The organism is Rhodococcus sp. NPDC057297, from assembly GCF_042667435.1.
In the GTDB taxonomy this organism is placed as follows: domain Bacteria; phylum Actinomycetota; class Actinomycetes; order Mycobacteriales; family Mycobacteriaceae; genus Rhodococcoides.
Window position 1 is genome coordinate 1,172,645 of the sequence record NZ_JBHUZE010000001.1, and the last position, 57,671, is coordinate 1,230,315.

General features: G+C 65.0%; 51 protein-coding genes (1 of these 51 cut by a window edge). 28 read left to right on the top strand and 23 right to left on the bottom strand.

The genetic code is table 11. The features are described 5' to 3' along the window. Both ACFULT_RS05440 and ACFULT_RS05445 read right to left on the bottom strand, forming a co-directional pair. On the bottom strand, positions 1–912 hold the start of the coding sequence (locus ACFULT_RS05440) for a proline dehydrogenase family protein (RefSeq protein WP_378480861.1). 2,607 nt of this gene lie to the left of the window's left edge; 912 of the gene's 3,519 nt are visible here — the first part of the coding sequence; the start codon lies at positions 910–912; its stop codon lies beyond the left edge, outside the window. Positions 913–945: 33 nt separating this feature from the next. Continuing rightward, positions 946–1,920, bottom strand: a complete 975-nt coding sequence (locus ACFULT_RS05445) for a LysR family transcriptional regulator (protein WP_037114349.1) — start codon at positions 1,918–1,920, stop codon at positions 946–948. Positions 1,921–2,011: 91 nt separating this feature from the next. On the opposite strand from ACFULT_RS05445, the gene ACFULT_RS05450 reads away from it, so the two are divergent. From ACFULT_RS05450 to ACFULT_RS05465, 4 genes are all read left to right on the top strand, one after another. After that, positions 2,012–2,914, top strand: coding sequence for a DMT family transporter (locus ACFULT_RS05450; RefSeq protein WP_371828904.1), 903 nt, complete (start codon positions 2,012–2,014; stop codon positions 2,912–2,914). Between the two features lie 140 nt (positions 2,915–3,054). After that, a complete protein-coding gene (locus tag ACFULT_RS05455) occupies positions 3,055–3,705 on the top strand; it encodes a DUF3159 domain-containing protein (RefSeq protein ID WP_255122705.1) in 651 nt (216 codons plus the stop codon). Between the two features lie 64 nt (positions 3,706–3,769). Next, the gene (locus ACFULT_RS05460; RefSeq protein WP_094719586.1) at positions 3,770–4,501 is read left to right on the top strand and encodes a MerR family transcriptional regulator; all 732 of its coding nucleotides are present in this window, start codon (positions 3,770–3,772) and stop codon (positions 4,499–4,501) included. After that, positions 4,498–6,051: an alpha/beta fold hydrolase gene (locus ACFULT_RS05465; RefSeq protein ID WP_378480862.1), complete on the top strand. Its 1,554-nt coding sequence runs from the start codon at positions 4,498–4,500 to the stop codon at positions 6,049–6,051. Before ACFULT_RS05460 ends, ACFULT_RS05465 begins: the two co-directional genes overlap by 4 nt. Here ACFULT_RS05465 and ACFULT_RS05470 read toward each other — a convergent pair. Beyond that, entirely contained in the window at positions 6,048–6,842 is a 795-nt protein-coding gene (locus ACFULT_RS05470; protein WP_037114338.1) for an alpha/beta fold hydrolase, read from the bottom strand. The two genes, ACFULT_RS05465 and ACFULT_RS05470, sit on opposite strands and share 4 nt — an antisense overlap. Before the next feature lie 156 nt (positions 6,843–6,998). Between ACFULT_RS05470 and ACFULT_RS05475 the strand changes: the two genes are divergently transcribed. The 9 genes from ACFULT_RS05475 (at position 6,999) to ACFULT_RS05515 (ending at position 17,499) form a co-directional block, all read left to right on the top strand. After that, positions 6,999–7,406 (top strand): YciI family protein, encoded by a 408-nt coding sequence (locus ACFULT_RS05475; protein WP_094719637.1) that lies wholly within the window; start codon positions 6,999–7,001, stop codon positions 7,404–7,406. A gap of 40 nt (positions 7,407–7,446) precedes the next feature. After that, positions 7,447–8,598 (top strand): RNA polymerase sigma factor, encoded by a 1,152-nt coding sequence (locus tag ACFULT_RS05480; RefSeq protein ID WP_378480914.1) that lies wholly within the window; start codon positions 7,447–7,449, stop codon positions 8,596–8,598. A 148-nt stretch (positions 8,599–8,746) separates the two neighbouring features. Further along, positions 8,747–9,085, top strand: coding sequence for an L-rhamnose mutarotase (locus ACFULT_RS05485; RefSeq protein ID WP_019663736.1), 339 nt, complete (start codon positions 8,747–8,749; stop codon positions 9,083–9,085). Between the two features lie 55 nt (positions 9,086–9,140). Continuing rightward, a complete protein-coding gene (locus ACFULT_RS05490) occupies positions 9,141–10,487 on the top strand; it encodes an MFS transporter (protein WP_019663735.1) in 1,347 nt (448 codons plus the stop codon). Positions 10,488–10,498: 11 nt separating this feature from the next. Then, entirely contained in the window at positions 10,499–11,668 is a 1,170-nt protein-coding gene (gene rhaI / locus ACFULT_RS05495) for an L-rhamnose isomerase (protein WP_094719636.1), read from the top strand. A 3-nt stretch (positions 11,669–11,671) separates the two neighbouring features. Next, positions 11,672–13,732: a bifunctional rhamnulose-1-phosphate aldolase/short-chain dehydrogenase gene (locus ACFULT_RS05500; protein ID WP_080733128.1), complete on the top strand. Its 2,061-nt coding sequence runs from the start codon at positions 11,672–11,674 to the stop codon at positions 13,730–13,732. 7 nt (positions 13,733–13,739) lie between these two features. After that, entirely contained in the window at positions 13,740–15,200 is a 1,461-nt protein-coding gene (locus ACFULT_RS05505; RefSeq protein ID WP_037114333.1) for a rhamnulokinase family protein, read from the top strand. A gap of 37 nt (positions 15,201–15,237) precedes the next feature. Continuing rightward, a complete protein-coding gene (locus ACFULT_RS05510; RefSeq protein WP_037114332.1) occupies positions 15,238–16,473 on the top strand; it encodes an alpha-hydroxy acid oxidase in 1,236 nt (411 codons plus the stop codon). Positions 16,474–16,512: 39 nt separating this feature from the next. Further along, positions 16,513–17,499, top strand: coding sequence for a LacI family DNA-binding transcriptional regulator (locus ACFULT_RS05515; protein ID WP_378480915.1), 987 nt, complete (start codon positions 16,513–16,515; stop codon positions 17,497–17,499). 133 nt (positions 17,500–17,632) lie between these two features. Here ACFULT_RS05515 and ACFULT_RS05520 read toward each other — a convergent pair whose 3' ends face one another. The 6 genes from ACFULT_RS05520 to ACFULT_RS05545 all read right to left on the bottom strand — a co-directional run bounded on the left by ACFULT_RS05520 (position 17,633) and on the right by ACFULT_RS05545 (position 25,862). Further along, positions 17,633–19,324, bottom strand: a complete 1,692-nt coding sequence (locus tag ACFULT_RS05520) for a Na+/H+ antiporter (RefSeq protein ID WP_094719579.1) — start codon at positions 19,322–19,324, stop codon at positions 17,633–17,635. Positions 19,325–19,343: 19 nt separating this feature from the next. Beyond that, positions 19,344–19,991, bottom strand: a complete 648-nt coding sequence (locus ACFULT_RS05525) for a PadR family transcriptional regulator (RefSeq protein WP_037114331.1) — start codon at positions 19,989–19,991, stop codon at positions 19,344–19,346. An 89-nt stretch (positions 19,992–20,080) separates the two neighbouring features. Further along, positions 20,081–21,385 carry a serine hydrolase domain-containing protein gene (locus tag ACFULT_RS05530; RefSeq protein ID WP_378480863.1) on the bottom strand — a complete coding sequence of 435 codons (1,305 nt, stop codon included), beginning with the start codon at positions 21,383–21,385 and terminating at the stop codon, positions 20,081–20,083. 37 nt (positions 21,386–21,422) lie between these two features. After that, positions 21,423–23,081 carry a serine hydrolase gene (locus ACFULT_RS05535; RefSeq protein WP_037114327.1) on the bottom strand — a complete coding sequence of 553 codons (1,659 nt, stop codon included), beginning with the start codon at positions 23,079–23,081 and terminating at the stop codon, positions 21,423–21,425. Between the two features lie 254 nt (positions 23,082–23,335). Next, a complete protein-coding gene (locus tag ACFULT_RS05540) occupies positions 23,336–24,157 on the bottom strand; it encodes an alpha/beta fold hydrolase (RefSeq protein WP_037114325.1) in 822 nt (273 codons plus the stop codon). A gap of 130 nt (positions 24,158–24,287) precedes the next feature. Then, entirely contained in the window at positions 24,288–25,862 is a 1,575-nt protein-coding gene (locus ACFULT_RS05545) for a GAF domain-containing sensor histidine kinase (RefSeq protein WP_037114323.1), read from the bottom strand. 75 nt (positions 25,863–25,937) lie between these two features. Between ACFULT_RS05545 and ACFULT_RS05550 the strand changes: the two genes are divergently transcribed. After that, positions 25,938–26,324: a response regulator transcription factor gene (locus tag ACFULT_RS05550; RefSeq protein WP_342585484.1), complete on the top strand. Its 387-nt coding sequence runs from the start codon at positions 25,938–25,940 to the stop codon at positions 26,322–26,324. Here the strand turns inward: ACFULT_RS05550 and ACFULT_RS05555 are convergent. The 4 genes from ACFULT_RS05555 to ACFULT_RS05570 all read right to left on the bottom strand — a co-directional run bounded on the left by ACFULT_RS05555 (position 26,299) and on the right by ACFULT_RS05570 (position 29,594). Further along, positions 26,299–26,970 carry a response regulator transcription factor gene (locus ACFULT_RS05555; protein ID WP_037114318.1) on the bottom strand — a complete coding sequence of 224 codons (672 nt, stop codon included), beginning with the start codon at positions 26,968–26,970 and terminating at the stop codon, positions 26,299–26,301. The two genes, ACFULT_RS05550 and ACFULT_RS05555, sit on opposite strands and share 26 nt — an antisense overlap. A 59-nt stretch (positions 26,971–27,029) precedes the next feature. Then, positions 27,030–27,749: a haloacid dehalogenase type II gene (locus ACFULT_RS05560; RefSeq protein ID WP_037114316.1), complete on the bottom strand. Its 720-nt coding sequence runs from the start codon at positions 27,747–27,749 to the stop codon at positions 27,030–27,032. Between the two features lie 89 nt (positions 27,750–27,838). Next, on the bottom strand, positions 27,839–28,051 hold the full coding sequence (locus ACFULT_RS05565; RefSeq protein WP_037114315.1) for a hypothetical protein: 213 nt from the start codon (positions 28,049–28,051) through the stop codon (positions 27,839–27,841). A 55-nt stretch (positions 28,052–28,106) separates the two neighbouring features. Further along, positions 28,107–29,594, bottom strand: a complete 1,488-nt coding sequence (locus tag ACFULT_RS05570; protein WP_037114313.1) for an MDR family MFS transporter — start codon at positions 29,592–29,594, stop codon at positions 28,107–28,109. A gap of 119 nt (positions 29,595–29,713) precedes the next feature. On the opposite strand from ACFULT_RS05570, the gene ACFULT_RS05575 reads away from it, so the two are divergent. Together ACFULT_RS05575 and ACFULT_RS05580 are read left to right on the top strand one after the other, a co-directional pair. Next, the gene (locus ACFULT_RS05575) at positions 29,714–30,370 is read left to right on the top strand and encodes a TetR/AcrR family transcriptional regulator (RefSeq protein WP_052059605.1); all 657 of its coding nucleotides are present in this window, start codon (positions 29,714–29,716) and stop codon (positions 30,368–30,370) included. 10 nt (positions 30,371–30,380) lie between these two features. Then, positions 30,381–30,959 (top strand): hypothetical protein, encoded by a 579-nt coding sequence (locus ACFULT_RS05580; RefSeq protein ID WP_037114308.1) that lies wholly within the window; start codon positions 30,381–30,383, stop codon positions 30,957–30,959. Positions 30,960–31,005: 46 nt separating this feature from the next. Here ACFULT_RS05580 and ACFULT_RS05585 read toward each other — a convergent pair whose 3' ends face one another. Together ACFULT_RS05585 and ACFULT_RS05590 are read right to left on the bottom strand one after the other, a co-directional pair. Beyond that, a complete protein-coding gene (locus ACFULT_RS05585; RefSeq protein WP_378480864.1) occupies positions 31,006–31,950 on the bottom strand; it encodes a phosphoglycerate dehydrogenase in 945 nt (314 codons plus the stop codon). 2 nt (positions 31,951–31,952) lie between these two features. Then, positions 31,953–33,044 carry a tartrate dehydrogenase gene (locus tag ACFULT_RS05590; RefSeq protein ID WP_378480865.1) on the bottom strand — a complete coding sequence of 364 codons (1,092 nt, stop codon included), beginning with the start codon at positions 33,042–33,044 and terminating at the stop codon, positions 31,953–31,955. A 123-nt stretch (positions 33,045–33,167) separates the two neighbouring features. Between ACFULT_RS05590 and ACFULT_RS05595 the strand changes: the two genes are divergently transcribed. The 3 genes from ACFULT_RS05595 (at position 33,168) to ACFULT_RS05605 (ending at position 36,336) form a co-directional block, all read left to right on the top strand. Beyond that, entirely contained in the window at positions 33,168–34,064 is an 897-nt protein-coding gene (locus ACFULT_RS05595; protein ID WP_037114303.1) for a LysR family transcriptional regulator, read from the top strand. Between the two features lie 28 nt (positions 34,065–34,092). Next, the gene (locus ACFULT_RS05600) at positions 34,093–34,644 is read left to right on the top strand and encodes a TetR family transcriptional regulator (RefSeq protein ID WP_037114302.1); all 552 of its coding nucleotides are present in this window, start codon (positions 34,093–34,095) and stop codon (positions 34,642–34,644) included. Between the two features lie 105 nt (positions 34,645–34,749). Beyond that, positions 34,750–36,336 (top strand): GMC oxidoreductase, encoded by a 1,587-nt coding sequence (locus ACFULT_RS05605; RefSeq protein ID WP_170945166.1) that lies wholly within the window; start codon positions 34,750–34,752, stop codon positions 36,334–36,336. 19 nt (positions 36,337–36,355) lie between these two features. Here the strand turns inward: ACFULT_RS05605 and ACFULT_RS05610 are convergent, their stop codons facing one another. Continuing rightward, complete coding sequence (locus ACFULT_RS05610) at positions 36,356–38,545, bottom strand: HNH endonuclease signature motif containing protein (RefSeq protein WP_037114300.1); 2,190 nt, start codon at positions 38,543–38,545, stop codon at positions 36,356–36,358. A 137-nt stretch (positions 38,546–38,682) separates the two neighbouring features. Between ACFULT_RS05610 and ACFULT_RS05615 the strand changes: the two genes are divergently transcribed. From ACFULT_RS05615 to ACFULT_RS05640, 6 genes are all read left to right on the top strand, one after another. Then, on the top strand, positions 38,683–41,484 hold the full coding sequence (locus ACFULT_RS05615) for an AAA family ATPase (protein WP_378480866.1): 2,802 nt from the start codon (positions 38,683–38,685) through the stop codon (positions 41,482–41,484). A 118-nt stretch (positions 41,485–41,602) separates the two neighbouring features. Next, complete coding sequence (mdo, locus tag ACFULT_RS05620; RefSeq protein WP_037114423.1) at positions 41,603–42,874, top strand: NDMA-dependent methanol dehydrogenase; 1,272 nt, start codon at positions 41,603–41,605, stop codon at positions 42,872–42,874. Between the two features lie 18 nt (positions 42,875–42,892). Next, on the top strand, positions 42,893–43,960 hold the full coding sequence (locus ACFULT_RS05625; protein ID WP_378480867.1) for an AAA family ATPase: 1,068 nt from the start codon (positions 42,893–42,895) through the stop codon (positions 43,958–43,960). After that, the gene (locus tag ACFULT_RS05630) at positions 43,957–45,495 is read left to right on the top strand and encodes a VWA domain-containing protein (RefSeq protein ID WP_378480868.1); all 1,539 of its coding nucleotides are present in this window, start codon (positions 43,957–43,959) and stop codon (positions 45,493–45,495) included. The genes ACFULT_RS05625 and ACFULT_RS05630 overlap by 4 nt, the downstream gene beginning before the upstream one ends. A 53-nt stretch (positions 45,496–45,548) precedes the next feature. After that, positions 45,549–46,382 carry an NmrA/HSCARG family protein gene (locus ACFULT_RS05635; RefSeq protein WP_378480869.1) on the top strand — a complete coding sequence of 278 codons (834 nt, stop codon included), beginning with the start codon at positions 45,549–45,551 and terminating at the stop codon, positions 46,380–46,382. Between the two features lie 32 nt (positions 46,383–46,414). Next, entirely contained in the window at positions 46,415–48,031 is a 1,617-nt protein-coding gene (locus tag ACFULT_RS05640) for an MFS transporter (protein WP_378480870.1), read from the top strand. Here ACFULT_RS05640 and ACFULT_RS05645 read toward each other — a convergent pair. Both ACFULT_RS05645 and ACFULT_RS05650 read right to left on the bottom strand, forming a co-directional pair. Then, a complete protein-coding gene (locus tag ACFULT_RS05645; protein ID WP_378480871.1) occupies positions 47,998–48,882 on the bottom strand; it encodes a DUF5996 family protein in 885 nt (294 codons plus the stop codon). The two genes, ACFULT_RS05640 and ACFULT_RS05645, sit on opposite strands and share 34 nt — an antisense overlap. 89 nt (positions 48,883–48,971) lie before the next feature. Further along, positions 48,972–50,231, bottom strand: a complete 1,260-nt coding sequence (locus tag ACFULT_RS05650; RefSeq protein WP_037184703.1) for an NADH:flavin oxidoreductase/NADH oxidase family protein — start codon at positions 50,229–50,231, stop codon at positions 48,972–48,974. 90 nt (positions 50,232–50,321) lie between these two features. Between ACFULT_RS05650 and ACFULT_RS05655 the strand changes: the two genes are divergently transcribed. The 3 genes from ACFULT_RS05655 (at position 50,322) to ACFULT_RS05665 (ending at position 54,808) form a co-directional block, all read left to right on the top strand. Further along, entirely contained in the window at positions 50,322–50,897 is a 576-nt protein-coding gene (locus tag ACFULT_RS05655; protein WP_378480872.1) for a TetR/AcrR family transcriptional regulator, read from the top strand. Positions 50,898–51,062: 165 nt separating this feature from the next. Then, positions 51,063–52,634, top strand: a complete 1,572-nt coding sequence (locus ACFULT_RS05660) for an MFS transporter (RefSeq protein ID WP_037114289.1) — start codon at positions 51,063–51,065, stop codon at positions 52,632–52,634. Between the two features lie 41 nt (positions 52,635–52,675). Next, positions 52,676–54,808 carry a thiamine pyrophosphate-dependent enzyme gene (locus ACFULT_RS05665; protein ID WP_378480873.1) on the top strand — a complete coding sequence of 711 codons (2,133 nt, stop codon included), beginning with the start codon at positions 52,676–52,678 and terminating at the stop codon, positions 54,806–54,808. On the opposite strand, the gene ACFULT_RS05670 is transcribed toward ACFULT_RS05665, so the two are convergent. From ACFULT_RS05670 to ACFULT_RS05690, 5 genes are read right to left on the bottom strand one after another with little or no spacing between them, the layout of a single operon-like run. Then, a complete protein-coding gene (locus ACFULT_RS05670) occupies positions 54,805–55,257 on the bottom strand; it encodes a GNAT family N-acetyltransferase (protein WP_378480874.1) in 453 nt (150 codons plus the stop codon). The genes ACFULT_RS05665 and ACFULT_RS05670 overlap by 4 nt on opposite strands. Further along, positions 55,254–55,907: a TetR family transcriptional regulator gene (locus ACFULT_RS05675; RefSeq protein WP_378480875.1), complete on the bottom strand. Its 654-nt coding sequence runs from the start codon at positions 55,905–55,907 to the stop codon at positions 55,254–55,256. The genes ACFULT_RS05670 and ACFULT_RS05675 overlap by 4 nt, the downstream gene beginning before the upstream one ends. Positions 55,908–55,927: 20 nt before the next feature. Further along, the gene (locus ACFULT_RS05680) at positions 55,928–56,113 is read right to left on the bottom strand and encodes a rubredoxin (protein ID WP_019663698.1); all 186 of its coding nucleotides are present in this window, start codon (positions 56,111–56,113) and stop codon (positions 55,928–55,930) included. Positions 56,114–56,116: 3 nt separating this feature from the next. After that, on the bottom strand, positions 56,117–56,284 hold the full coding sequence (locus ACFULT_RS05685; protein WP_037114278.1) for a rubredoxin: 168 nt from the start codon (positions 56,282–56,284) through the stop codon (positions 56,117–56,119). Continuing rightward, a complete protein-coding gene (locus ACFULT_RS05690; protein ID WP_037114276.1) occupies positions 56,284–57,552 on the bottom strand; it encodes an alkane 1-monooxygenase in 1,269 nt (422 codons plus the stop codon). Before ACFULT_RS05690 ends, ACFULT_RS05685 begins: the two co-directional genes overlap by 1 nt. Positions 57,553–57,671: the final 119 nt, after the last annotated feature.

Consider the following 57,671-nt stretch of genomic DNA (forward strand, 5'->3'; position numbering starts at 1 on the left):
CCATCCGTGCAGAGCGGATTCGACTCGCTCCAGCGGAAGATTCGCGCCCTTGACGATGCGGATCTTGACCGGGGCGCCTCCGCGTGCGGTGCGCTGGGCGGCCCAGTCCTGCAGCCGCATCATCGCGGACAGCGAATCGGGAAGGTATGCCTGCAACACGATTCCCGCCTGAAGCGACAGAAGTTCAGGTCGGTCCAGCAGGGTCGTGAACACTGCGATCGTCAGATCGAGATCGTGGTACTCCTCCATGTCCAGGTTGATGAACTTGGGTGTGCCGGACTGCGCGGCCGCCGAGTACAGCGGTGCGAGCTCGTCGATGGTGTGTGCGACGGCCTCCTCGAACGCCCAGGGCGAGTGCGGCGCAACGACCGCCGACACCTTGACGGACACGTAGTCGACATCCGATCGCGCCAGCAACGCCATGGTTCCGTCGAGACGTGCCCGAGCCCCGTCCGATCCCAACACGGCCTCGCCGAGCAGATTGATGCCCGGACGCATTCCGTCCCGGCGAATGCGAGCGAGACCGCGAGACAGTGCGCGCGGCGAGGCGTCGAGCACGAGATGGCCGACCATCGCTCGCAGAGCCCTCTTCGCGACGGGGACGACCAATGCCGGTGCGATCCTCGCGGCCACGTTGCCGAGCCGAAGGGCGACGCGCAGATGCACGCCCAGGAACTCAGGCAGATCACCGTCCGTCAGATGCGCCCAGTTTCTGGCGGCGACCCGCACATCCTCCGGTCGTACGACGCCGTCGATGAACCCCACGGCGAACTCCAGACCACGCTCGTCGCGCAGCAGGCCCGCCAGACGGACGGCGGCACGATCGGCGGGACGGTCGGCGGAGCGTGTCACCCAACGCCGTGCCAGGGCAACCGCGTCGTCCGCCAGCTGTTCGCGCGTCCTCGGTGCCATGGTCCACACTCCTGAAGGATCGACGGGCTTCGACTAGCGGGCAGGGCTTGTTTCGGATGTCACCAGTCCATTCTGTATGCGAAGTCGATCGGCGGTGTTCCACTCGGAGGTTCGAGATGCCGCCGTCGACGCGAGCGCTGCTCGGAACGCGCGAATTGCTGGGTGACCTGCGCGCCCGGCGCGGACTGCCGTGTAGATGGTTCGGTCCGGACGCCCCGGTAGTGCGCGGAGATCGAGTCCGTCGGACTGGGTCGCGGCGATCAGCGCGGGGATGAACGCCGCGGCGTGGCCGGTGCGCACCAGATGCGCATGCATCAGGGGGTCCGGGCTGACGAAGCGGACCCTGGGTTCGAATCCTGCGGCACGGCACACCGACCGGGCCCACGTGCCCGTCGCACTGTCCGGCGGGTCCATCGCCCAGGGCACGTCGGACAGGCCTGCCAGGTCGGTACGCGCGGACGGCAACCAGGCGGCCTCGGACGGGACGGCGAGCAGCAGTGGATCGGCGGCGAGGTCCGCCCGGTCGATGTTGTCTCGGACGGGTTCGGGCATGCCGGGGTATTCCTCGCCCAGAATGAGGTCGAAGGAGTGCGACAGCAGACCGTCGTAGGCGGCGGAGACCTGTAGCTGGTCGAACTCGACGGTCAGCGAGGGTTCCTCGGCGGCCAGCAGGTCCAGCACTGCGGGCACGATCGCGAACACGACCGTCTGGAACGACGCGACCCGCAATGTTCCCTGAACGGCCGATTGCGCGGACGCGAGATCCGCCTCGGCTTCCTCGAGTTGGCGAAGGACGATCTCGGCGTGGGCGGCGAGTCCGACTGCGGCGTCGGTCAACGTCACCCCTCGCCCCACCGGTTCCAGCAGCCGAACGCCGGACTCCTTCTCGAGCAGCGACAGCTGCTGTGACACCGCGGACGGCGTGTAGGACATCACACGGGCTACCTCGGCGAGCGTGCCGCGCCGGTGTAATTCGAGAAGGATCCGCAGGCGAGGGACGTTGAGCATCGGATTCCCGTCATAGGTAAGCAATAGTGACTGTTATTCTACAAAATGATTCGCTGGACTTACGTGACTTACACGAGAAGCATTCACTGTCATGACGGCAACCTCCCGGACACCCGGCACGGGCTCAGCAGTGGCGATGATGGTCGGGTCGTGTTTGTCCCTGCAGTTCGGCGCAGCTCTTGCCGTTCAGATATTTCCTGTCGCCGGGTCGTGGGCCGTCACTGCGGCGCGGTTGGCCATCGCAGCCGCTCTGCTGCTTCTCCTGGTGCGTCCACGGGTGCGCGGATGGTCGAAGGCGCAATGGAAGAGCATGGCCGCGCTGGGATTCGCATTGGCCGCCATGAACGGATGCTTCTACGCCGCGATCGATCGAATCCCTCTCGGCGTGGCGGTGTCGATCGAGTTTCTCGGACCACTCGTTCTGGCCGCTGTCCTGTCACGCAGGCGCGCCGACGTCGGATGGGCGTGCCTCGCATTGGTCGGCATGGTGCTGCTGGGCGTCGAATCCGCCGTACACGCAACGAGTCTCGATCCTGTCGGAATCATGTTCGCATTGTTCGCCGCGTCGTTCTGGGTTCTCTACATCCTGACCAATGCACGGGTAGCGGCAACGGTTCCCGGCACAGGTGGCCTGGCTGCGGCCATGGTGATCGCCGCCGTCTGCGTACTTCCGGCCGGGATGATGCAGGGGCTCACCGCCTTCGCGGACCCCGAAACCCTTGCCCTCGCAACGGTGGTTGCGCTGTTGTCGTCGGTCGTTCCGTACACCCTCGAACTCGCTGCGTTGCGGATCATTCCGCGCAACGTCTTCGGCGTCCTCCTGGCCCTCGAACCGATCTTCGCGACACTGGCCGGGTGGCTGCTCCTGCATCAAACGGCAGGGGCGATCCGGCTGACCGCCATCGGACTGGTCATCGCCGCGACGGTGGGAACCGTCCTGACGGCCGAGCGCATCGCGTCGGTACCTGTCCGGCCCGAGGTGAAAGCCCTCTGACCTGGCAGTTCCTGACATCTGTCATGCCCGACCCGTGACGAAGTAGCGCAGTTTCGATTCCCGTCTGCACTGTTGTGGACCCTCCGTGTCGACGACTCTGGGAACAGACAGAGCGACGACTTCGACACGAGGAGGACACGATGACGACTCCGGATTCCACACCGATTCAAGACGAGAAGAAAGTCGACGCCACCCAACTCCTGCTGCACAACCTCGGCGGCGTGAGCGGCATGATCTACACCGCTGTACCTGTGGTCGCGTTCGTGACCGCCAATGCGTTGGTCTCGCTTCCGATCGCCATCGGAGTCGCCGTCGCCATCGCCGTCGTGCTGACAGTGCTGAGGATGGTGCGCGGTGAACCGATCGTCCAGGCGAGCGGTGGACTGATCGGCGTCGTGACGGCGGGTGCCGTAGCGGCATGGACGGGCTCGGCCGGTGGATACTTCCTGATCGGGATCTGGACCAGCCTGGTCATGGGTGCGCTGATGATGCTGTCCCTGCTCGCACGTCGACCGTTGACCGGCCTCCTGTGGAACGCGCTGCACGGCAACAAGTACCAGTGGCGATCGAATCGCTACACCCTGCGCGCGCACGACATCGCGACCGGCGCCTTCGTGCTGCTGTTCGGCGCGCGCTACATCGTGCAGGACCACCTCTACGACACCGACGCCACCGGATGGCTGGCGTTCGCGAGGATCTCGATGGGCACCCCGTTGTTCGCCCTCGCGATCCTGGTCACCGTCTGGGCTTTCCGACGCTCCACGAAGCGGCTGGTGAACGAAACCTCTTGACTGTGCCGTAAGGGCACAGTTCAGACTGAAACCCACGAGATCCGATCTGCGAGGAGTGTCCGGTATGGGCTGGAGCACCAGGGAGGTAGCCGACCTGGCGGGGACGACATTGAAATCGGTACGGCACTACCACGACGTCGGTCTGCTCGACGAGCCCGAGCGTACGTCGAACGGATACAAACAGTACGGCGTTCGGCATCTCGTTCGGCTGTTGCAGATCGGACGGCTGACCGACCTCGGCTTCTCGTTGGCGCAGATAGCCGCACTGGGAGACAGTCGCGAGCATCCCGAGCAGGCCCTCCGAACCCTCGATGCCGAGCTGGAGGCCACGATCGAACGGTTGCAGCGAGCACGCACGGAGCTCGCGATCATTCTTCGCGATTCGGTCCCGACAGATCTGCCTGCGGAGTTCGCAGACGCGGCCGCGGAGCTCTCCGAACCGGACCGCACGTTCGTGTCGTTCGCGACCACGATTCTGACGCCCTCCGCACTCGATGCGTACGGCGAGTTGATCAGGAACACTCCGCGTACATCCACCGACACGGAGTTCCAGTCGCTTCCGCGAGACGCGGACGAGGCCACCCGCATCGACTTGGCCGAGCGGATGGCTCCACACATCCAGGACCTGACGATGCGGTATCCGGGATTGTTCGACGCGAACACCTCGGCGCTCGGTAAGGAGCGGGCCACACGAGCATTCGCGGTAGCCGTGGAAGAGCTGTACAACCCCGCCCAACACGATGTTCTGCGCAGGATTTCCGTCATTCTGAACACACCAGGAGTGAGCCACTCGTGATCTATCGTCACCGACCACGCCGGACCGTAAGCGTCCTGGCCGCAGCAGTTCTCGTCCTCGGAGGGTGTAGCCAGGCCGAGCTGGAACCGGATACGACTGCCGATCTGGATCGCTTCTACGGTCAAGCGGTGACGTTCGAGCCATGCGAGGGGTATGGCACGACGTCGACCGACGAGGCAGCGTTCGTCAGCGATCCGACCTTCCAGTGTGCGCGAGTGGATGTCCCGCTCGACTACGACGACCCGGACGGGCGAACGGCGCAGATCGCGCTGTTGAAAGTTCCCGCGAAAGGCGAGCCCATCGGGTCTTTGCTCCTCAACTCGGGTGGCCCCGGAGGACCTGGCATGAGTATGGCCGCAGCTGCGGCGACAACGCTGGCAAACAGCCCGTTGACCGAGAAATTCGACATCGTCGGATTCGATCCACGCGGCGTTGCGGCCTCGACGCCGGCTGTCGACTGCTTCACCGACTCCGAGAACGAAGCAGGCGAGGCGTACACGACGGTTCTGACGGGAGCGAGAACGCTGTCGGAAGACGGGGCACGCGCGCTGGTTCAGCAGTGTGCCGAGCGGTCCGGCGGCGAGGACGTACTGGCGAACGTCGGAACCCGTGACGCAGCCCGGGACATGGATGTGCTGCGCGAAGTGCTGGGCGACGACCAGCTCAGTTACCTCGGACAAAGCTATGGCACGCGCCTGGGCGCGGTCTACGGAGAGATGTTCCCGCAGAACGTTCGTGCCATGGTGCTCGACGGTGCCATCGATCCACTGCAGAGCACTGCGGACCGTCGGATCGACCAGTTCACGGCGTTCCAAGAGGCATTCGACGCCATGGCTGCGGATTGCGCCACCAAGCCCGACTGCCCTCTCGGCCAGGATCCGACGAGGTCCGTCGAGAATTTCCAGAACATCGTCCGCCCGCTGATCGACGATCCGATCGTCACCCCGGGCGGCAGGAAGATGGACTTCGACGCCGCCTACGGGGCCGTGATCGCCGGTCTCTACGACTCGACCGTCTGGCCCGTCATCACCCGGGGCATCGCGGAACTACAGGTGGGGCAAGCAGAGACGCTGCTGAAGATCAGTGACGTGTTCGGCGGGCGTGACGTCGACGGTGCGTACCCGAACTTCGCCGAGGCGCTGTACGCGATCAACTGCAACGACGAGCAGCGCAACACTGCCGAGCAGGAGGTCGAGCTCAAGGAGCGAATTCAGGGCGTCGCACCGTTCACCGACTCCGGTCTGGGGCCGGACGGCGCACGCGACCCGTGTGAATCCTGGCCCGTCGAACCCACTTTGGGATTCCCGTACGCAACCGACATCGACGGTCTGCCGGACACGTTGACCATCTCCATCACCGGCGACCCGTCCACGCCGTACGCGGGTGGTGTCAGTCTTGCCGACACGCTGGGTGGTTCACTGCTCTCCGTCGACGGAGACCAACACACCGTCGCGTTCTCCGGAGCGAACGACTGCGTCGACACGGTTGTGGCCGAGTACCTCGTGGACCTGAAATCTCCGCCCGAAGGCACCCGCTGCGCTCTTGACTAGACCGTGCGAGTTTCGCTTCCTGCCAACAGGATCGACGCGATGAGCTCGGGATTGTCACTCATCGGGACGTGTCCGACGCCAGGCACGGTGATGAACTTGGCGTGCGGCAGGTTCCGCTTCGCGACCGCACGCTCGTAGAACGGCAGGGTGAGGTCGCGTCGGCCCCAGGCGATGGTGATCGGAACCTGCGGCTCCGCCGCGACAGGCAGTTCGAACACAGCCTCCAGTCCCTCGTCGACGAAGGTGTTGGAGACCAGGGACGCGGTGTCCACCACTGCGTCGGCATACGGCACTCGGCTGGGGTGGGCGAAGAACGCGGAGATGGCCGGGTAGCGCACGGCTTTGTAGGACAGCAGACGAGGCGCATGCTCACCCATTCCGCGGGCCAGGGTTCGCAGAACGCGGAACGTGCCGATCGCGCGACGTCGATCGAGGTCGTTCACGAAGAATCCGGCGGGAGACAGCGCGGTCGCCGACGCCACTCGCCCGCGGCACGCCATGGCGATCGCCAGCCAGCCCCCCAGTGAGTTACCCCCGATGTGAGGCTTCGCGTCCGGAGTGTCGAAGTCTCCGAGCAGATCGTCGAGGGCATCGACGACGTAGCCGAGCGGATCGGTTACGTTCGCCTCGAGTGCGGGGGACTCGCCGTGACCGAGCAGGTCGACGGTGACCACCCGTCGATAGGGAGTGAGTAGGTCGAGGACCGGATCCCATGCCTGCCTCCGGTGAACCACTCCGTGAACGAGGACGAGAGTGGGACCGCTACCGGCGACGTCGTACCGCATCTTCATGGGAGCACATAGTAGCTGTGAATAGAGGTAACACCTACTACTTCGCCGAATCGGAGAAATATCTTCGTGGATGATGTCGAAAACACTCACCCGGTTCCGTCCCAGTGTTGGATGCAGCCGAAGGGGCTGCACGAACGCACGCAGAAGGAGACCATCATGGCCAAGTACCTGTTTCTCAAGCACTACCGCGGCGCTCCCGAGGCAGTCAACGATGTCCCCATGAACGAATGGACGCAGGACGAGGTGGAGGCCCACCTGAAGTACATGGACGACTTCGCCGCCACGCTGCAGGAGACCGGCGAGTTCGTCGACAGTCAGGCTCTGAAGCAGGCCGGGGCGTGGGTCCGGTACGACGGCGAGGGAAAGCCGCCGGTCACCGACGGCCCGTTCGCCGAGACCAAAGACCTCGTCGCCGGGTGGATGGTGGTCGACGTCGATTCCTACGACCGCGCCCTCGAACTCGCGGCCGAGCTGTCCGCAGCACCCGGTGCAGGCGGCAAGCCGATTCACGAGTGGCTCGAGGTCCGCCCGCTGATGAGCACGCCCACCACCATCGAAGACTGACATGCACCCCGGGGCCGACACGACTCCGGATCAGCCCGGGATGGACGACGCCCTGGTCCGGCAGTTGACTCCCTCTGTGATCGGCGTCCTCACTCGTCGCGGACTCGATTTCGCGACAGCCGAGGACGCCGTCCAAGAGGCGTTGATCCAGGCCACGACGTCCTGGCCGACGAGGATGCCGTCGGACCCCAAGGGGTGGCTCGTCACCGTCGCCTGGCGGAAGTTCCTGGACGTGCACCGAGCCGACGAAGCCCGTCGAACACGGGAGCTGCGGACCTTGGCCGAGCCGCCACCGGGGGACACCCAGAACGTCGACGACACCCTGCAGCTGCTCTTCCTGTGCGCGCATCCGTCGTTGACGCCGTCGGCGGCGGTCGCGTTGACGTTGCGCGCAGTCGGTGGCCTGACCACCAAGCAGATCGCCGACGCATACCTCGTCCCGGAGAAGACGATGGGTCAGCGCATCAGCCGCGCGAAGAAAACCGTCGGGCACGTGCGATTCACGGAGAACGGGGATCTGTCGACGGTTCACCGGGTGCTCTATTTGATCTTCAACGAGGGGTACACCGGCGACGTCGACCTCGCGGCCGAGGCGGTCCGGTTGACCCGGCAGTTGGCCGCATCGATCTCCGACGAGGAGACGTCCGGTCTTCTCGCGCTGATGTTGCTGCACCATGCCCGCCGGAGTGCCAGGACACGCCCCGACGGCAGCGTCGTTCCCCTGGCCGAGCAGGACCGATCACAGTGGGACACGACGCTGATCGCCGAAGGCGTCGACATCCTGCAGGCCGCGTTGGCGCGCGACCGACTGGGTGAGTTCCAGGCGCACGCCGCGATCGCCGCGCTGCACGCCGACGCCAGGAGCGTCGACGAGACCGACTGGGTGCAGATCGTGAGCTGGTACGACGAACTTCTCGCCGTGACCGCGAGCCCTGTCGTGCAGCTCAATCGGGCTGTCGCAGTGGGGGAGGCCGACGGCGCGGCCGCGGGTCTCGTGGCGCTCGGCGCAGTGGATCCGAGCATGCCCCGCTTCGCCGCTGCTTCGGCGTACCTCCACGAAAAGGCGGGTGACCTGGTCTCGGCCGCGCGGCTGTACTCCGAGGCGGCACAGGCGGCGTCGAACCTCGCCGAGCGTCATCACCTGTCGTTGCAGGCGTCGCGTCTGGGCAGGACGATGCGCGAGGCCGAATAGAGAGGGCCGGACTCCCGAGACAAGGGGTTGACGCGGCGCACTGGCGAGCCCTAATGTGATCCAAGCCATCGATTGAAACGTTTCAATCCCGTCGAATCTGCAACAGTCGATGGTGGCCCCCACACTCTGATCGTCGAGAAGGTCCTCCATGGCATCGGTTCTGTCCGACACGAAGAAGCTGTGCTTCCTGTTGAAACTGCGCCCCGAGCGGGTGCAGGACTACCTGGCCGCGCACGAGACCGTCTGGCCGGAGATGCTCGATGCTCTGCGCGAGACGGGGTGGAAGAACTACTCGCTGTTCCTTCGACCCGAGGACGGTCTCGTCGTCGGCTACGTCGAGTCGGACGACCCCGCGGCGATGACCACGGCCATGAGCGCGACCGACGTCGACGCACGCTGGCAGGCCACCATGGCCCAGTACTTCGAGCCCGCGGCGCGCCCCGACGCCCCTCTCGAGTTTCTGCACCACTACTTCCATCTCCCCTGATCCCGCACTCTTGACGACCCCCCTCACAACGACCCCCTCACAACACGGAGCCCTCATGAAGATCGGCGCCAAGTCCACCACCGGGTGGCGAGCGACCATATCGGTCGCGATGAGCAACTACATCGAAGCAGGATCGATCATCGCCATCGCCACGTCGTTGACGTTGTGGCAGAACGAGTTCGGCATCAGCAACCTCGCCGTCGGGCTGCTTGCGGCCTTCAGCGCCAATGCATTCGGTGCGGCGATCGGCGCCGGCATCGGCGGTCCGCTGTGCGACAGGTTCGGCCGCAAGGCGATCTACACCTACGACCTGATGGTGTACATGGTCGGTGTGCTGATCGCAGCGTTCGCGATGAACTTCGCGATGTTGCTGACTGCGTTCGTGATCACCGGCATCGCCGTCGGAGCAGGCGTCCCTGCTTCGTGGACGTACATCGCCGAACAGGCGCCGTCACGTGAGCGGGCGCGACACGTCGGAACCGCACAGTTGGCGTGGTCGGTCGGGCCGTTCGTCGGATTCGCACTCGCCGCGTTGCTCGCGCCCCTGGATCTGCTCGGCTCGCGCATCATCTTCCTGCACCTCTTCGTCGTGGCCGCGGTGGTGTGGTGGATTCGCCAGGGCCTGCCGGAGTCGGTGATCTGGAAGAACGAAACGGGCGACACCGCAGGGGCCGCTGCACGCGAGAAGACGTTCGGTGCAGCAGGATTGAAGGGTCTGTTCACCAAGAAAGTGAACATCACCGCGCTGCTGGTCCTCATCGGAATCTACGGCTTCTGGAACACCGTCGCGGGACAGGCAGGCATCTTCATGCCGCGTGTGTACGAGAGCGCAGGCGTCGAGAGCGCCGTCGAACAGAATCTCCTGCAGGTTCTGGTGTGGGGCTGCACCGTGCTCGCCACGTACTTCGGCTTCATGAAGTTCGCCGATCGCGTGTCCCAGAAGCTGCTCTACTCCATCGGAGCTCTGCTCGGCATCGCGGCCTGGGCGATCCTGGTGTTCTTCACCGACAACGGACTTCCGACACTGCTGATCTTCGCCATCACCTGGGGTATCTCCAGCGGCATCGGTGCCCAGGCGTTCTACAGCCTCTGGGCGAGCGAGCTGTTCGCCACGCCGTACCGTGCCAGCGCACAGGGCTTCATGTTCTTCGTCGTCCGCACCGCCACCGGCCTGCTGAGCTACTTCTTCCCGACCCTGCTCGCCGCCACCGGGCTCACCACCGTCGGCCTGCTGCTCATCGGCCTGCTGACCGTCGCCCTCGCGATCGGTGCGATCTTCGCGCCGAACACGCGTGGAAAGTCCCTGCCGGAAATCGAGACCGAGCGATACGGTGCGGTCGTGTCCCCTGAACTTCCCGACTCCCGAGACGGAGTCACCCAGACCCGAGAGCCTGCACTGTGACTACACGAGCCGTGACCACACATACCGTCAGTCCCGACGCCGTTCTCGACGCCCTCGCCATTGAACTCCCGTCATGGGCCTTCGGAAACTCCGGGACCCGCTTCAAGGTGTTCGGCACTCCCGGCACACCCCGCACGATCGAGGAGAAAATCGCCGACGCAGCCACCGTGCATCGGCTCACCGGATTGGCCCCCGTTGTCGCGCTTCATATCCCGTGGGACAACGTCGACAGCTTCACGACACTGAAGTCCTACGCCGCCGATCTCGGTGTTCGTCTGGGAACGGTGAACTCCAATACCTTCCAGGACGACGACTACAAGTTCGGCAGTCTCACGCACACCGACAAAGCCGTGCGGCAGAAAGCGATCGACCACCATCTGCGGTGCCTCGAGGTCATGACCGAGATCGGCTCGCAGGACCTGAAGGTCTGGCTGGCCGACGGCACCAACTACCCGGGTCAGGGCGACATCCGCGGTAGGCAGGACCGTCTCGCGGAATCGCTGGCCGCGATCTACCAGCACGTCGGCGACGGCCAGCGGTTGGTGCTCGAGTACAAGTTCTTCGAGCCTGCCGTCTACGTGACGGACGTACCGGACTGGGGCACGTCCTACGCGCACACCGTCGCCCTCGGTGAGCGGGCGGCAGTGTGCCTCGACACCGGGCACCACGCGCCGGGAACGAACATCGAGTTCATCGTCGCGCAGCTTCTGCGCCTCGGAAAACTCGGTTCCTTCGACTTCAACTCACGCTTCTACGCCGACGACGACCTGATCGTCGGCGCGGCGGATCCGTTCCAGCTGTTCAGGATTCTGTTCGAGGTCATCCGCGGCGGCGGGCTCGCGCCCGAGTCGGACCTCGCGCTCATGCTGGACCAGTGTCACAACGTCGAGGCGAAAATCCCCGGGCAGATTCGCTCCGTCCTCAACGTCCAGGAGATGACGTTGCGTGCGGCTCTCGTGGACACCGAGGCACTCACCACGGCGCAGGAAGCCGGAGACGTGCTCGGCGCCAACGGCATCTTCATGGATGCCTTCTACACCGACGTGCGTCCACGGCTCGCCGAGTGGCGTGAGAACCGCGGTCTACCGGCCGACCCGATGCGAGCCTTCGCGGAATCGGGCTACCAGCAGCAGATCGAAGCCGACCGAGTCGGCGGCACCCAGACCTCCTGGGGTGCATGAGCTATGACGACACAGCAGGAAGCGAACACGATGAACCGGACTGTCGCAGCGTTGTTGGCACGATCGAACCGTCTCGGGTCCGATCCGAGCAACACCAACTACGCCGGTGGTAACACCTCCGCCAAGGGAATCGACACCGACCCGGTGACCGGTGCTGATGTCGAACTCATGTGGGTGAAAGGATCCGGCGGCGATCTCGGAACGCTGACCGAGTCCGGCCTGGCCGTCCTGCGGCTCGATCGGCTGCGCGCACTGGTCGACGTCTACCCGGGGCTGGACCGCGAGGACGAGATGGTCGCGGCGTTCGACTACACCCTGCACGGACGCGGGGGAGCGGCGCCGTCGATCGACACCGCGATGCACGGACTCGTCGACGCCGCACACGTCGACCACCTGCATCCGGACTCCGGCATCGCGATCGCGACCGCCGCGGACGGCCCCGAACTGACCCGAAAGATATTCGGCGACACGGTGGTGTGGGTTCCGTGGCGGCGACCCGGATTCCAGCTCGGACTCGACATCTCCGCGATCAAAGCCGAGAATCCGCAGGCGATCGGCTGCATTCTCGGCGGACACGGCATCACCGCATGGGGTGAGACGTCCGAGGAGTCGGAGGCGAACTCGCTCGAGATCATCCGCGCTGCCCAGGCCTACCTCGCCGAGCACGGCCGAGCAGAACCGTTCGGTGCCCCGCTGGACGGTTACTCGGCCCTGCCGGAGGCCGAGCGACGCGCCAAGGCCGCAGCCCTGGCACCGTACATCCGAGGGATGGCATCCACCGACGAACCCAAGGTCGGGCACTTCACCGACTCCGACGTGGTCCTGGACTTCCTGGCTGCCGCCGAGCATCCGCGTCTGGCCGCGCTCGGCACCAGCTGCCCCGACCACTTCCTGCGGACCAAGGTGAAGCCCCTCGTTCTGGACCTCCCTGCAGACACATCGATCGAGCAGTCCGTCGAACGCTTGCAGACCCTGCACGAGGCGTACCGCAAGGACTATCAGGCCTACTACGAGCGCTTCGCAACCGAGGATTCACCCGCGATGCGCGGCGCCGATCCGGCCATCGTATTGGTTCCCGGCGTCGGCATGTTCAGTTACGGCGCCAACAAGCAGACCGCCCGGGTGGCGGGTGAGTTCTACGTCAACGCGATCAACGTGATGCGCGGCGCCGAATCGGTGTCCACCTACAGCCCCATCGACGAGTCGGAGAAGTTCGACATCGAGTACTGGGCGCTGGAAGAAGCCAAGCTCGCTCGGATGCCGAAACCCAAGCCGCTCGCGACGCGCATCGCCCTGGTCACCGGCGCGGCGTCGGGCATCGGCAAGGCGATCGCCAGACGCTTGGCCGCGGAGGGGGCGTGCGTCGTCATCGCCGACCTCGACGCGCAGAAGGCATCCGACGTAGCGGCCGAGATCGGATCGACGGACGTGGCGATCGGAGTTCGGGCCGACGTCACCGACGAAGCTGCGGTGCAGGCAGCTGTCGATGCGACCGTGCTCGCGTTCGGCGGTATCGACCTGGTGGTCAACAACGCCGGCCTCTCATTGTCGAAGCCTCTGCTGGAGACGACCGTCGCGGACTGGGATCTGCAGCACGACGTGATGGCTCGCGGATCGTTCCTGGTCTCGCGTGCCGCGGCAGCTGCGCTGATCGCCCAGAAGATGGGAGGCGACATCCTGTACATCTCGTCGAAGAACTCGGTGTTCGCCGGACCCAACAACATCGCCTACTCGGCGACGAAAGCCGATCAGGCACATCAGGTTCGGTTGCTCGCCGCCGAGCTGGGAGAGCACGGTGTCAAGGTGAACGGCATCAACCCCGACGGGGTGGTGCAGGGATCGGGCATCTTCGCCGCCGGCTGGGGAGCGTCCCGCGCAGCGGTCTACGGCGTCGACGAGGCCGACCTCGGCAAGTTCTACGCGCAGCGCACCCTGCTCAAGCGAGAGGTGTTGCCGGAGAACATCGCCAATGCCGCGTTCGCACTGTGCACGTCGGACTTCTCGCACACGACAGGACTGCACGTGCCTGTCGACGCGGGTGTCGCCGCCGCCTTCCTGAGATGAGACGGGCATGAGTACAGCTCAGGTCGCGGCCGTCGACCTCGGTGCGACGAGCGGTCGCGTCGTGGTCGGCACCGTCGGCACCGATACCGCAGGCAGGGACGTACTGCGTCTGGACGTCGTCACCCGCTTTCCCAACGAACCCTGCCGGCTGTGGAACGGGTCGCGGGCAGCGCTGCACACCGACGTGCCCGGATTGTTCGGGCATGTTCGGCGTGGTCTCGCCGACGCCGCTCGCGACGCGGACAACCTGGTGAGCGTCGGAGTCGATTCGTGGGCCGTCGATTACGGCCTCATGCGCGGAGGGCGCCTGGTCGGGTTGCCGCATCACTACCGTGACGAACGATCCGAGCGGGGCGTCGAGCTCGTGGAATCCGTCGTCGACCGTGCGGAGTTGTTCGCCCGCAACGGTTTGCAGTTCCTCCCGTTCACCACCGTGTACCAGCTTGCGGTGGACCGGGCCGACGGTCTGCTCGAACCAGCGGACCGCGTGCTGCTGGTGCCGGATCTCGTCTCGTACTGGCTCACCGGCCGCGAGGTCGCCGAGCGCACCAACGCGTCGACGACGGGCATTTTCGGTACCGACGGCGTGCTCGACGGTGTCCTGCTGGATCGCCTGGGAATCGACAGGTCGCTGTTTCCCGGTGTCGTCGACCCGGGCGAGGTTCTGGGTCCGATCCTGCCCGGTGTGGTGGACGGTGATCCGTCCGTGTCGGTCACCGCTGTCGGTTCGCACGACACCGCGTCCGCGGTCGCCGCGGTACCGATGGATCCGGATTCGGCGGTCTACATCTCCTGCGGCACGTGGGGCCTCGTCGGCGCCGAGACCTCCTCGCCGGTGGTGAATTCCCGAGTGCGCGACGCGGGGTTCACCAATGAAGCCGGGGTAGACGGCCGTAACCGGTTGTTGCACAACGTGATGGGTCTGTGGCTGCTGTCGGAATCGGTGCGCGAGTGGAGCAGAGCCGACGGCGCGGCGGTGGACCTGCCGGAGATGTTGGCGGCAGCGGCACACTGCCCGGCTCCCACGCATGTCTTCGACGCCGAAGATCCGATGTTCCTTCCTCGTGGCGACATGCCGTCACGAATCGCGGCCTGGTACTCCGATCGTGGCCTTGCGGTTCCGTCGTCGCGGGTGGAGATGGTTCGGGCGATCGTCGAATCCCTGGCCGTCGCTTTCAGCGCCGCGGTGTACGACGCCGCGGACCTCGCCGGCATCGATGTGAGGCGGATCCACGTCGTCGGCGGCGGAGCACAGAATTCGTTGCTGTGCCGGATTCTCGCCGACAGGTCCGGACTCGACGTGCTGGCCGGGCCCGTCGAGGCGACCGCGTTGGGTAACGTGCTGGTACAGGCACGGACCCACGGGTGGATCTCCGGAGATCTGACACGGCTGCGGCACACGGTCGCAACCACCTTCCCTCCCGTTCGTCACGAACCTGCGTCCTCCCACCAGGCGGCATCTCTATGACACACAGCGTTATGACACACACGACAAAGGATTGACCATGGTCAAGAGGCAAATCCCCAAGGTGCGCGATCTCGCGCCCCTGATGCAGTTCAAGAAGCCGGAGTTGAACGGCAAGAAGCGCAGGCTCGACGCCGCCCTGACCATCGAGGATCTTCGCCGGATCGCCAAGCGTCGGACCCCGACAGCGGCGTTCGACTACACCGATGGGTCGGCGGAGGCCGAACTGTCGATCACCAGGGCGCGTCAGGCGTTCCAGGACATCGAGTTCTCGCCGTCGATCCTGCGCGACGTGTCCAAGGTGTCGACGGGATGGGACGTGCTCGGCGCACCGGTGGCGCAGCCTTTCGGTATCGCCCCGACGGGCTTCACCCGCATGATGCAGACCGAGGGTGAGATCGCCGGTGCGCATGCGGCAGCTCGCGCGGGCATCCCGTTCTCGTTGTCGACGATGGGAACGACCTCGATCGAGGACGTGCGCGACGCCAACCCGCACGGTCGCAACTGGTTTCAGCTGTACATGTGGAAGGACCGCGAGCGGTCGATGAGCCTGGTGGACCGTGCCGCGAAGGCGGGGTACGACACCCTGCTGGTCACCGTCGACGTTCCCGTGGCGGGAGCGAGGTTGCGAGACAAGCGCAACGGCATGACGATTCCGCCCGCGCTGACACCGGGAACCGTGTTGAACGCGCTGCCGCGTCCACAGTGGTGGATCGACTTCCTCACCACCGAACCGCTGTCGTTCGCGTCGATCGACCGATGGTCCGGCACCGTGGCGGAACTGCTCGACACGATGTTCGACCCGACGGTCACCTTCGAGGACCTGGCGTGGATCAAGGAGCAGTGGCCGGGCAAGCTCGTCGTCAAGGGAATCCAGACGCTCGACGACGCCAAGGCCGTCACCGCCTTGGGCGTCGACGGTCTCGTTCTGTCCAACCACGGTGGACGACAACTCGACCGTGCTCCAATTCCGTTCCATCTTCTGCCCGAGGTGGCCCGCGAGGTGGGCAAGGACACCGAGGTCATGATCGACACCGGCATCATGTCCGGCGCCGACATCGTGGCGTCGATCGCACTCGGAGCCCGATTCACCCTCGTCGGTCGCGCATACCTGTACGGGCTCATGGCAGGCGGCGAAGCCGGGGTCAACCGTGCCGTGGACATTCTGTCCGAGCAGGTCGAACGCACCATGCGTCTCTTGGGTGTCACCGCGTTGGAGGAATTGGGCCCTGGCCACGTCACTCAGCTCGAGCGGTTGGTCCCGCGCCCACGGTGACCGTGGCCGGCTGGTAAGACTTCTGTCGTGGCGAAGAGCATGAAGCAGGTTGCTGCGGCGGCGGGTGTGTCCGTCGGCACGGTGTCCAACGTGCTCAATGCACCCGACAAGGTTGCGCCCGCGACGGTGAAACGTGTCATGTCCGCGATCGACCGACTCGGTTTCGTCCGCAACGACGCTGCCCGGCAGTTGCGTGCCGGCCGGTCTCGATGCGTCGGGCTGGTGGTGCTCGACATCGGCAACCCGTTCTTCACCGAGATCGCACGAGGCGTCGAGTCCAGTGCCACCGACCGAGGCCTCACCGTTCTCCTGGGGTCCACGGACGACGACCCGGAACGTGAGCGTCTCTACCTGGACACGTTCGACGAGCAACGTGTCCACGGCCTGCTGGTGTCTCCGGTCGGGGAGGATCTCGAGCGACTCGAACTCCTCCAGTCCCGAGGCACCCCGGTGGTGCTGGTCGACCGAGACGGAGCGGGCACGTCGTTCTCGTCCGTCGCGGTGGACGACATCGCCGGAGGCGAACTCGCCGTCCGGCATCTGTGTGAGCAGGGCCGGCGCAGAATCGCCTACGTCGGTGGGCCCGCCTCGCTGAGGCAGGTCGCGGATCGACTGCGAGGCGCACGCACGGCCGCGGAGGCGGCGGGCGCCGTCATCGAGGTCGTGCCGACCCGCGAGCCCAGTGTCCTGGCAGGCCGAGCGGCTGCGGCCTCGATCGCCGAGCGCGCCCCGAAAGATCGACCGGACGCCATATTCTGCGCCAACGACCTGCTCGCACTGGGGGTTCTGCAGAGCCTGGTGATGCTGGGCAACTCGGTCGTCCCCGACGACATCGCCGTGATCGGCTACGACGACATCGATTTCGCAGCGTCGGCCGTCGTATCGCTGTCCTCGATCAGGCAGCCCAGCCGCGACATCGGCAGTGCTGCGGTGGATCTGCTGGAGGAATCGGCACAGGACCACCGCGCCGAACCACGCCACGTGCAGTTCCAGCCGTCGCTCACCATCCGCGATTCCACGCACTGAGGAAACTGCACTGAGGAAACTGCACTGTGGAAACTGCACTGAGGAAACTGCACTGAGGAAACTGCACTGAGGAAACTGCACTGAGGAAACTGCACTGAGGAAACTGCGCTGAGGAAACTGCGCTGAGGAAAACCTAGCCCGGCTGGTCGGTCTCGTCCGGGTGCTGTTTGAAGGAATGCTCCTCGTGGTCGAGTTCGTGCTCGAGACTCCGCATTCCGGCGTCGGGGAGGCGTCCGCAGTCACGCCAGCGCACCAGTTCCTCGCGTTGGGCGTCGATGAGGCGCCGACGAACCGTTGTCGCGGCCTGCTGCTCGGGGGAGATGACGGGTGCGTCGTCGTTCGTTTCGTCGAGATGATCGAGCCTGCGGTTGTACCGGTCGATGCGCTCGTCGAGCTCGCGGCGCATGAGTGCTCTGCCGTCGTCGTCGAGCTTTTCTTCGTCGGCGATGTGATCGAGTTGTTGCAGTGCAGCTTTCGTCACGCCCACGCGTGCTTCGTTGCGCAACCTCGATTCGGCGGCGGGGTCGGCCCGCACGTTCAGCAGCCGCACGAGAGGAGCGAAGGTCGTACCCTGCGCCACCACGGTCACCAGGACGACCACGAATGCGCAGAACAGCAACAGATTTCGGATCTCGAACGGCTCACCCGATTCCGTCGTCAGCGGTAGCGAGAACACGGCGGCGACGGTGATCACTCCGCGAGTTCCCGCCCAGCTCATCACCACGACCTCGCGTCCCGACAGCCGTGAAGACCGCGATGAGGACCGTGATGACGACCGGTCGACCATGCGTGCCACTGCCTCGGTGCCGAGCAGCCACACGGGACGGACGAGCAGCACACCGGCGAGCGTGACCGCGACGGCGCCGACGACGGTGGTGAGCGGGTAGGCAGCAAGCCCCTCGATCACTGTCGGCAACTGTTCGCCGATCAGCAGGAACACGAAACCCTCGAGAAGTAGATCGATCAATCTCCACACGGCTCCCGTCTGCAATCTGCTGGCTCCGGACACGGCGTGGCGAGTGTCGTGGCCGATGAAGAGGGCTGCGACGACGACAGCGAGTACCCCGGAGGCGTGCACTTCCTCCGCGGCGACGTAGGCGACGAACGGAGTGGCCAGGGATACGACGTTGAGCAGAAGCGCGTCTCCGAGAAACTTCTGTACGAACCTGATGACGAGCGCAATGGCGCACCCGACGATGACTCCGCCGACCGCGGCCAGCACGAAGAGTCCGCCCGCGTGCGTGAAGGTCATGTCCTGCGACGCGATCGCGGTGGCCGCGACGGTCAGCATCGTCAGTGCGGTCGCGTCGTTGAGCAGTCCCTCGCCCTCGATCAGCGTGATCAGCTTCGGCGGTATCCCGGCTCGCCTGCCGACCGCGAGTGCGGCCACGGGATCGGGCGGTGCGACGGCAGCTCCCAGGGCCATTCCCGCGGCGAGGGTCGCCCCGGGTATCAGCAGTGCCAACCCGACGCCGACGATCGAGGCCGTCACCACGACCAACGCGACGGACAGGCTCAGAATCGTCCACACGTTGCGGCGGATCGCGACGAGTGACGAGTTCAACGCTGCACTGTAGAGCAGCGGTGGAATCACCAGCGTCAGAACGAGTTCCGGGTCCAGCACGATGTCCGGTAGCGACGACGTCGACACCGCAAGACCTGCCACGGTGAGCAACGCTGCGGCGGGTATCGACGACTTCTCGGACACGACCTGCGCCAGCACGATCAGTGCCGTCGCGGCCAACACGAGTCCGAGGATGCTCAGCACGTGGGCGCGCCGCTGGGTGAGTTCACGAGCATGGATTCCCACCTTCCGTTGTCTCAAACTTGCACTTTCCGAGTGTTCAGTCGGGCGACGGCCGATCCTGCTGCAATGATTCTTCGAGAATTGCGCAGCTGCGCTCGCGGTGAGTCGTGGCCGGAGACGTCGTGTCCGACCAGGTGTCGGTCTCGGTCAGAGCCCACTCCGCCCAGTCCGAGATGTGGGTGAAGTGCCCGATCATGAAGCGGTTGGCCAGCGTCATCAAGTGTTGGCGTTCGGGGAACGTCGAGCTGTCGACGTCGTGTAGACGCTCGGCGTGGGCCAGGAACAGGGCGCGGGTCTGCTGAGCGTGATCGCGCATCGTGGTGATGTTGTTGCGCAGGTCGGTGAGCGAACCCTGCTCGGCGAACAGCACTCGAATCATGCCCTCGAACTCCATGGCCGACGGCTTCGACGCGGTCGCGAGCCATGACGCGAGGGCGTCGCGACCTGCGTCGGTGATCGAGTAGACGGTGCGACTGCGGCCGGTGCCCACCGGATCCGTCGATGCCGAGACCAGGCCACGTTCGAGCAGCTTCTTCGGCGCGTTGTACAGCTGGCGGTCGGCCCGGGGCCACAGTTCGGCGACTCCACGGCCGAACTGCACCGAGATGTCGTAGGCCGTCCAATCCCGCGTGGCGAGCAATCCGAGGATGACGTACGAGGTTGTATTCAGATCGCCCTGCGCCACCGATGGTCCTTCCTGCCGAAAGACCGATCGCCGATCGGCGCCGACGTCCCGATCCTAACTATCGGCCCGAGCTGTCACTCGCCGGCCAGTCACTCGCCGGCGTCGTCGCTGTGCTCCTCGACGGCGTCCGAGGCCTCGGCGGACGGCGTCGCGTACACGTACGGGAACAGTTCTCGGGCGACCTTGGCGGCGGGTGCACTGCCGTCGACCGCGGGGGCGAGGTTGGCCCAGACGACGAAGGTGACGTCGTTCTCCGGGTCGTATCCCATGAAGGAGTTGTATCCCGGCATCTCGCCGATGTGCCCGTACAGCGGACCCATCTGTGCGATTCCGTAGCCGTACGCCGCGGTTCCCGTGTCGTCGCTCGGAGTGATGCTGTCCATCCGCAGCTGCTGGGTGTCGGCGTCGAGCAGTTCGCCGACGGCGAGAGCCTTCACCCACGTGGCCATCTCGTTCGCCGTCGAAATTCCTTGTCCGGCCGACCACGTCCACGACGGGTTGTCGTTCGTCGTCGTTCTCGGCGTGACGGAGCCTGCGTCGATGGCGGCGATGCGTTCGGGTGACAGCGATTCCTTTCCCTCGCCCAGGGTTTCGAGGTTTCCGCTGTAGGAGTATCCGGCGGTGTACGGCGCGGGAATGGAGGTGTCGGTGTTCGCCGGGAACGAGGTGTCCGTCAACTCGAGCGCGGAGAACAGTCGATCCTGGTAGATCTGCGCGATCGGCTTTCCGTCCAACTGCTCCGCGATCAGCCCGAGCAGCACGGTGTTGGTGTTGGAGTAGTTGTATTCGGTGCCCGGCGCGGACGTCGGCGGATTCGAGAGCCCGAGCGCAACCAGTTCCTCTGGTTCCCAGACCCTTTCGGGATCCTCGTCGAGCGCTCGGTTGAGCTCGACGGTCTGGGTGTAGCTGTAGAGACCGCTGCGCATGTCGAGGAGTTGTCCGATGGTGATGTTCTCACCGTTGGGGACATCGGGGCGATACTTGCTCACCGGGTCGTCGACGGAGATCTTGCCTTCCTGAACCATCTGCAGGATGACGGTGCCCGTCCACGTCTTGGTGTTGGATCCGACGCGCACCTTGGTGTCGAGCGTAGGTGGCGTCGCTGTGCCCGCGTCCGTGCTGCCCCAGGTGTTCACGTACTCGCCGTTCGGGGTCCGGATCAACACCACCATGCCGATTTCGCGGTACTCTTTCGCCTTCTCGTCCACTATCGCGTCCATCGCAGCGGTGTCGAACGGTACGAGGGCCGAGGACGAATCAGGAGAGCTGGAACCGGTAGAGCTCTCCGAGACAGCACTCTCCGAGACAGCACTGTCGTTGCCCGACGAACATGCCGCGACGAGCAGTCCTGCGGTGAACAGAATGGTCAGTAGTTTCCCTGAAGTGCGGTGCATCGTCTGGGGTCCGTTCGTGTCGTGGGCGTCTACGAAGTCAGGAGCGGGTGAACGTGCCGAGTCCGAGAGGATCGAGATACTCGACGGTGAGTGTGGTCGGTGCCCCGGCGGTGACCATGAATTCGGCACCCGTCGGCCCCGACGCGTTCTCGCCGACGGGTTCGAACCAGTAGGTGTCACCGTCGTAGTGAGTGAGGGGATAACGCGACTGCAGTTCCTTGCCGAGTTTCAGCACCAGTTCGTCGCCTTCGGCAGTGACTTCGGCAGCGCCGTAGAACGGGCTGGTGTACGTCCCGACGTAGCTGCTCGGCTCCCGCGCAGGCGTCGTCGATGCGGGCGGATTCTCGTAGTCCGTCTCGGAACGGCCGTGCTCGACCATCTTCTCGAACTGGCCTGCGACGAACGGCGCCCAGTCGACGGTGAGTTCGCCGTTCTTGGCGTAATCCATGAACTGTGCCGCAATGGTTTCCGAGACACCGACGGGTGCGGTGTTGGCAAGTACGACGATGCCGAGTTGCTCGCTCGGTAGCATCACGACGTCGGTGCTCGCGCCGAGTCCGAACGCCCCTGCATGACTGACCTCGACGCGGCCCTGACTGTCGGTGCCGACATTGAAGCCGATGCCGTAGAAAGTGTCTCGCGCTCCTGGCGTCTCCGAGGGGTGGGCGAGAGAATGCGCCTGGTGGGTGAACTGGAGGGCTTCGGGCTCGACGACGGTGGTGCCGTCGAACTCTCCGCCTGCGAGTTCCATGCGGATCCACTGGGCCATGTCGCCGACGGAGGACGCTGCACCACCCGCCGGGGCCTGGCCTTCGGGATCGCTGACGTACTTCGCCTCCCACGTGGTCGAACCCGGTTCCGTCAGAACGTGATTGAAGGCATGGTTGGGCGAGTCGACCCATTCCTGCTGACTCGACGTCGTGTTGGTCATGCCGAGGGGTTCGTAGATCTTCTGCTCGGACAGTTCCGCCCACGTGGTGCCCTGGGATTTGGCTGCTGCCACGCCTGCTGCGGAGAACCCGTAGTTGGTGTAGTCGTAATTGTCGCGAAACGGTTCCAACGGAACCTGATTCAATCGGGCGATGATCTCGTCGTAGCTGTAGCCGAGGTCTTCGAGGAGGTCGCCTGCGTGATCGGGCAGGCCGGAGCGGTGCGACATCAGGTCGGTGAAGCTGGCATTCTCGGTGACGTACGGATCCGACACCGCGAAACCCGGTTCGAACCGGCGGATCGGCTCGTCCCAGTCGAGCTTGCCTTCGCCGACCAGCGAGGCGACCACCGACGACGCAACGGGCTTCGACACCGAGGCAAGCTGGAACATGGTGTTGGTGTCCACCGGGTCCGGTTCGCCCACCTTGCGTACACCGAATCCCTTCGAATACAGCACTTCGTCCTGGTAGACGACCGCGACGGCGATACCGGGAGCGCCCGTTCGCGCCATCATGTCCTCGACGTACCCGTCGAGTTGTCCGACGGCGGCGTCGACGGCTGCCCGGTCGATCGATGCCGGTGGAACCTGCGGGGGCGTCTCGGCGAGTGCGCTCCCGTTCGTCTCGGATCCGGCGTTGGAATCGGTGTTGGAATCGGAGTCCGTGCCGGCGGTGGAACTACACGCCAGAAGCACGGTCATCCCGAGTGCGAGGAGGGGGAGAGCCGACAATCGCGCACGAACGAGGGGAGTGCATGTCCCGACCATCGAGTTGCTCCATCCGAAGCGTCACGTGTTCTCGCGTGGACGGTTCACCGGCACTGTCCGAGAGTCCGCGAGCACAGATCGATTTGGCAGGCGCGCCGATCCCGACGATGGACGCTGCGCACTGTGGCGATGACGATACACCCGTGACTGCATGTTGCACTATGTAATTTGCAGTATCAGATAGTTTCCCTCCGCGCATGTGGAATCACGACGATCGGCGACTCCACACGCGCGGAGGGAAGTGCGCTTCGGCGCTACTTCGCGATGAACGCGAGAATGTCTGCGTCCAAGGCTTTCTGGTAGTCGCCGTAGATGCCGTGCGGTGCCCCGGGGTAGACCTTCAGTGTGCCGTCCTTGACGAGTTCGATGGACTTCAGCGCCGCGGCGGCGATGGGCACGATCTGATCGTCGTCGCCCTGGGCGATGAACACGGGAACGGTGAGTGCCTTCAGATCCTCGGTGAAGTCGGTCTCGGAGAACGCCTTCACGCAGTCGTACGCCGCGGCGAGGTTCACCAGCATGCCCTGACGCCAGAAGTCGTCCTTCGCTCCCTGCGACACCTGGGCACCGTCGCGGTTGGCGCCGAAGAACGGCTCGGCGAGGTCCTTGTAGAACTGCGATCGGTCGGTCAGGACACCGTTGCGGATGTCGTCGAGCGCCTCGATCGGGGTGCCCTCCGGGTTGGCGTCGGACTTCAGCATGATCGGAGGAACGGCACCCGCAGTGATGACACGGGCGACGCGGCTGCCGCCGTGCTGCGCCGCGTAGCGGACGACCTCGCCGCCCCCGGTGGAGTGACCGATGAGAGTGAGCTCCTGCAGATCGAGTGCCTCGACGAGTTCGGCGAGGTCGCGTGCGTAGGTGTCCATGTCGTTGCCGGTGTACGTCTTCGAGGAGCGTCCGTGACCGCGACGGTCGTGCGCGATTGCCCGGTACCCGGCGTCGGCGAGCAGTTTGAGTTCGAGCTGCCACGCATCCGAGGACAGCGGCCATCCGTGGCTGAGCAACACCGGCTTCCCGGTGCCCTGCTCGGTGTAGTAGATCTCGGTTCCGTCGGTCGTGGTGATGTACGGCATGGGGAGCTCCTCGAATCGGAAGGCTGGGGTTCGACAGGGTGGTACCGAGAACACTCGTCCACACGCGCGTCGATGTCGTCGCGGCTGGCGTCCACACCGTGTTCCTGGTTTCGGCCGGTCGCGGTACCTGCTAGCCGGTAGACGTCGCGATCGTGACCGTGACGGATGTGCCCTCACCTGCAGGGCTGTTCAGTGCCAGCGTGCCCCCTGCTGCGGCCACCCTGTCCTGCAGGCCGATCAGGCCCGATCCGAGGGCAGGGTCTGCGCCGCCACGACCGTCGTCGCTGACGGTGAGCGTCAGGTCCCCGTCGGTGACGACCGCGGTCACCCTGATATGGGAGGCATCGGCGTATTTGGCTGTGTTGGTGAGTGACTCGGCTACGACGTAATATGCTGCCACTTCGATGGAGTCGTCCAGGCGAACCGGAATGTCGGTCGTGAGCTCCACCGGCACCGGGCTGCGACGGGCGAGCGTCTTGAGCGCCGGTGCCAGCCCGCCGCGAGAGAGGATGGCGGGGTGTATGCCGCGCGAGAGCTCGCGAAGATCGGTGTGAATCTGTGCGAGTGTATCGACACTGCGGTCCAGGCTCTGTCTCAGCTCGCGCAGATCCTCGGGAACGACGGCCTGTGCTGTTCTCAATTCCATTCCGAGAGAGACGATTCTCTGTTGCGCGCCGTCGTGCAGGTCTCGTTCGATGCTCCGTCGGGCCTGGTCCGCAGCGGCGACGACACGAGCCCGCGACCGGGTGAGCTCTTCTCGCGTTTCGCTGTTGTAGACGGCGGTGGCGAGGAGGTCCGCGAAGTCGGTCAGTCTGTCTTGCAGATCGGGCTCGACCGAGCTCTCGGTGGAGCCGACGACGATCGCACCCCAGATTCTGCCGTCGACGTTGATCGGTACACCCAGTCCGACGGCTATTCCTCGGCCATCGAGACGATCGACGATATCGCCTGTTGCGGTGGCGAAGTCGATCGTCGCGGGTCGGCCCGTCGCGGCCACCGCGGTGCACACGTTGTGTCCGCCGAGCGTGAGCCTTTCGCCGGGAGTGAGCCGATGCCCCTCGGTGGTATCGCGCCCCGCGAGCACCACGTACGTCCCCGGCGTCGAGCTGTCCAGCCCCGAACGAGCCTGCACGGGGTCGAAATGCACGGGGTCGAAATGCACTGGGTCGAAATGCACGACAGAGACGTGCTCGATGCCCAGACCTCCGGCGAGCTCGTCGGTGACGGCGGCGTAGACCTCGTCCGGCTCGGCTCTGGAGGCGACGAGGGTGGCGACCCGTCGGAGCGAGGCTTGCTGTCGCGCCAACGCCGTGGCACGGCGGTTCTGCCGCGCCGATTCCACGGCGCGCAAACGGGACTGCCCGACGAGCATGTTCGTCAGCAGCGCGAGAGCCAGGAAGACGACGACTGCAGGGACCAGGCTTTCGCTGCTTTCGATGACGTGGATGTACGCGTATGCCGCGGCGCTGGCAATCGAGGTCGCGATCGACAACCGAAATCCCCAACCGGCGGAGACGACCAGCACACCGAACAGGAAGACCGCGCCGAAGGCGTTCTCGGGTGCGATCCGTTTGAGCATCAGAACAACGACGATCTCGATCAGAACGAGCGCCGCGGCGAGGACGATTCCGCAGGCGACGGGAGGGGAGCTGGGCCGCAGCACCAGGGTGACGAGGCGCTCCTTGCGCGCAACGGACGTCGTCATCGGCGCGAACCCGCGGGACGAGTATTCCGGCTAGCGGGCATGTTGCCCGCGGCGGCGTCTGACACCCTGGGTGAAGTGAAGTCCTTCGCCCGCAGCTGCCTCATCGTCGACGACAGCGACGCGTTCTGCATGTCGGCGCGCCGAATGCTGGAGGCGGCAGATGTCACGGTCGTCGGGACTGCGTCGACGCTCGCGCAGGCGGTGGAGATCGTCCTGGGGTCGCGCCCCGATCTCGTCCTCGTCGACATCGACCTCGGTGACGAAAGCGGGTTCGACGTGGTGGAAGCAATCGCCGAGGCGAGCGCTGAATCACGGCCGTCGATCATCCTGGTGTCCACGCACGACGAGGACGACTTCGCTGACCTCGTGGAATCGAGCTCGGCCGTCGGGTTCCTGCCGAAGTTCGACCTGTCGGCCCAGTCGATTCGAACACTGCTCACGACAGCGTGTCGAGATACATGATCACGGCGCGCACCCGTCGGTGGTCGTCCGCCGTCTCGGCCAGATCCAGCTTGGTGAGAATGCTGCGGACGTGCTTCTCGACGGTGCCCTCGGTGATCCACAGGCGACGGCCGATACCGGCGTTGGAGAGCCCCTCGGCCATGTGAGTCAGCACGTCTCGTTCCCGCGTGGTCAGCGCGCCCAGCGGATCGTCGCGGCGTTTCGCGGCAACCAACTCGTAGACGAGCGCGGGATCGATCACGGACGATCCCGCGGCGACGCGTTCGACGATGCCGACGAAGTCGTCGACGTCGGTGACGCGACTCTTGAGCAGATACCCGATGCCCTGAACCGACCCGTTCTTCATGTCGTCGAGCAGTTCCAAGGCGTGCTCCACCTCGACGTGAGCGGAGAGCAGAAGCATCGAGACGCCGGGGAACTCGCTGCGAATGCGGAGTGCGGCGTCGAGCCCTTCCGCGGTGTAGGTCGGCGGCATTCTGATGTCGATGATCGCCAGCTGCGGTCGCTCACGGTCTACCAGCGCGAGCAGTTCCTCCCCGTCACCTGCCGTGCCGACCACGTCGAGCTCTGCCCGAGTCAGAAGGCTGGAGAGCCCTTCCCTCAGCAGCACGTCGTCGTCGGCGATCACTACCCGCAGCCCTGCCATCACGCTCCCTCACGCTGGTGTCGAGAGAGCAGTGTGCGTCAGCGGGTCGTCCGCCGTCATCAGTCGTTCGACTCTAATGCTGCTGCAGCGAAGTCCGCCATGGACGGAAACTCGAGACCGTAGCCGACGTCGCCCGTCGGCTCGGGTGTCGCGCCCCACCCCGGTCGTGCGTGTCGACGGTTGATCCACACAGAGTCGAGCCCGCGGCGCGCAGCAGGGACGTGGTCGTGGAACAGGCTCTGCGCGACATGTAGAAGTCGGGTCCTCGGGATGCCGAGATCCGCCAGCGTGGTCTCCAGAGCGTCGAAGTGCTGGGATGCCGGCTTGTAGGCGCCGACGTCCTCCGCGGTGATGATCCGATCGAATCGAACGCCGAGACGGGCGTTGCTTCCGGCGAATCCGTCGCGGTGGACGTTGGACAGGATGATCAACGAGTATCGCGACGCGAGAGCCGCCAGAGCGTCGTGACTGTCTGCGAACGCGGGCCACTCGGGGACCGAACTGCCCAGGCGCGCCGCCCACGTATCGGAGACCGAAGCCCCGAGAACCTCGCCGGTGCGACGGAACGCGTCGGCGAGGATGTCGGGATACAGCGACCCGGGTGAATCCACCTCGGCCTGCGCCTCGTTCGCGGCGTACGCGAGCAACAGTTCCTCGTCGGACATCGTCAGCCCGACATCCCGCGCCCAGGGCGCGAGAACCGCGGCGATTCCGGTTTCCCAATCGATCAGAGTGCCGTAACAATCGAAACTCAATGCGTCGTACTGGGCCAGATCCACGGACGGTCCTCACTGCTCGGCTCGGCTCGGCTCATCACCGTAACGCCGAGCTCCACGGACCGCACGCGGTGCGAGGTCGACGCCGGGCGTCAGTCCGAGGACTTGCCTTCAGCTGCATCCCCGTCGGCGAGATCCGGAGCGAGCTCGCGGGTGGCCATGCCGCCGTTCTTGCCTTCGTCGACGGGACCAGGATGCCCGCCCTTCGGAGAATCCTCGGGGCGGGCTCTGATACTGCTGTCGTCGGTGTTGCTGTCGTCGGTCTTGCTGTCGTCGGTCTTGCTGTGGTCAGCGTTGTCGGTCATGCCGACTGGAGTAACCGTTGTCCAGCGGCTTCAACCGCCGGGCACGGTGCGGGAGCTAGGCGGTCCGAACTTCCTCCGGCTGAACGTGCTCGGCCGGCTGGTCGGAGGCAGGCCTGCGGATGAAGAACGAGGCCGCCACCGCGACGAGGGAGACGACGCCGCCGCACAGGAACGCGGTGTGGATGCCGTCCTGGCTGGCGGCGGTCTCCGCGACACCGGACGCGACGCGCGAGGCCGCTGTCGTGGACATGACGGTCACGAACAGTGCGGTACCGGCGGCACCCGCCAGCTGCTGGAGGGTGTTGAAGATAGCGCTGCCGTGCGAGTAGAGGTGCTTCGGCAGCGATCCCAGCGACGACGTCATCAGCGGCGTCATGATCGTGGCGAGACCGACCGACAGGACACAGTGGATCGCGACGACCATCGGGAGCGAGGACTCGGCGTCGAGCAGGGTCATCGCCCAGAGAGCGGCGCTGACGATCATCGCACCGGGAATGACGAGCGGCCGCGGGCCGATTCGGTCGAACGCGCGTCCGACGAACGGCGCCAGCAAGCCCATCGTCAGACCGCCCGGCAGGAGCATCAGACCGGTGGTCAGCGTGTCGAGCCCGAGGATGTTCTGCAGGTACATCGGCAGCAGAATCAACGCACCGAACAGCGCCATCATGCTGATCATCAGCATGCCGAGGCCGATGGTGAACGTCGGTGTCGAGAACGGCCGCATGTTGAGCAGTGCACGCTCCGAGTCCTGACGCGCGATCTGTCGCATCACGAAGATGGCCAGTGCGACGACGCCGACCGTCAGCGGAACCCACACGGGGATCGACGATCCCTCGGCCGAGTGGCCGATGCTGCTCAACCCGTAGACGAGTCCACCGAATGCCAGCGCGGACAGTACGACGGACAGTCCGTCGAAGGACGGCCTGCTGGTCGGCGTCACGTTCTTGACCAAACCGACGCCGATGCCGAACGCGATCAACGCGATGGGCAGTACGAGCCAGAACATCCAGCGCCAGTCGAGCGCGTCGAGGATGACGCCGGAGATCGTCGGACCGACGGCAGGGGCCACCGCGATGACGATGGAAATGACGCCCATCATCTTTCCGCGCTCGTGGGCAGGGACGAGGTTGAGGACGGTGTTCATCAGCAGCGGGAGCATCAGAGCGGTACCGCTGGCCTGGACGATGCGGCCCACGAGCAGCAATTCGAAGCCGGGAGCCGACGCCGCCAGCAGAGTGCCGACGGTGAACAGCGTCATCGCGGCGACGAACACCTGGCGCAGGGTGAAGCGCTGGAACAGGTACCCGGTTGTCGGTATGACGACGGCCATGGTGAGCATGAAGCCGGTGGTCAGCCACTGCGCGGTCGTTGCGGTGATGCTCAGGTCCACCATCAACCGCGGCAGCGCGACACTCATGATCGTCTCGTTGAGGATCATGACGAATGCCGCGACCACCAGGACGCCGATGAGCAGCTTCCCGCCCGGCGGCAGCTGTGAGGCTTCGTTCTTGTTCGGCGAAGTATCCATCGCGTCTGTCTGCATGTTCAGTGATTCCTCGAAGTGTGGCCGACGTTCTTGTTGACAGTGTGCGGCGAACTGACAGTGACTGTCAACTTGGAATGGACTGGTATGTTGAAGGCAACAGAAAGGGTGACGCGGAGATGAACGATGCGGGTGAGGCGTCGGCACAGTCCGATCACGCGCCGCCGGTTCTCGATCTGAGGGAACGACGGCGGCGCGAGACCCGGCTGGACATCAACCTGGCCGCGCTCGACTTGTTCGAGCAGCGTGGAGTGGCGGCAACGACCGTCGACGAGATCGCCAAAGCGGCAGGCGTGTCGCCCAGTACGTTCTTCCGTCAGTTCAAGACGAAGGAAGAGTCGATCCTGTCGGTGGATCTCGATCTGGACGCCGAGATCGAGCACTGGCTCGAGCACACCGACGCAGGCGACATCGACATCGCCGGGATGGAGGCGATCTACGAGCGCGCTGCGCTACGGCTCGTCGGAGCCTCGGAGGAAACGAAGAGCCGGGTGCTGCGTGCGCGTCGACTCATCAACTGTGACGCACACCTGCGGGCTACCGCGATCGCGATGGACGCAACCACGCTGTGCCGCCTGGCCGATTCCCTGACGAGCAAGCTGGAGGGCACGCAGTCACGCTCGTTCGCACGGCTGATGGTGGAGAGTGCGGGGATGACGTTGCGGATCGCGTTCGACGAGTGGGCCACCCGCGTCGACGCCGGCGAGGAAGCCGATCTTGCCGAGATCTACAGAACTACGCGCGGTGAACTGCGACAGGTCATCGGGCGGCAATAGTCTTCTACACATGATCGATAATCTGCGGAGCCGCATCGTTCGGACGGCTGCGTACCGGCGCCTGTCCACCCGGGCGAGCGGACCGCTGACCCCCACCCGCGCTGCCGCGAGACTGTCCGCGTACGTCTACGGAAACATTCTCGTGTTGACCGCGGTGGTTGCAGCGTCGCCCGCGAGTATCGACGACGGTGACGCGTTTCTTCTCGTGCTCGCAACCGCGTCGACGACGTTCGTCGCCCATGTGTTCGCCGAAACCGTCGCGCGCAGCAACATTCCCGAGTCCGTGCACGGGTCGACGGACAACGAGAAGAAGCAGACGGTGATCGACGAAATTCGGGACGCCGTCCCCATCGCGTCGTCCGGCACCGTTCCGGCGGTGATCCTGGCCCTCGCGTGGCTGTGGATCCTGCCGACGTTCTGGGCGCAGCTCATCGCAGGCGGGGTCGTGGTGTTCCGAATCGCGACGCTTCAGATCGTCGCTCAGCGGCTGCGCGGCCAACCCCTCACGTTCAAGGTGTTCGTCGCCGGTTTGGTGACTGCGGCTCTCGCCGCCGTCATCGTGTTCCTGAAGGTCTACACCTCGCACTGAAGTGTCAGTGTCAGGGTCAGTGTCAGTGTCAGGGTCAGGGTCAGGGTCAGGCCAGGTCGACACGGGAGAGCGGCTCGTCACCGTCCAGGACTCGCAGAATGTCCTCAGCTGCAGAGCGACTGGCGACTGCGCGTGCCTGCGCAGTCTGGCCGGCGAGGTGCGAGGTGACCACCACGCTCGGAAGCTCGCGTAGCGCACTGCCGGCCGGCAACGGTTCGATGTCCACCACATCGAGCCCTGCCCCGGCGATCACCCCCGAGTGCACCGCATCCGCCAACGCGTCCTCGTCGACCAGAGAACCTCGGGCGGTATTGATCAGCGAAGCAGTGCTTTTCATGATCGCCAGCTCTCGAACGCCGATCATGTGAACGTTCCCGGCTGTCGGTCGCACGTGCAGCGACACGAAATCGGACTCGCGAAGAACCTCGTCGAGGCCGCAGTACTGCACCGGTCTCGTCGCGTCCGGGTACGACGTGTGAACCAGGACTCTCATTCCGAAACACGCGGCGAGCTCGGCCAGACGTGACCCGCTCGGCCCGAATCCGACGATCCCCAGCGTCGAACCGCGCAATTCGACGGTGTCGTGGCGAGGCCAACCGCCGCTTGCCACTCCGGCGAGCGTCTCGCCGACGCGTCGGGCGCACATCGAGACCAGCATGAACGCCATCTCGGCGACGGCGTTGCTGTTGGCCCCCGGTGTGTTGCACACGGCAATTCCTCGTCGCGAGGCCGCGTCCACGTCGATGGTGTCGTAACCCACCCCGCTGCGCGCGATGACGGTGAGATCAGGTGCTGCGTCGATCATCTCGGCCGTGATCGGTTCCCCCGCCACGAGGGCGGCGTCGGCGACGGAGAGCAGCGAGGCCATCTCACCCGGAGGGCGCGGACCGCGTGACGGGCTGTGGACGGTGGTGTGCCCACGGCCGCGAAGAAGGCGGTCGACGTCGTCACCCGGTTCGAGATAGTCGGTGGTGATCAGAATCCGTGCCATGCTCAGTGCCCGCTGACGTCCGACGCGAGGAGAGCATCCTTCACCGCGGCGCCGAGGCCGGCGGTGGTCCCCGTGCCACCCAGATCCGGTGTTGCGTAGGAGCCGTCGGCCAGAACGGACTCGACAGCACGCAGAACCGCGGCGCCTGCCTCGGGCTCGCCGAGGTGCTCGAGCATCAGCGACGCGCTCCAGATCTGCCCGATCGGATTGGCGATGCCTTGTCCGGCGATATCGGGGGCAGAACCGTGCACCGGCTCGAACAGGCTCGGAAACGTCCTCTCCGGGTTGATGTTCGCGCTCGGAGCGATCCCGATCGTGCCGGTGCACGCCGGACCCAGATCGGACAGGATGTCGCCGAACAGATTGCTGGCGACGACCACGTCGAACCAGTCCGGATGCATGACGAAGTTCGCGGTCAGAATATCGATGTGGTACTTGTCCACTCGCACATCGTCGTACCCGGCGGCCATCTTCTCGACGCGTTCGTCCCAGTACGGCATGGTGATGGAAATGCCGTTGCTCTTCGTCGCCGAGGTCAGGTGTCTCGCCGGCCGCTGCTGAGCGAGGTCGAAGGCGTACTTCAGGATTCGATCGACCCCGGTCCTGGTCATGACGGTCTCCTGGATGACCGTCTCCCGGTCCGTGCCCTCGAACATCGTGCCGCCGATGCTCGAGTACTCACCTTCGGTGTTCTCGCGGACGACGTAGAAGTCGATCTCACCAGGCTCGCGTCCGGCCAGAGGGCTTGTCACACCCGGCATCGACTTGACCGGCCGAAGGTTGACGTACTGATCGAACGTGCGACGAAACTGCAGGAGGCTGCCCCACAACGACACGTGATCCGGCACCACATCCGGCCACCCGACCGCGCCGAAGAAGATGGCGTCGAAGCGATTCAGTTGATCGAACCAGCCGTCGGGCAACATCTTTCCGTGGGCGGTGTAGTACTCCGCACTCGCGTAGTCGAACTCCTCGATGTCGAGCGTGAAGTCGAACGTCGACGCGGCCGCCTGCAGAACCGCGAGACCCTCGGGAACCACTTCCTTGCCGATTCCGTCTCCGGCGATGACAGCGATTCTGTGCGTGGAACCCATCGAGCGGTCCTCCTGGTGTCGGTCTGTAGGTGAACGTTCGGTTCGACAGTAATTCGCAAGAAGCCGCGGTGAAAGGGCGCAGGAGGCAAAGTATTCTTTCCTCGGAAGAAAGAAAGGCGTCTGATGCAGAAGGATGATCTGGGATTCTTCGAGGTAGTGGCCAGGTCGGCCAGCCTCACCGCGGTCGGCCGCGAGCTGGGGGTGTCCGTCTCGTCGGTCAGCAAGCGTCTCGCCCAGCTCGAATCCAGATTGGCGGTACGGCTCGTCCATCGCAGTACCCGCCGGCTCACGTTGACTCCGGAAGGCGAGCGATATGCACGCGGTGCCGCGGCCATATCAGCCGACGTGGCCGAGTTGGAGGAATCCATCAGCGGCCACTATGCGGAGCTGCGTGGGCGCCTGCAGGTTCACTCGTCGGTCGGACTGGGGCGGGCCCACATCGCTCCCCTGATGGCGGAATTCGTGGCGTTGCATCCGAGACTCGAGGTGGACGTGGAACTCTCCGCAACACCTCCGGCGGCATCGAGGACGCCGTACGACCTCTCCATTCGGGTTGGTGCACTACAGGATTCGAGGTCGACCGCCAAGCGGCTGGCGCGCAGCCGTCGAATCGTGGTCGCCTCACCCGGCTACGTCGCCGAGCATGGATTTCCTCGGACCGTCGAAGAAATACGCCGGCACAACTGCATCGTGCTTCGTCAGGACGAGGGTGACTTCGCGTTGTGGCGATTCGGCGTCGGGGCCGACGAGACGGCGCTGCGGGTCTCGGGCAACATGACGAGCAACGACGGGGACGTCACCACCGCGTGGTGTGTGGAGGGACGTGGTCTGCTGATGCGATCGCTGTGGCACGTCGGTCCGATGCTGCGTGACGGCACGCTGGTGCAGGTTCTTCCGGACATCGCCACCCCCGACGCGGATATTCACGCTGTGTACTCGGCGGCTCCCCAGGTTCCGCGACGAGTGCGTGCGGCCGTCGACCATCTTCGCGAACACCTGCCGCCGCGCCTGTCCGCATGAAACTGCTGAAGACGTAGATAATGGACCGATGCGGTCGCGGCAGAAGGTCCTCAACGCAACGTTGCGTCTGATCGAGGACGGTGGATTCGAAGGAGTCAACGTCGCCGCGGTCGCCAGTGCCGCGGGGGTCTCACGGCAAACCGTCTACAGCATCTTCGGGTCCCGCGAAGAGGTCGTGTCGCAGGCGGTGGCCAGCCTGGTGTTGGAGATTCTGGGCGGTATTCGAGTGAGGCTCGAATCCGCCGGGTCCGTCGCGGAGTTCGCGACGGAAATGATCGTTTCCGGGCGTGACGCGTTTCGGTCCAATCCGGTGCTCGCGGCGCTTCTGGTGGCCGAGCAGGGAAACCCGGTCTTCGACTACGGCATGATCGCGCGCGCCAAACCTGTTGCGAAGCAGTTCTTCGTTTCGCTCGTGGATCGCGGAATGGTCGACGAACACTACCTTGACGAGATCGTCGAGATCACCGTGCGCCTCGGGTTGTCGGTGATCGTTTTCGACAGTGATGCGGTGCGTACGGATGAGTTGCTCCGCGAGTTCCTCGGCAAGTGGCTCGAACCCGCGCTCGAACGGCTGACCTGACGCCGTTACCGAGGGAAACCTTGACACTTCTCCGCTGCGGTGTCTAGTTTTGGGTCCACTCAGCCCGAAGTGGCTGCAGTTTCCTACGGGGTGGGGGTGGGCTCGATGCCGACTGTGAGTCGCAGAACGTTCTTGACCGGGGCAGGGGTCGCCGTAGCGGGCGCCGCGCTGGGAGGTGGCCGAGCCGGTGCACGGTCGAAGGTGAACCGGGTGCCCCTCGTCCGGGAGGACCACCGCGCCGTCGTCGTGGGGTCCGGATTCGGTGGCGGCGTCGCATCGCTGCGCTTGGCGGAGGCCGGTGTGCCGGTGACGGTGCTCGAGCGTGGAATGCGCTGGCCGACCGGCCCGAACTCCGAGACGTTCCCGCACGCGGCCAACCCGGACAAACGCATCTTGTGGCACAGGTCCAACCCGCAGCTGTTCGGGAGACCGCTCGCATTCGATCCGTACGCAGGCCTCCTCGAAGCCGTCGTCGGAGACAACATGACGGCTCTGTGCGCAGCCGGCGTCGGAGGCGGGTCCCTTGTGTATCAGGGTATGACGCTGCAACCCGCGGAACACGTCTTCGACGCCAACTTCCCGGACGGGCTCGACTGGAAGACCCTCGACCGCGTGCACTACCCGCGCGTGGCACGCATGCTCGGACTGGCCACCGCGCCGGACGAACTGATCGACAGCCCCAACTACCAGGCCGCGCGAGTGTTCGCACAGAACGCTGTGCGAGAGGGTTTTCCGGTGTCGAAGATCCCGATGCCGATCGACTGGAACTACGCGCTCGCAGAACTGCGCGGAGAAATGGCCCCGTCGTACACCAACGGCGACGGAGCTCTCGGTGTCAACAACGGCGGAAAGAACTCTGTCGACGTCACTTACATTGCCGCAGGGGAGGCGACGGGGCTCGTCACCGTGGAAGTTCTCCACGAAGTCCGCGATGTGGAGCGAGCGCCGGACGGTAGATGGACCCTCTACGTGGACCGGACGGACCCGTCGGGTGTGGTGCTCGAGAACAAGATTCTGACGACCGACACGCTCGTGATGGCCGCAGGAAGCACCAACACCACCAAGCTGCTGCTGCGGGCGTCCGCGTCGGGCCGTATCCCCGATATGCCGGATGCACTCGGTGAGGGATGGGGCACCAACGCAGACCGCATCTACGTGTGGACGGACATCGCGAACGGGTTCGGACCGCAGCAGGGAGGACCGGTCGTCTACGGAAGTTTGCAGTGGGACGATCCGCATGCCGCCTTCACGATCATCCAGGCGTCGTTCCCGCCGCTCGGACTGGACGGCAGAAGCACGACGATGGTCGGGTACGGCGTCAGTGCAGGCCGCGGAAGGTTCGAATACGACAGCGCCGTCGACGACGCGGTACTGCGATGGCCGTGGGAGGGCGACTCGGGTATTCAGTTGTCGAAGATCGGGCCGGCTGCACACAGGTTGGCCGGTCCATCGGGTCTGCTCACCGACACCAACGCCCTCGTGCCGACCACTTGGCATCCACTCGGCGGCGCCAACATGGGTTCGGTGTGCGATCTCGAGGGTCGTGTCCTCGGGCAGCGTGGACTGTACGTTCTCGACGGGGCGCTTCTCCCTGGCAATGCGGCCGCCTGCAATCCGTCGATGACCATCGCAGCCATCGCAGAACGCGCCCTCGACCGACTGGTCACCGAGGACGTCGGCACGATCATCTAGCGTCCCGAGCGCAGAGCATTCAGAAGGGCGCCCGGTAGTTTCGTGTTTCTCGGGCTGCGATGACCGTTCGATGCTCGACGAACATGCGCCGAATGAACGTGGCGTCCTCCCGGTCCTGGGTGTCGGTCATCCGCGCGATGTCGCCGAGCGAGGGGATGCGAATGGTGCCGTCGGCCATCGGGGAATTCATGTCGGCGACTTTCGCCCACGTCGAATCGGTGACGGAGATGTGCATCTCCCACCATGTCGGCTCGTACAGTGCGTCGGAGGGCACACGCTCCAGTGCCGCTGCAGTGTCTGCTCTGTCGGCGGACATGGGTTGCGCCGAGTCGTCCAGATCGCATGGGTCGACGACGTAGCCCATGCCGTTCTCTCGGTCCGAGTTCCATGTCCACGATTCAGGCCGCATGCGGTGTTTCGATGTATGTCGGAACGTCGCGGGCACCACGACTGTCCCGAAGGTCGACGGTGTGATGTGGCGCAGGCCCGACGTCGACACCCAGTAGATCGCGTCGCCGGCCAATACCGCAGCGGTCCACAGCTTCAGTGTCTTCGCTTGATGGTGGTATTTGCACAGGGGCTGCAGGTTGGATCGAACGGTCCATCCGCCTGCGATGGGATCGTTGTGGTCGAACGGTACGACGTGGTCGATTTCGCACCGTTCGGACGGCACACTGCACCCAGGAAATGTGCATGTGCAGTGCGTAGCTCGCGTGAGTGCGACAAGCTCGGCCGACGGCCTGTACGTCAGCGCGCCAGGTGGCGGCTCGAGGAAACCGCCATGGCCGTCGGGGTGTATTCCGCGGGTCAACGATGAATCCTGCGCCGACGCGGACAGGAAGTCCTGTATGTACTTCGACAGATCGATGTCGCGGTGTCGGACCTTCGACGACGTCGTTCTGCCGGCAGAAGCGGATTCCCGTGAAGGTAGCGGAGCTGCCGACCGGATCTTGCCTCGGCGCAGCAGCCGCACAGCGCGCGGACCTTCCGATTCGCCGCCGCCCGAAGGTACCCGCGGTACAGGGCCGGACGGAACATGAGGGCCGGACGGAACATCAGGGCCGGAGGGAACATCAGGGCCACCCGAATCACCGGGGCCACCCGAATCGCCGGGGCCGCCGTTGTCGCTGTTCCCGTCGGTGTCGCTGTCACCGTCGTTGCCGTCGGTGTTGTGTTGCGGCGAGGCCTCGTCGGACTCGACCCGGGCTTCGGCGGTGCGATCGGTTGCAGCGGTCGCGTGGTGCGCGGCGTCGAGAAGTTCGGTCAACAGGATCTGCCACTGGGCACTGCCGGCGATGTGTCGTGCGATTTCAGGGTCGAGAACGGTTCCGTCTCCGAGGGTCGCGGGTTCGTTGGTCAGCCCCAGCAGTGTCTTGATGTCGATCATGATCTGGAGCAGGTGGGGGCGACGATCCTTGTGGACTCGCTCGGTGCTGCGGACAGGGCACTCTGCTCGACCGCACGTGCAGAGGATGTAGTCCTCGCGGTGGAAGAGGGCCAGCAGTGCGAATCCTCGGAGCTGCTTCTTGGTCCGCGGATCACGGGAGCACACTGTCCCGATCAATTCTTCCAGAATCGAGTTGCATTCCGCGCCTTCGAGAGTGGACATCTTGGCAATGAGGGTGGCCGTACCGTCATCGCCTCGCTTCACCTCGGCGCAGCGCTCCTCGGATTCGGTTGCTTTCCGAGCGGCGGAGGCTTCGGCGGCATCGTGCTCGAACCAGGCTCGCCAGATGTTCTCCTTGAGTGCTCTGGTGTTCATGCGCAGCGCGGCCGACAGTATGGACTCCTCCAACGCCGCGACCGTGGTATCGCTTGCCTTCTCCAGGGTGAGTGCGATTGCCCGGGCGCGTGGGTAGTCCAAGTCGCCCTCGTCGAAGGCCGCGGAGACCCGAGGTAGGCGCCACGCGAGTTGCGCACCGACGGTCAACAGGTCACGGGTCATCATGCGGGACAGGGACAATGCGACGGCGGCCTCGCATTCGACCGTGCGCCTGGCCAACGCGATGTCGGCTTCGTCCTCTCCTAAGTGATGTACGTCCATCTCCGTTGCGAATCTGAGTTCGGTCAAGTCGTGTACGGAACGGACCACCGCGGCGGCGCACCTGTTCTCGGCCCGGCGGGCATCTGCAAGTAAGGACAGCGCTGTCGCCGCGGCTGCATCGGCAGCCGCGCGAATCTCTCTGGTCGTGCCCCCCTGCATCCCCATGCCACAAGTCTAATCGAACATCCGTTCGAACACAAGGTTCCGTGCTGCCGCCGCAGGACATGCGAACGCTGTACGACAGGCGCGGCGGTGTCACAATATGGAAGACATATTGTTGCTACAACTACGGGCGGTGCTCGATGACTGCGGAACGCGAGCCCGCTGGGGCGCTGGTGGGGCGAGACGCGCTGGCTGCGTCGATCACCCGCATGGTGACGAATCCGGGCGCGGGCGATCGGATGTTCTGGCTGCTGGGTGAGGCCGGGATCGGCAAGAGCACTCTTCTCCGGCATGCGCGTGCCGTCGCCGAGGACGCCGGTGTTCGAGTGCTGCAAGCCTCAGGCGTGGACGCCGAGACCCAGCAGATGTTCTCCGGACTGCAGCAGTTGTTGTGGCCGGTCATGGCGTATGCCGACCGTCTGCCCGAAGCAATTCGAATCCCACTCGACGAGATGCTGGGTCGCGCGCCCCTGCCCGCCATGGTCGACATGTACGCCTGCAGGCACGCGGTACTCCACCTCCTCGAAGTGCTCGCCGCGGAGTCACCCCTCGTGCTGCTTCTCGACGACGCGCACCTGCTCGACCGTGATTCGCTCGACATCGTCGTCTACGCAGTTCGGCGGGTGGCCGGTCCGATGACCACGCTGTGCAGCTCGAGAGGTCACCGTATTCCCGACGGCGTCGATCCTGGCGTCGCCGCGGCGGAGGTCCCCAGTCTCACCGACGCAGAGTCCGCCGTGTTGTTGGACCGTCAGCCCATGACACCGTCGCGCTCTGCACGACTCGAGATCATTCGTCAGGCAGAGGGAAATCCTCTGGCGATCATCGAGTTCGGCCGTGCCGTCGTCCGGTCGGGCGTCGACCTGTCGGCCAGTACGGGCGACGACCGGGTTCGTCGGGTGCAGTCGCTGTTCTCCCTTCGAATCGCCGACCTGACGCCGCAGACCCGAAAGTTGTTGCTTTACGCGGCGTCTGGATCCGGATACGAGTCTCTGGACATCATCACCGCGGCTGCAGGGTTCGGCGGCGATCTGTCGGTGTGGAGGGAAGCGGAACAGTCCGGTCTCGTTGTGATCGACGGCCGTGCCGTACATTTCACGCATCCGCTGGTCCGCTCCGCAGCCTATTCCGACTGCAGTGTGGACCAGCGCCGCGCCGCACACGAGGATTTCGCTGCTCGACTGGTCGACGACCCGCCATGCCGGGCGTGGCATCGTGCTGCGGCCGCGGACGGCGTGGACGAATCGGTGGCCGCGGAACTGGAAGGCGCCGCCGAACTGTCTCACCGCCGAGGAGGGTTCTTCGAGGTCGCACGTGCGTTGGAACGGGCTGCGCAAATCTCTCCGGCGCCGGACAAAGCGGCGTTGCGATACGCCAGTGCTGCACACGCTGCCTACATGGCGGGCGATCCGCAGTGGGGACTGGCGTTGGCTGCTCAGGTTCGCCGAGCAACGACCTCGCCCGAGATTCGCAGTGCGGCAGCGCTTCCGACTGCCTCGATACTGCTGCAAACAGCGAAGCCGGACGAGGCGTTCGACGTGGTGCGTCGCACGTTCTCGGAGTACACACCGACGGACGAAAGTCTCACTCTGGCGCTGTTGTTCACTGCGCTCGGCGCGGCGCATTTCAGTGGCGGAGAGTGGCGAAGGACCGCATTGTCCAGTCTCGCCGAGGCGATTCCCGCACCGAGCGCCGGCGGTAAGGTCTCCTCGGAAGGGCGCGACCTTCTGTCGCCGATGCCGGATGCGGCGAAGGAAGCCGTCAGGCAGCTGATTGCCGAGTACTCGACGAGCACCCTCGGGGCGGAGGCTCGCGTAGCCCTCGACGAGACCTCGTCCATCGCAGCCAAGATCTCGTACCTGCTGGCGGAAGGGACGAGGGCATACCTCAGCGAGAACAGCGTCGACGCCCTGTCCTACTTCGGACGAGGAATCGAATCTCTGCGTGAGGTAGGAAGTCTCGGAGCCGGGGCGATGGGGATGGCTGCATTCCTGGGTGCCCTTGTCGACACCGGCCGGTGGAACGAGGTGGACAAAGCTGCCGAGGAGGCATCCGAGGTGGCGACGGTGGGCAGGATGGCGCTCGTCGAAGCGATCGTCGAAATCCACCGTGGCACCATCGAGACTCACCGCGGCAACGTGGATGTCGCGAAAGGACACCTGGCCCGGGCGGCGACACTGTTCGAGCCGCGAGCGAACGGTGCGCTGACGGTCGATCTGACGCGGGCCCGTTCGTTCCTCGCCTGTGTGAACGGTGATTTCGCGAGCGCGTACGAGCGACTGCGAGGTGTCTTCGAGGACGACGGCACGCCGCTGCACAGCATCCAATCGGTGCTCGGTATCGCGGACCTGGCATGGGCTGGTGCAAGGAGCGGGCAACAGGCGTCGGCCAGGCGGTTCGTGACAGCCATCGGGCGTGCGATCGGGTCGAAGCCACCGGCCAGGATCAGGCTGCTTCGGCACCTGGCTGCCGCGCTGGTGAGCGAAACCACCCGCGGCGCCGAACGTCATTACCGGACGGCAGTTCTCGATCCGGACGGTGGTCAGTGGCCGGTCGAGCGTGCACGTGCTCAGCTTCACTACGGCGAATGGCTGCGGCGCAACCGCCGTCCTACCGACGCCAGGCCACAGTTGGCAGCGGCGTTGGACACGTTCGAATCCGTCGGCGCGCGGACGTTCGCGGACATCGCTCGGGCGGAACTGCGGGCAGCAGGCGGCACTCGCGGATCGACGTCGACGACGACGGACGGGTGGGCGTCGCTGACTGCTCAGGAACAACACATCGCGACCCTCGCCGCGGAAGGCCTGACGAACCGCCAGATCGGCGAGCAATTGCACCTCTCACCACGCACGATCGGCTCGCACCTGTATCACGTGTATCCGAAGCTCGGAGTCAGCAAGCGTCACGAACTGCGGGGGATGATCGACCGGGCAGCACGCTGACCTGACCGATCGGGTAGTTCGGTCCAGCGGACGGGCGGTTCGGAGTGAAATCCCTTGTCGCCGATCACGTCGAACCCTCAGAGTGAGCGTAGTCACACCGACTCACCAGGAGGATCCGATGGCAATCGAGCTCAACCAGATCTGGGACTTCCCGATCAAGGAATTCCACCCCTTCCCACGCGCGCTTCTCGGAGTGGGCGCACACGACATCATCGGCGTCGAGGCGAAGAACCTCGGATTCAAGCGTTCGCTGCTGGTCACCACCGGACTCCGCGGTTCGGGCATCATCGAAGAACTCATCGGCAAGATCGAGTACCAGGGTGTCGAGGTCGTCCTGTACGACAAGGTCGAGTCGAACCCGAAAGACTACAACGTCATGGACGCTGCTGCCCTCTACCAGAAGGAGAAGTGCGACAGCATCATCTCCGTCGGTGGTGGCTCGAGTCACGACGCAGCCAAGGGCGCTCGCATCGTGATCGCCCACGACGGACGCAACATCAACGAGTTCGAGGGCTTCGCCAAGTCCACCAACAAGGAGAACCCCCCTCACATCGCGGTATCCACCACCGCCGGAACGGGTTCGGAGACGTCCTGGGCATACGTGATCACCGATACCTCGGACATGGACAATCCGCACAAGTGGGTCGCGTTCGACGAGGCATCGATCGTCACCGTCGCCATCGACGATCCGCTGCTGTACTACACCTGCCCCCAGCACTTCACCGCCTACTGTGGGTTCGACGTGTTGGCCCACGGCAGTGAGCCTTTCGTGTCCCGGTTGGACTTCGCTCCGTCGCTCGGCAACGCCTTGTACTCGGTGGAGCTCGTGGCGAAGAACCTCCGCGAAGCCGTGTACGAGCCGCGCAACCTGAAGGCCCGCGAGGGAATGATGAACGCGCAGTACATCGCCGGACAGGCGTTCAACTCCGGTGGTCTGGGCATCGTGCACTCCATCTCGCACGCGGTCAGTGCCTACTTCGACTCGCACCACGGTCTGAACAACGCCATTGCGCTGCCCCGCGTATGGGAGTACAACCTGCCCTCGCGGTACGAACGCTACGCACAGATGGCAGGGGCTCTCGGCGTGGACACCCGCAATCTCACGACGGTACAAGCTGCCGACGCCGCTGTGGAGGCCGCGATTCGGCTGTCGAAGGACGTGGGCATCCCCGACAACTTCGGTGAGGTCAACACCAGGCTCTACGACAAGAACCGGATGAACACCGGCAAGTACGCCGGCCGCGGCGAGGTCATCCCCGGCGACGAGAAGACGGTGCTCAAGATTTCCGAGCACATCCAGGGAGACTGGTGCACCCCGGGCAACCCTCGCGAGGTCACCGTCGACTCCATGATCCCCGTCGTCGACCACGCCATCAACAAGGCTTACTGAGCGCAGGAGAGAATTACCATGACATCGGCCGGCCTGGAGGCATGCAGTGAACCGATCTTCTCGACCAGTGCGGACACCGTCCGTGACGGGCTTCGCGAGACGGGATACATCTCGGGGGACGATCTCGCCGTCGTAGTCCATCTCGCGATCGCCCTGGATCGACCATTGCTGCTCGAAGGGCCGGCCGGTGTCGGCAAGACCGAATTGGCCAAGGCGCTCGCCGTCGCAGGCGGGCGCAGGCTGGTGCGGTTGCAGTGCTACGAGGGACTGGACGACAACCGCGCCCTCTACGAATGGGATTACGCCAAACAGCTTCTGCACGTACAGATGCTGCGCGACCGCATCGGCTCCGAACTCGCGGCGGTCGAGAGCACCGAGGAAGCGTCGCAGATACTGGCGGACACGGACTTCGGCCTGTACTCGGAGAAGTTTCTCGCGGTGCGGCCACTCCTCGACGCCATACTGTCCGAGGAACCCGTCGTACTCCTCATCGACGAGGTCGACCGAACCGAGGAATCCATGGAGGCGATGCTCCTGGAAATCCTCGCGGAGAAACAGATCACGATCCCCGAAGTCGGAACCTTCGTGGCCAGGACCGATCCGTGGGTCATACTCACCTCCAACGACACTCGCGAACTGTCCGCTGCGTTGAAACGTCGCTGCCTGCACTTCTCCGTCGGCTACCCGACGCCCGAACGCGAACGTGAGATCGTGTCCTCCCGGGCCCCCGAAGTGGAGGACGCCACCGTCGCCGACGTCGTCGAACTCGCCAGGTCCCTGAGGGAACTCCCGCTGCGCAAGAGTCCATCGGTCTCCGAGGTCATCGACGCAGCCCGCGCCGCGATGATCCTGAAGGATCACGACACCGAACGCACGCGAGAGATCCTGCTGGCAGCTCTTCTCAAGTACGGAAGCGACGTCGAGCTGGTTCGTGGACGAGCACAGGCGCCTGCCCCGGACACATCCGACGAGCCGCGCGCGACCGTCGCCTCCCGCCCGCCCAACACCACCACCGCGGCGTTTCGAGGCACCGGCGGCCGCGACCCTCGCACGAGCGGCGTGGGGTTCGGAATCCGAAAGAAGTGAGTGCCGTGTCCGGTCTCGGTCGCCGAAGCACACCGGCCTACGTACTCGACGTCGTCGCAGCGGTGTTCGGCCGCCTGCTTCGTCGTCACGGTGTATCGGCGTCGCCTGCCGAAGTGATCGAGGTGCGTAGAGTTCTCGGTCTCGTCGGCGTCGGTGAACTCCGAGTGCTCGAATCCGCGCTGCGCGCGACGTGTGCCAAGTACAGCTACGAGCAGGACGGATTCGACGCCGCGTTCGAGCGGCTGTTCCACCCCCGCCCGGTTACCGTGTTGGACGAGCGTCGGCCGACGCATGATTCGGGTGCCGACGGGGCGCCCACTACCCTCGAGATCTCGAACGACGACAGGGACACCGGCCGCTACGCGGACTACAACGAGAATGCAGCCGAAGTCGGTGACTTCTTCGATTCCCCCGAGGCGGACAAAGGATTCAATCCGCACAAGGACGACGACGACCTGTCCATCACCGGCGCGGACTCCAACCTTGCCGTCGACACCGAGAACGACAGCGGCAGAAGGGGCGTGTCCTTCACCGTCGACGTCGACCGCGCCGACTCCGCGACCGTCGGCGACCTCTCGTCGGCACAAGCGATGATCTCGCAAGGGACGCTGGCATGGGATGACCCGGAGGGCATTCTCCGTTGGCTCGACGCCTACGACCCCCACTCGCTCTACGGTGATCAGGGAGACGGTGAGCCGTTGACCGCGGCACAACTCGACAAGTTGGTCGACGCGGTGGAAGCGTTCGTCGACGCCATCGCAGGCCAGGATCGAACCGCAGACTCCCGAGACACGGCGACGGCGTCCGACGCACCCGAGTCGGACATTCCGTCGCGCGCCGAGGTGGGCGACGCGTGTCGAGAAGTGCTGCGCCGCATGCGTGGTACACCGCGACCTCGCCCACGTGAAGCCACGAACGGGCGACTGAACATGCGTCGGACGGTCCGGGCGAGCATGAGAACCGACGGGGTTCCTTTCCATCTGATGGTGGACAAGCCTGTGCCGGAACGAGTTCGACTCCTCGTTCTCGCCGACGTCTCGTTGTCGGTACGCCCGATCACCGCGTTCACTCTGCGGCTCGCGCAGGCGATGCGGCATCGGACCAGCAGGTGCACGGTGCTCGCCTTCGTGGACAATCCCGTCGACGTGACGGACCTGCTGGCGCGCAGTACCGGTGACGACGCGCTCGCATCGGTGCTCGCGGCACCCGAGTTGGACCTGGAGGCGAGCAGCGATTACGGCCGCACGCTCGAAGAGCTGTTGACGACGCACGGCTCCAAGGTCACCTCGCGCACCTCGGTCCTGATCGTCGGTGACGGCCGGTGCAACGGTCTGCCACCGCGGGTGGACAAATTGGAGGAACTGGCCAGGAAGGTGCATCGCCTGGCCTGGGTGACACCCGAGCACGAGAGGTATTGGTCGCAGGCCTCGTGCGCCATGAGCGAGTACGCCGAGGTGTGCAACGGCGTCGTGACGGCCAGGGATGCGCGTCAGTTGATCGAGAGGGCGCCCGATTTGGGTAATGCTCTGCGCTGAGTTCAGTCGCACGACTGATGACCGAGCCGCACGGACACGGCACTGTGACGAGTATGAGCAAGCCTTGTGCAGTCGTGGGAGCAACCGGAGGTCAGGGAGGGGCGGTTGTCGACGCGCTCCTGGAACGGGGCATTCCGGTCCGGGCCCTGGTACGGCGCCTGTCCGCCCGCACCGACGCACTCCAGCAGCGGGGTGTGGAGATCAGAGAAGCGGACATCACCGATCGGTCCGCGACGACCGACGCGTTCACCGGTGTGGCCGGAGTGTTCGCAATGACCACTCCGTTCGAGGACGGGCCGGAGGCTGAGATCGCCCAGGGGCAGGCACTCGTCGACGCACTGGTGGCCGCGATCGTTCCCCACGTCGTGTTCTCGTCCGTTGCCGACGCGGATCGATCCACGGGAATACCGCACTTCGAGACGAAGGCCAGGACGGAAGCGATTCTGCGAGCGTCCACCGTGCCGTTCACCATCGTCGGCCCCACCTACTTCTACGACAACATGCTGGGCGGCATCGAGGACGTTCGACGTGGACGACTCGACCTACCGCTACCGGTGGACACCCCGTTGCAGCAGATGTCCCGCCGCGATCTCGGTCGATTCGTCGCGCTCGTGTTGTCCGATCCGTCCCGATTCCTCGGCGCCCGAATCGATCTGGCGTCCGACGATCCGACCCCCGCCCAGATGGCCGCTGCGCTCGGGGCAGTCCTCGGTACCGCCGTCACCGCGCACTCGTACGACGCCGCCGCGATCTCGTCGCCGGACATGCGCGCGATGTTCCAGTTCCTGACCGATACCGGGTACGACGCGGACATCGACGGTCTGCGCCGCGAGTACCCGGAGGTCGGCTGGCAGAGGTTCACGGACTGGGTGGCGGAACTGAGGTGACTGGGGTAACTGGGGTGACTGGGGTGACTGAGGTGACTGCACACGAGGGTTCCGCATGGGCGCCGTTGCGAAACTCGGTGTATCGCATGCTTTTTCTCGCTCAGCTCGTGTCCAACATCGGCGGCTGGATGCAGACCGTCGGGGCGCAATGGTTCCTCGTCGAACGAAGTGCGTCGACGACGGTGATCGCCTCGGTACAGACCGCGAGCCTCGCTCCGACGTTGCTGCTGGCGCTGTTCGCGGGAGTCCTCGCCGACGCACTGGATCGTAGGATCCTGCTTCTCGTGATCGGCGTCGCGTCGAGTGTCACGGCCGGCGTTCTCACGGTCCTCGCCTGGACGGGCACGCTGACCCCGATCGGTCTGCTGGCGTCGACCTTCGTCCTGGGGTGTTGGACGTCGCTGTCGGCACCGGCATGGCAGGCGATCCAGCCCGAGTTGGTTCCACGGGAACAGATTCCGGCAGCGTCCGCACTGGGAAGCGTGACGGTCAATGCAGCTCGCGCTGTCGGTCCCGCCATTGCAGGCGTGCTCGTCGCGTTCGCCGGGCCGACGTTCGTCTTCGGTCTCAACGCCCTGTCGTTCCTGGCCGTAGTCGGTGCGCTGCTGGGATGGAAGCGTCCCCGCACGGACAACTCCGGCCGCGAGCGACTCGGAGAATCGTTGCTGACAGGCCTTCGGTACGTCCGATCCGGGCCGATCGTCCGACGGATCATGGTCCGCTCGGCACTGTTCGCCTTCCCTGCGTCGGCGCTGTGGGCGCTTCTTCCGTCCATCGCGTCGTCCGTTCTGGACCTGGGCGCAATAGGGTACGGCGCGCTGCTGGGTGTCCTGGGTGTCGGGGCGGTGGCAGGCGTAGCACTGACACCCGCGCTGCGAGCCCGGTGGTCCGCCAACACACTTCTCGTCGTGTCGGCGGTGGCGTACGGCGCGGGAACCGCCGCCCTCGTGTGGTTGCCGATGTGGGTGGTGATCCCAGGTCTGGTGTTGGCCGGTATCGCGTGGATCACGACACTGACCGCATTGAACGCCGCCATTCAACTGTCGGTTGCGCACTGGGTCCGCGCCCGGGCGATGTCGGTCTATCTGCTGGTCTTCATGGGATCGCAGGCCGCCGGTTCCCTGATCTGGGGGTGGGTGGCGTCGACCATCGGTCTCGTCGACGCCGCGCTGGTGGCGACGGCATTGCTCGTGATCGTCGCCGCCAGCGTGGCCCTGCTGCCGCTGCTGCCGGACACCGGAACCCTCGACCGGACGGTGTCGACTGCATGGCCGACACCGACGGTGGTGTTCGAACCGGAACCGGACGACGGACCCGTCCAGATCACGGTGTCCTACACGGTCGAGGAAGCTCGACGAGACGCGTTCATAAGGGCGATGGCAGACGTCGGACGATCACGTCGACGCACCGGTGCGTTCTCGTGGCGGATGTATCGCAGCCTCGACAACCCGGAACTGATCCTCGAGCAGTTCCGCGTGCCGTCGTGGTCTCAGTACCGGCGCCAGCGCGACGAACGGTGGACCGGCTCCGACCACGAGGTCATCGCTGCGGCACTCACCCACGTTTTCGGCGGAGCGCCGGCAGGCGAAACCCACGCGGTCTGCCTCTCGGTCCGTCACCAACCGGCGGTCTCCACGGCAGCGCGGTGAGTCTGCTCCAGGAACCGGCGCACCGTGGCCGCGGGGTTGTCCGACTCGCGGACGAGGTGGTACGGCAGGACGTACTCGCCGAGCGTGGAGTCCCACCGGCCCGGCGCCTCGACCGCAGGGTGGGTGTCGTACCTGTCTGGATGCGGATAGGCGTAGGCGTAGAAGACGCCTTCCTCCGCTCCGCCCGGCCAGTAGCCTGCGCTGGAGACCTCGTCGCTGTACGCCTCGTGCATCACCCAGTCCGGGCAGTTGGGGATACCACCGGGATGAGTGGGCGCAGGTCGGCCGGAGAATCGCGTGACCGCCAGGTCGAACGCACCCCAGAAAAAATGTACGGGGCTCGACTTGCCGCGGAAATCGGCCCGGAACGCGGAGAACACCGAGTGCGCGCTGACAAGCGAACGCCAGAATGCCGACACCGCCTCCGCGTCGTAGGAACCGTGCACGGTGTCCTCGGCGAACGGCGTCGCGTCGGGCAACTCCACCGGCGTTCCGACGATGTCGACGTCGATCTTCAACGCGTCGAGATGCGCGGTGTACTCGGAGTAGAAGTCCGCGACGGTGCGCGGTTCCAGCTTCATGCGGCGCGAGCTGCCGTCGGTGACCTCGAAGATCAGTTCGTGAGCGAGGAAGTCGAACCTGATCTCGAGCCCTCGATCGCCGACGGGCATCAACGACGTCGTCAGGCCGCGGGCGTCGACGTACAGGGGCACACCCCACCAATGATTGACGGCCGGACCCAATGCCATTCGGGTCTTTCCGACGATCTGGGTCCAGAGTTGAACGGTGTCGCGGGTCTCGATCCACGAGTCCACCGGAAGTGACGGCCATGCGTCGTATTCGGGTTGCATGGCCATATCGTCCTGCACATCGACTCGAAAAACATCAGTACGTCGACTGACTACTTGTGTTCGCGCCGCTACTTGGATTGTTCATCCCGCTACTTGGATCCGCTGCGCCTGCTCCGGAAGGCATCGAGCCCGTTGCGCTGCAGAGTCCTCACCGCGGTGCGCCAGACGGATCGGTTCGGGTCCGGCTCGGACCCCGCACCGATCAGGTGCAGCTGGTCGGTGTGCCACTGCAGGTCGAGGGCGCCGTCGAGCGGCTTGGCGAACCTGCGCGGCAACCCGAGGCCGATCGCCGGCGACACGACGCTGTCGGCCCCGCCTCGAAGCAGCGCGTTGCCTGCGTCGGGTGTCACGGCGGCAGGTCGCCCGAGACCGACGACGTCGCACTCTCCCGACGCCACCGCGGCACCCATCGCCGACCGCGTGCGGAAGCCTCCGGTGACCGCGAGCGGAACGTCACCCGCGGCAGTGCGGACCTCGCGGGCATAATCCAGGAAGTACGCCTCACGCCGACGCGTACTGTCGGCCACCGACCGGCCCATCATCGCGGGCGACTCGTAGGTTCCACCGCTGATCTCGATCAGATCGATGTGCTCGTCGGCCAGATGTTCGACGACGAGGCGTGACTCTTCTTCGCCGAATCCGCCGCGTTGGAAATCCGCCGAGTTGAGCTTGATGCCGACGGCGAATCCGGGGGACACGGCCGTGCGGATGGCGCGGACCACGTCGAGTACGAACCGCATGCGGTTGTCGAGACTGCCACCCCATCGGTCTTCACGTCGGTTGGCCGACGGTGAGAGGAACTGCGAGACGAGGTAGCCGTGTGCCCCGTGGATCTGGACGCCGTCGAATCCGGCGGACTCGGCGACGAGTGCTGCGGTCGCGAATCGCTCGACGATGCCCCGAATCTCGTACTCCGTCATGGCGCGCGGTGCCGGGATGCCAGGAATACCGGGAGCGATCGCCGACGGCGCGATCGGCTTGGACCGGGTCGCCATCGGATTGGCCTGGCGACCGGGGTGGTTGAGTTGCATCCAGATCGGAGAACCGCCGTCGCGCGCGGACTTGGCCCACCGGGTCATACCGTCGAGGTCGCGGTCGTCCTCGATCACCACGTTCCCGGGTTCACCGATGTGGTGACGGTCGACCATGACGTTGCCGGTGAGAACGAGACCGTAACCTCCTGCGCCCCAGCGCGTGTACAGGCGTTCGAGCCGAACGTCGGGACTGTGGGTCCTGGTGCCGAGGCCCTCGCTCAACGCGGCCTTCATGAGGCGGTTCGGCAGCACCTGACCGCACGCCAAGGTCAGCGGTGCCGCGAGCGTGGTGACAGGATCGACCTCGGTGGTCATGGTGGCCTCTCGTCGTCGACGTTATGCTGTAGTGCATACCCGAGGTCACCGTATGTGTGACGATCGGTAACGTCAAGAGGGGTAGGTCGCGTGAGTCGGAGTACAGCCCGCGAGGACATGTTGCGCAGCGCGGCCCTGCTGTTCAGGGAGCGCGGCGTCGAGGCCACGTCGCTCGCGGACGTCATCGAGCATGCAGGCGCGCCCCGCGGGTCCATCTACCACCACTTCCCCCGCGGAAAGCCGCAGCTGGTCGAGGAGGCGACGAGGACCGCGGGTGCGCTGATGGGGTCGGTGATCTCCCGCGGTCTCGCGAGCGACGGGCCCGCTGCGACGCTCAGAGCCATCATCGGGGGTTTCCGTCAGCAGTTGGAAGCCACCGAATACACCGCGGGTTGCCCGGTGGCCCCGGCTGCACTGGAGGGCATGAATTCGCCCGCGGCCCTCGTCGCCGCCGGTGAGTCGTTCACGTCCTGGGAGGACACGATCGCCGCGTCGCTGTGGCAGCGCGGACTGTCGCAGGACCGTTCGAGAGGTCTCGCCACGATGGCAATCGCGTCGTTCGAAGGGGCTCTGATCATCGCGAAAGCCCAGCGCAGCACCGCCGCGCTGGACCGGGTCGAGGTCGAACTTCTCGCCTGGCTGGAGGCTGCGCTCGACGCATTCTGACGCCACAACTGTTGCTATTACTTCGAGTTACAGTTACCTTCCGATGGTCGCTATGCAGCGCGTCATAGTCCGGGCATGTTCGAAAAGCTCGCGGCATGACCAGTCGAGAAGGATCCGCCCATGGTTCGAACATCTCAGCACCGATCGCTCGCATCCCCTGTATCGATGACGACAGCCAGGCAACGCTGGATCGCGCTTGTCGTCATCTGTACCGCCGAACTGCTCGTCGTACTCGACAACACCGTCGTCAACGTCGCCCTCCCGTCGATGGGCCTGCAACTGAGGTCCAGCATCAGCGGCCTGCAATGGGTCGTCGACGCCTACACGCTGACCTTCGCTGGTCTCCTGCTCGCGTTCGGGCATCTAGGGGATCGCTACGGACGGAAGAAAGTCATGATCGTCGGCCTCGCCGGAATCGCGGTGATGTCGATCGGCGGCGCTCTCGCCGCGAACCTCGGACAGGTGATCGCGGCCCGCGCGCTCATGGGAATCTGTGCCGCAGCCGTGTTTCCGGCAACCCTCGCGCTGATCATCAACATCTTCTCCGACGCCAGGGAACGCGCACTCGCCATCGCTGCGTGGACCGCGATGGCAGGTTTCGCCATTGCGATCGGACCCACCGCAGGAGGCTTTCTGCTGGAACATTTCTCGTGGCACTCGGTGTTCTGGATCAACGTGCCCGTGGCCGCGGTGGTGCTGGCTGCGGCGTGGAAATTCGTGCCGGAGTCCAAGGCATCGCACATCGGAAAATTCGACCCGGTCGGTATCGCTCTGTCCCTGGTCGGCATCACCGTACTGGTGTGGGCCATCATCGAAGCCCCACACCAGGGTTGGCTGTCCGGAATCAGTATCGCGGCTTACCTGCTCGGTGTGGTCTGCCTCGCGGTGTTCGTGTGGTGGGAACTACGCACCCCCTCGCCCGTTCTCGACATGGCACTGTTCCGGATCAGACGATTCTCGCTGCCTGCCTTGGCCATTGCCGTCGCGTACTTCTCGATGTTCGGGTTCCTGTTCATGATCACCCAGTACTTCCAAGGTGTGATGGAGCTCAGTCCACTCCAATTCGGCATCCACTCATTACCGTTCGCGGTGTCCATCGCGATCGGCGCGCCACTGGCCACCCTGATCGCACAACGCGTCGGTACCACGGCGGTGATCGTCTTCGGACTCGTCGTGATGAGCGTCGGCATGTTCATCGCAGGCCAGGTGAAAGTCGAAACCCCCTACTTCGGACCGGTGTTGATCTCGATGGTGCTGATGGGATTGGGACTGGCCATCGTTCAAGGGCCCGCAACGGAATCCATCATGTCCTCGGTCTCCCTCGACGAAGCAGGGGCAGGCTCGGCCGTCAACGACACCACGCGTGAAGTCGGCGGAACGCTCGGAGTTGCTGTGCTGGGGTCGATCGTCGCGTCCATCTACACCACCAAAGTGGGACCTCGAATCGACGCGATCCCCGACGCGCTGATGGAGCCCTACCAGAAGGCGTTCGCTCGGGAGACCGTCGTCAGCGTCATCGAGATCGTGAAGGCACCGACCAACTCGGTGTTCGCCACGCAGAAGGCGGACCTGGTGTACGCGATGAAAGCCGCGTCGCTGGAGGGATTTCAGCTCGCGTCGTACGTCACCGTCGGATCGGCACTGGCCTGCGCCCTCGCCGTGGCCGTGTTCCTCCCGTGGGCGCGTCAGTCCGGGGCCGGTGTGCTCTTGGCCTGGCGAAACACCGACTCGCGCTGACTTCGCCCGCGTGCGGTGGCGCACGCGCATATCCTGACCGCATGGCCGAGCCGATCGACGAGTACTTCCTGCAGGCGATTCGATCTGCGGTACCAGGTCGAGAGGAACTCGGGACCGGTCTCACGCCGACGAGGGCGCTGGATTTGTTCGACGCCCAACTCGGCAGCCGCCACCTCGACCTCGCGGCACGATGGCTGCGTTCCCACGGCACGGGCTTCTACACGATCGGCTCGTCCGGGCACGAGTTCAACGCAGGGGTCGCCGGTGCGCTGAGGCCGACGGACCCAGCTCTTCTGCACTATCGGTCCGGAGCGTTCTTCCTGGAACGCGCCAGACAGGTAGCCGGAAGCGATCCGATTCGCGACGTCCTGCTCGGGGTCGTCGCCGCCACCGAGGAACCCATCTCCGGTGGCAGGCACAAAGTGTTCGGACGAGTAGACCTCGCAGTCGTCCCACAGACCTCGACCATCGCCTCGCACCTGCCGCGCGCGGTGGGAGTCGCGTTCTCCCTCGCCCGTGCACCCAAGCTCGGGGTGGACACCACGTGGCCGTCCGACGCGGTGACCGTATGCAGCTTCGGTGACGCATCCGCCGGCCACTCCACCGCGGTGGGTGCGATCAACTCCGCGATCAACACTGCGTATCAGGGTGTCCCGATGCCCCTGCTGTTCGTCTGCGAGGACAACGGGATCGGCATCAGCGTGCGTACACCCACGGGATGGATCGCGTCGAACTTCTCGACCCGAGCGGGCCTCGAATACTTCCACGCGGACGGCCGGGACCTCGAGGAGGTCCACGCCGCATCGATTGCGGCCGCGAACTGGGTCCGGACACGACGTCGCCCCGCGTTTCTGCACATCGAGTCGGTCCGATTGATGGGGCACGCAGGATCCGACGTGGAGTCGTCCTATCGGTCGGCCACGGAGATCACCGCCGATCTCGCCCGCGATCCGGTCCTCTGCACCGCACGGCGCCTCGTCGAGACGGGGGTCCTCGAGATCGACGAGGTGGTGGAACTCTACGAGAACAAGCGCGCACAGGTGCTCCGTGTGGCACGGGAAGTAGCCGAGCTACCGCAATTGAGCAGCGCGGCAGCGGTCATGGAACCCCTGACGAGCGCATCCGAGCAGGCGCGTGGAACCACCGAGACAGAGAGCATCGAGTTGCCGCAGGCGACCACCCTGGCGAAAGCCGTCAACGCCGCGCTGCAGCACATTCTGTCCATGTATCCACAGTCGATCCTGTTCGGCGAGGACGTGGCGCGCAAAGGCGGAGTGTACGGCGTCACCCGAGGTCTGCAGGCATATGCCGGAGCGGCCCGGGTGTTCGACACCGTGCTCGACGAACAGACGATCCTCGGGCTGGCCCTGGGCGCCGGAGTGTCCGGTCTGCTCCCGATCGCCGAGATTCAGTACCTCGCCTACCTGCACAATGCGGCAGACCAACTTCGCGGGGAAGCGGCAACGCTTCAATTCTTCTCGAACGGTCAGTATCGAAATCCGATGATCGTCCGGATCGCGGGATACGGCTACCAGAAGGGTTTCGGCGGACACTTCCACAACGACAACGCTGTTGCCGCCCTGCGCGACATCCCCGGCATGATCATCGCCTCACCCTCGACGCCGGACGACGCAGCCGCCATGCTTCTCGCCTGCGCCCACGCCGCAGTGGAACACGGCGCCGTGTGCGTCGTCCTGGAACCCATTGCGCTGTACCACACCAGGGATCTGTACCTGGACGGCGACGGACTGTGGCTTGCCGGGGGAGCAGTGCCGCCTGCCCCGATCGGACGCGCTCGAATCCACGGCGACGGAGTCGATCTCACCATCGTCACCTTCGGCAACGGCGTCAGGATGAGCCTGCGGGTCGCGCGAGCTCTTGCCGAGGAGGGCGTGGGCGTGCGCGTCGTCGACATCCGGTGGATCGCACCACTTCCGTTGGCGGACATCGTCGAACATGCAGAGGCAACCGGCCGGGTGCTGGTGGTGGATGAGACGCGGAAGTCCGGTGGTGTGAGCGAAGGCATCGTCACCGCAATGGTCGACGCCGGATACCCGGGCAAGGTGCGACGCGTCTGCAGCGAGGACAGTTTCATCCCACTGGGTGATGCAGCACTGCACGTCCTGCTCTCCGAGAACACCGTCCTCGAAGCAGCACGGCAGATGACCGCCTAATCGCCCGCTCTGGTCATGGGAAGGTGGGGGATCCCGTCCTCGTCGTAGTTCTCACCGCTGCGAACGAAACCGAACCGGCCGTACCACTGCTCCAGATGAGCCTGTGCTCCGATGACGATGGTATCGCCGCGTGCGTGATCGATTGCCGCGCGTAGCAATTCGGCGCTCAGGCCGCGGCCGCGAGCGTCCACCGCCGTGCATACCCGTCCGATCCTGGTTTCCCCGTCGATGTACAGCAACCGCAGCGTGGACACGATCCGCCCGTTGTCCGTGTGCCAGAAATGCACGGTCGACGGATCCTCGTCGGCGCCGTCGAGCTCCGGGTATGCGCAGTTCTGCTCGACGACGAACACGTCGACTCGTAGTTTGCACAGTGCGTAGACCTGGTGGCCGGACAGCTCGGCGAAGTGCGCGCGGTGTACCTCGGTCATGCGGTGTACCTCGCTCATGCTGTGCCCTTGATCGTGTCGACGAACGGGGTGAGCAGCGATGCCAGATCCGCGGCCACGTCGGCCGAGTTCTCCGGCGGCATCGAGATGTAACTGAGCGCCAGCCGAACCACGGTGCGCCCCAGCACGTCTGCGTTGTGCGCCGACGCGCGGAGCCAGCTGCGTTCGAAGGTCCGAGCGAGTCGCAGCGACGCGTGCTCGATGAGTGCACCACTCTCGGTGGTGACGAGCCGCAGCAGATCCGGCGGAGGATCGTCCGTCAGCATCGACAGCACCAGCGGGTCAGATGCACTGCGGCCGAAGAATTCGGTGAACGCGACGTACAGGGTGCGCAGACTGTCACCCTCGTTGGCGTACACCGCATCGTCCACCGCCGAGACGAACGAATCCGTCAACCGCATTGCGTACCCCTGTGCCAACCCCTTACGGGTACCGAACTCCTTGTACAGCGTCTGCCGCGAGATGCCCGCCGCCTTGGCGACGTCCGCCATGTTGACCGTCGACCACGTGCGCTCGAGAAGGAGATCGTGCAGCCCGTCGAGAATCGTCGTCCGCATCGGGCTCGACACGGCATTCTTGAGGGGTGCGTGCTTGATCGCGGCGTCCTGGTAGAGGCTCGGGTGGACCGGTTGCGTTGACACGACCCCCACTCTATCGGGCGCCCCGAGAGTCACGGCCTGCTGATCTCGACCATGAAGAAGTCGGCCTTCGCGGCTCCGCAGTCCGGGCAGCTCCAGTCCTCGGGGATATCCTCCCACCGAGTACCCGGTTCGATCCCGTCCTCCGGCCAGCCCAGTTCCTCGTCGTACTCGAAACCACACTGAATGCACTGGTAGAGCTTGAAATCCGTGGCCATCTCTCATCCTGCTTTCTGTTCGAAGTCGATCTTCTCCCGGACGCCGCAATCCGGGCACGGCCAATCGTCGGCGATGTCGGACCACGGCGTTCCTGCCGGGAAACCCTCCCGCGGCGCCCCGGTGGCCTCGTCGTAGACGTAGTTGCACACCGGGCACTCGTACGCCGTCATCACTGCGCGTCCTTCGGTGCATCCGTAGCTGCATCTGATCGGCCACCGGACTGGGCGCCGTGGCGTGCGAGAATCTTGTCGCGCTTGCTCGGCTCGATGTTGACCGCGGTGATGTCACCCCGGTAGTGATCGAGAACCCTGTGGTCCATCACCTTTCGCCAGAGCGGCGGGAAGTAGGCGACGGTGATCATGCTGGCGTACCCGCTGGGAAGATTGGGTGCACCTTCCATACTGCGCAGGGTCTGGTACCGCCTGGTGGGGTTGGCGTGGTGATCGCTGTGGCGCTGCAGGTGGTACAGGAAGATGTTGGTGACGATGTGGTCGGAGTTCCAGCTGTGCGCCGGAGCACATCGCTCGTAGCGTCCGGACTTGGTGGTCGCCCGCAGCAACCCGTAGTGCTCGAGGTAGTTCACCGTCTCGAGCAGTGAGAACCCGTACACGGCCTGGATGACGAGGAACGGCAGGATGCCGACTCCGAACACGGCCGTCAGAACGCCGAACAGCACGATCGACATGAGCCAAGCGTTGAGCACATCGTTGCGAATGTTCCACGTGGACTTGCCCAATCGCTGCATGCGAGTCTGCTCGAGCTTCCACGACGATTTCAGGCTGCCCCACACGCTACGAGGAAGGAATCGCCAGAAGCTCTCCCCGAACTTCGAGCTGGCAGGATCCTCCGGCGTCGCGACACGAACGTGGTGTCCCCGATTGTGCTCGATGTAGAAGTGACCGTAGAACGTTTGAGCCAGAGTGACTTTCGACAACCATCGTTCCAAGCTGTCCTTCTTGTGCCCCATCTCGTGTGCGGTGTTGATTCCGACGCCGCCCATGACGCCGATGCTGATTGCCAAACCGATCTTCGAGATCAGCCCGAGGCCACCGTCGATGCCGAGCCAGCTCAGGTTGTCCGCCGTCCACAAGTAGCAGGCGATCACCAGGCTCGCGAGTTGGAACGGAATGTAGATGTAGGTGCAGTACCGGTAGTACTTGTCGTTCTCGAGCGCTTCCATGACCTCGTCCGGCGGATTCTGGCCGTCGGGCCCGAAGAACAGGTCGAGTATCGGCAGCAGCCCGTACACCAGAATCGGGCCGATCCACCACCAGATCGGTGAAACGGCATTCCAGCCGAGTTGGTTGAACGCCCAGATCAGACCCAGCGCCATGAAGATCGCGGTCGGAGGTACCAGGCCGAACAGCCACAGGTACCGCTTCTTGTCGCGCCACTCGTCGACCGGCGTATTCGACTGTGGACTCGTCTGGGTTGCCACGACTGAACTCCTCGTCTTCAGGCGGTCGGTCGAGCCCTGACCGTCTAGTGGTATCGATCACTACGAGAGTGACAATACCGCTTTAATGTAAACCTGGATAGACAAAATTGAAGATTTGT

What these genes read in the sequence shown, in the direction of transcription:
- ACFULT_RS05510 (WP_037114332.1), top strand. Translation starts at nt 15,238, where the DNA reads ATGGTCAAGAGGCAAATCCCCAAGGTGCGCGATCTCGCGCCCCTGATG.
- ACFULT_RS05610 (WP_037114300.1), bottom strand. Translation starts at nt 38,545, where the DNA reads ATGGGGATGCAGGGGGGCACGACCAGAGAGATTCGCGCGGCTGCCGAT.
- ACFULT_RS05650 (WP_037184703.1), bottom strand. Translation starts at nt 50,231, where the DNA reads ATGACCACCGAGGTCGATCCTGTCACCACGCTCGCGGCACCGCTGACC.
- ACFULT_RS05545 (WP_037114323.1), bottom strand. Translation starts at nt 25,862, where the DNA reads ATGACGACGTCCGTTGCGCGCAAGGAGCGCCTCGTCACCCTGGTGCTG.
- ACFULT_RS05450 (WP_371828904.1), top strand. Translation starts at nt 2,012, where the DNA reads ATGACGGCAACCTCCCGGACACCCGGCACGGGCTCAGCAGTGGCGATG.
- ACFULT_RS05455 (WP_255122705.1), top strand. Translation starts at nt 3,055, where the DNA reads ATGACGACTCCGGATTCCACACCGATTCAAGACGAGAAGAAAGTCGAC.
- ACFULT_RS05665 (WP_378480873.1), top strand. Translation starts at nt 52,676, where the DNA reads ATGGCCGAGCCGATCGACGAGTACTTCCTGCAGGCGATTCGATCTGCG.
- ACFULT_RS05570 (WP_037114313.1), bottom strand. Translation starts at nt 29,594, where the DNA reads ATGCAGACAGACGCGATGGATACTTCGCCGAACAAGAACGAAGCCTCA.
- ACFULT_RS05485 (WP_019663736.1), top strand. Translation starts at nt 8,747, where the DNA reads ATGGCATCGGTTCTGTCCGACACGAAGAAGCTGTGCTTCCTGTTGAAA.
- ACFULT_RS05680 (WP_019663698.1), bottom strand. Translation starts at nt 56,113, where the DNA reads ATGGCCACGGATTTCAAGCTCTACCAGTGCATTCAGTGTGGTTTCGAG.
- ACFULT_RS05540 (WP_037114325.1), bottom strand. Translation starts at nt 24,157, where the DNA reads ATGCCGTACATCACCACGACCGACGGAACCGAGATCTACTACACCGAG.
- ACFULT_RS05490 (WP_019663735.1), top strand. Translation starts at nt 9,141, where the DNA reads ATGAAGATCGGCGCCAAGTCCACCACCGGGTGGCGAGCGACCATATCG.
- ACFULT_RS05460 (WP_094719586.1), top strand. Translation starts at nt 3,770, where the DNA reads ATGGGCTGGAGCACCAGGGAGGTAGCCGACCTGGCGGGGACGACATTG.
- ACFULT_RS05600 (WP_037114302.1), top strand. Translation starts at nt 34,093, where the DNA reads ATGCGGTCGCGGCAGAAGGTCCTCAACGCAACGTTGCGTCTGATCGAG.
- ACFULT_RS05535 (WP_037114327.1), bottom strand. Translation starts at nt 23,081, where the DNA reads ATGGTCGGGACATGCACTCCCCTCGTTCGTGCGCGATTGTCGGCTCTC.
- ACFULT_RS05625 (WP_378480867.1), top strand. Translation starts at nt 42,893, where the DNA reads ATGACATCGGCCGGCCTGGAGGCATGCAGTGAACCGATCTTCTCGACC.
- ACFULT_RS05505 (WP_037114333.1), top strand. Translation starts at nt 13,740, where the DNA reads ATGAGTACAGCTCAGGTCGCGGCCGTCGACCTCGGTGCGACGAGCGGT.
- ACFULT_RS05575 (WP_052059605.1), top strand. Translation starts at nt 29,714, where the DNA reads ATGAACGATGCGGGTGAGGCGTCGGCACAGTCCGATCACGCGCCGCCG.
- ACFULT_RS05685 (WP_037114278.1), bottom strand. Translation starts at nt 56,284, where the DNA reads ATGACGGCGTACGAGTGCCCGGTGTGCAACTACGTCTACGACGAGGCC.
- ACFULT_RS05585 (WP_378480864.1), bottom strand. Translation starts at nt 31,950, where the DNA reads ATGGCACGGATTCTGATCACCACCGACTATCTCGAACCGGGTGACGAC.
- mdo (WP_037114423.1), top strand. Translation starts at nt 41,603, where the DNA reads ATGGCAATCGAGCTCAACCAGATCTGGGACTTCCCGATCAAGGAATTC.
- ACFULT_RS05500 (WP_080733128.1), top strand. Translation starts at nt 11,672, where the DNA reads ATGACGACACAGCAGGAAGCGAACACGATGAACCGGACTGTCGCAGCG.
- ACFULT_RS05580 (WP_037114308.1), top strand. Translation starts at nt 30,381, where the DNA reads ATGATCGATAATCTGCGGAGCCGCATCGTTCGGACGGCTGCGTACCGG.
- ACFULT_RS05660 (WP_037114289.1), top strand. Translation starts at nt 51,063, where the DNA reads ATGACGACAGCCAGGCAACGCTGGATCGCGCTTGTCGTCATCTGTACC.
- ACFULT_RS05565 (WP_037114315.1), bottom strand. Translation starts at nt 28,051, where the DNA reads ATGACCGACAACGCTGACCACAGCAAGACCGACGACAGCAAGACCGAC.
- ACFULT_RS05595 (WP_037114303.1), top strand. Translation starts at nt 33,168, where the DNA reads ATGCAGAAGGATGATCTGGGATTCTTCGAGGTAGTGGCCAGGTCGGCC.
- ACFULT_RS05615 (WP_378480866.1), top strand. Translation starts at nt 38,683, where the DNA reads ATGACTGCGGAACGCGAGCCCGCTGGGGCGCTGGTGGGGCGAGACGCG.
- ACFULT_RS05445 (WP_037114349.1), bottom strand. Translation starts at nt 1,920, where the DNA reads ATGCTCAACGTCCCTCGCCTGCGGATCCTTCTCGAATTACACCGGCGC.
- ACFULT_RS05670 (WP_378480874.1), bottom strand. Translation starts at nt 55,257, where the DNA reads ATGAGCGAGGTACACCGCATGACCGAGGTACACCGCGCGCACTTCGCC.
- ACFULT_RS05530 (WP_378480863.1), bottom strand. Translation starts at nt 21,385, where the DNA reads ATGCACCGCACTTCAGGGAAACTACTGACCATTCTGTTCACCGCAGGA.
- ACFULT_RS05515 (WP_378480915.1), top strand. Translation starts at nt 16,513, where the DNA reads ATGAAGCAGGTTGCTGCGGCGGCGGGTGTGTCCGTCGGCACGGTGTCC.
- ACFULT_RS05605 (WP_170945166.1), top strand. Translation starts at nt 34,750, where the DNA reads ATGCCGACTGTGAGTCGCAGAACGTTCTTGACCGGGGCAGGGGTCGCC.
- ACFULT_RS05555 (WP_037114318.1), bottom strand. Translation starts at nt 26,970, where the DNA reads ATGGCAGGGCTGCGGGTAGTGATCGCCGACGACGACGTGCTGCTGAGG.
- ACFULT_RS05645 (WP_378480871.1), bottom strand. Translation starts at nt 48,882, where the DNA reads ATGCAACCCGAATACGACGCATGGCCGTCACTTCCGGTGGACTCGTGG.
- ACFULT_RS05470 (WP_037114338.1), bottom strand. Translation starts at nt 6,842, where the DNA reads ATGAAGATGCGGTACGACGTCGCCGGTAGCGGTCCCACTCTCGTCCTC.
- ACFULT_RS05475 (WP_094719637.1), top strand. Translation starts at nt 6,999, where the DNA reads ATGGCCAAGTACCTGTTTCTCAAGCACTACCGCGGCGCTCCCGAGGCA.
- ACFULT_RS05635 (WP_378480869.1), top strand. Translation starts at nt 45,549, where the DNA reads ATGAGCAAGCCTTGTGCAGTCGTGGGAGCAACCGGAGGTCAGGGAGGG.
- ACFULT_RS05480 (WP_378480914.1), top strand. Translation starts at nt 7,447, where the DNA reads ATGGACGACGCCCTGGTCCGGCAGTTGACTCCCTCTGTGATCGGCGTC.
- ACFULT_RS05590 (WP_378480865.1), bottom strand. Translation starts at nt 33,044, where the DNA reads ATGGGTTCCACGCACAGAATCGCTGTCATCGCCGGAGACGGAATCGGC.